This window comes from Pontimicrobium sp. MEBiC06410, from assembly GCF_053601615.1.
Map to the genome: position 1 here is coordinate 1 of NZ_JBSHNT010000149.1, position 57671 is coordinate 57671.

Genomic DNA, 57671 nt, shown 5'->3' on the forward strand with positions numbered 1-57671 from the left:
TTAGCCTTTAACTGCCAAAAAGAAGACGATACTTTACAAGTACAACAAACAGCATTAAAAAGTAATGTTAACATTTCTAGGCTTAACACTAAAGCCATTGAAAACGATAAAAACTTAATGCGCATAATAAATAAAGCCGAAGCTAAACGCATAGAAAGCAAAGCAAATAAAACTGTTTACAATGCACAATACGACTTTACCATTAATACCAATTATGCTAAAGTGATAACACATAGTAACGGATTAAAAAACTACACCTTTGGCGTTTACAGAACAGAGAATAATGGGGTATTAGAAAACCTATTATTACAAGAACAGGAAGACCACAGTTTTAAAGTCTCTTTAGTACAATATAGCTTAACACCAAACGAGCGTAATGCATTAGCAAGCCGAGAGATTGTAGATGTAGAGGATAAAATTACGTATATCACGCTAGAAGATATTTCAGACACTATTTTCGATAAAGTAAACTCCGATGCAGAAACCTGTACCGTGTACTATTACCAATACCAACAAGGCAGCTCTTGCGATAGTGGAGAGCATGAATACACAGATGGTTCAGCATGTAATTATTGGGGAAACCCAGACCTAATGGCTACAAGTGGTGGTTATGTATTAACGGCTAATGAGGAAGGCTGTGGAGATGGCGGCGGTAGTACAAATACAGACAGTAACCCTAATAGCAATCCAAACGGTTCTAACCAAACCACTAGTAATGGAGGAGGTATAGAGCCAAGTACTACACCTGTATTGTGTCCAGACTGCCCTGTTATTAGTGAGGAAGATAATGAGTGTGTGCCAGATGCACAAACGCTAGCATCTTTAGAAAGTGTTTTTGGAATAGGAAATGTTCAGATGATAAACTGTGGCACTTCAAGTACTGAATTAGGGTTTACTACTATAGAAGAATTGCAAGAATTAAAAGAGAGTCTTTTTGGTTATCGTGAAGCTGTATTGGTCGAGGATGAAGATGCTGACAATTTGAATCAAAAAATAGCAAGATTTGTATTTGATGATTATTTAACCGAAATTTCAATTATAGTTAAGCAACAATTAGGTACAGACCACATTAATTTTTCTGATTATTCTATTTTAAATGTAAACTCGACAGCAACCCTAACATCTTATACACCACCGGGAGTCTCTTTAACTCTTAACTATTCGCAAACAGACTATGCTTCATCAAGAGAGTCTTACGAATCTACAGTTGAAGTACTTAGTAACAGTGTAATTACTTTTAAGTTTTTTGGTAATGAATTTACTACTGGTGGAGATCAAAAATTTATTCTTAAGATGAACGCTACAGATGGTAGCAAAATTAGCGGTACTATGAATGAGAACTAATTATTTAATAACTATATTGTAAAAAATCTCGCTTTTATGAAAAAAAATATAGTCTTTTTACTATTCTTAGTTTTATCCAGTTGTAATATTTTGAAGTCGTCTAAAGAACTAAATAGTAGACAAAAGTTAAAAGTTTTAAAGACAGAGTTAAAACTAACAGGATTGGAATATAAAACTTTGAAAAATGATGATTCGATTATTAATGAAGCTTATAAAACTTTAAAAGACACTGTAGATATAACCAAAATTAATAGACGTTTAGATTCTTTTTTTGCAAAAAAGTATTCAAGAAAAGTAACTTATACTACTTTAATTTTGGAGAGAGTACATAAAGGTCTCCCTTTTGAATTTGAGTTTACAGGAAAGTCTGATAAAAATGATACAACTACTTATAATCCAGGAACAGAAAGGTTTTTAAAAGATTTTTTAAAAGATTTTGATAAAGCAATAAAAAGATCGGGAGGAGAAACTTTAACAGATACCTCAATAATTAATTCAAGACGCAGAGTCGAACCAGACTCTATTAGATTAGTTAAGATAAAAAAACTTTTTAAGAGAAAAGACTCCATAAGAATAGAAAAACTAAAATCGGAAAAATCTAAAAAATACGATGATGGAGTTGAAAAGTATAATAAAACAAGAGATTCTTTATAAGCTCTAAAACAAGTTTTAAAACTTTATTAAAATAATAATATTTTAAACCTTAAAATTATGTTTAACAAACAAGATAAGTTTGTATGCATAATTCTCATAATATTACTTCTATTAAATCTTATTTGTCTCTTATATTTAATGTACAAGAGAAATAAAGAATAAAGTAAAAACTAAGAATAATTATAGCGATGCCCTAAATCGTTAAAAAAAGAAACAGCTTCAATAATTATTATTGAAGCTGTTTTATTAGAAGTTAATAACGCTATCTAATGCATTATTTGTAGACTTGTATTAACCTCTAATGAGGAAGGCTGTGGAGATGGCGGTGGAAGTACAAATACAGACAGCAACCCCAATAGCAACCCAAATGGTTCTAACCAAACCACTAGTAATGGTGGTGGTATAGTGTTAGAGCCAAATACTACTCCTGTTTTGTGTCCAGACTGTCCGCCTGTAGAAGAATGTGAAGTTAATGAAGGTGATTTCTCTGTGTTAAAAAATTATTTTGGTGATGGAAATGTATATAGAGATTGTTCGTTAGATAATGATAGCAATGTTATAAATTTTAGTAGTGTTGAAGAAGCAATTGCCTTTTTTGAAGATTTAAAAACTATCGATGCAGATGAATCAGAGGATGTAGAATTACAAAATGGTGGTATAGCTATTATTAATTTTAGGCAAAATATTAGAAATAGCCTTTTTAATTATATCACTGTAGATATTGATGTTAAAGCAAACTTAGATAATTTTTATACAGAAGTAGATGAATGTTCGATTATAAGTATATCGTCTTCTCTAATAACAGATTCTTTGGCTTTAAGTTGGTCAATGCAACAAGGAGAATACCTTCTTAGCTCATATCAAGGAAGTACACATTTAAGCCAAGTTGTAGTAAATACTACCATAGATGCCAAGTTTGCGATTGAAGGATTAGGTTTTGGAGGTTCTGAAAAATTTAAATTTCAATGTGTTTTCAATAAATTATCTGGAGAAAGACACCTTGTCAATATAATTGATTAATTTGCAATTGTTAACAACTAAATTAATATTTATGAGAAAATATTATATAATACTTATTATCATTTTTACAGCTTTTAACTGTTCTTGTCCTAGATTAATTAAAGAAAGTAATACGAAGTGCGAACAATTAAGTATTATTAAAGAACAATTACATTTAGAGAAAAAAAAGTTTAAACTTATTAAGCAGGATGATAATATTATAAATGCTATTTATCTTTCAATTAAAGACACTGTCTCTATTCCTTTAATAAATAGACGTTTAGATTCTTTTTTTGTTAAGAGTTATACAAAGAAAGAGTTGTTGACAATTCTAAAAGTAGACAAAGCTTTTAAAGGGCAAAAAATTGTTTTAGAACTAGATAGAAAGATTAAAATAGAGAAAGAAGCAAATTTTGAAACAGCAGAAGAAGCAGCAAAATTCCATAAAGATTTTATGGATAGTTTAAAGCAAAATGTTAAGTTTAATAACAAAAAGATAAAGAACTCAATTAAAAGAGAAAAAGATTCTTTAAATTAACATTAAAAAAACAAATCATGTATAACAAGCAGGAAAAGTTTGTATGCATAATTCTCATAATATTACTTCTATTAAATCTTATTTGTCTCTTATATTTAATGTACAAGAGAAATAAAGAATAAAGTAAAAACCAAGAATAATTTATAGCGATGCCCTAAATCGTTAAAAAAAAGAAACAGCTTCAATAATAATTATTGAAGCTGTTTTATTAGAAGTTAATAACGCTATCTAATGCATCATCTGTAGACTTGTGTATAAAGTTTTTTTGATAGCCCATGGTAGTATATTAGAATGTCTATAAAGCTTTTGTAGCATTTGTTTAAGCCCTTTATTAATTAGTTTAATAGCATTTTTAGTAGCCTCTGGCGAAAGAAAATTTACTCATATTTGGAAAATTAATGAAGCTATAATTAATAAAAAGCTAACCTATTCATGGCAATACAAGGAATACTCAGGAGTATCAAAATCTATATTTGAATTATTGGAGTATAATGATAAAACAATATTAAAAGTAACCTGTATAGGTTTACATACATTTCCTAATGATGTACCAGAATTCTCAAGAGAAAGCTGTTTAAACGGATGGAATTATTTTATAAAAGAAAGGTTAGATAGTTATATAAAAGAAAAGTACAACACTTAATTTAACTTAAACTCATAAATATTACTACCAGTTATTTTACTGTGTTCGTCAGTAATTATAACAGTAGTATTATCTTTAAAACAAATGCCCTCTTTTTGAGAATCGTGCTCAAAAGGTATAGATTCTATAGTGCCTTCAAAAAAGTTATCACCATCAAAGTTAGTAAGTTTCCATAGTTTTTCATGGTTAAGTAATACGATTGTTTTTCCGTCTGGGCTAATATCGGCAGACGTAATTCGATTGTTTTTACCTTTTAAATTAAACTCAGTAACAAATGTTGCAATAGCATTACCAGGAATGTTAGGCACAGAAATTACTATAGCTTTTTTATCATTTTTACTAAAAATATAAAAATGATTGTTATATATAAAAAAAGCTTCAAAATCTTCCGATTTAATACCCTCTGGCATTTTAAAATGGATAGCTTCTATTGCGATCGATTTATTTTGAGAGGTCACATTTTTTACTTTATAAATAACAAGATTTTTTCGCTTTCTAGAGTTGTTTCCAAAATCACCTATATACAAGTTACCCTCATTATCACTAGTTAAATCTTCCCAATCTATATTTTTGTACCCCTTAATATCTATGTCTTTTACAATACCTCCTTTACTATCTATACCGTATACATTATTTTTATTTCCAGAATCTTCAATAGTCCAAATTAAATTAGAGCCAGAGAGCGTTTCTGCAGCAGAAACTTCTTTAAGACTATTAGAAATATCTGCAATAACTTTTAGCTTTCCAGTTTCGCAAGATAAAGCAGTTATAGATAAAAGAAGTAAACAAGGTAGATAGAAACGCATAATCAATAGAATTAATGCTAAATTTACAGCGATATTTTTCAGAATAAAAATTATGCAGCAAAAAGTATTAAGAATTGGCCATCGTGGAGCAAAAGGATATCTTGCTGAAAATACAATAGCATCAATACAAAAAGCATTAACTTTTAATGTAGATGGTGTGGAAATAGATGTGCACCGGTGTAAAAGTGGAGAATTAGTAGTTTTTCATGATTATACTTTAGATCGATTAACTAATGGAAGCGGAGAAATTTCTAAACACACACTTCAAGAGTTAAAAATACTTAAAGTTGCTAATGAATACACAATTCCAACTTTAATAGAAGTGTTAGATTGTATTAATAAACAATGCTTTTTAAATATAGAATTAAAAGGTAAAAATACCGCAAAAGAAACTGCAAGTATTATAAAAAACTATGTAAATACAAGAGGTTGGGAATACAATAATTTTATAGTGTCTAGTTTTCAACATCGCGAATTAGAAGCTGTATTTAATATTAATAAAAATATTTTATTGGCAGTACTTACAAAAGCAAATTTAGAAGAGGCAGTAGCGTTTGGAAACACAATTAACGCCATAGCAATTCATGCCAATTACGCACTGTTAAGCGAAAATAATGTTAAGAAAACAAAAGCATTAGGGTATAAAATAAATACATGGACGGTTAATGATTTTAAAACTATTGCTAGAATGAAACAATATAAAGTTGATGGAATAATTTCTGATTTTCCAGATAGAGTATGATAGAAAAAGATATAATAATAGTTGGAGGCGGAGCAGCTGGTTTTTTTGCAGCAATAAACATAGCAGAACAAAGCTCAGAACTAAAAGTAGCTGTTTTAGAGCGCGGTAAAGAAGTACTTACAAAAGTTAAAGTATCTGGTGGAGGACGATGCAATGTTACTCATGCCGAATTTATTCCGCAAGAATTAACTAGAAACTATCCTAGAGGAGAAAAAGAATTGCTAGGGCCTTTTCACACATTCATGACAGGAGATACTATTGAGTGGTTTGAAAAACGAGGCGTGGAATTAAAAATAGAAGACGATGGCAGGATGTTTCCTGTAAGTAATTCGTCGCAAACCATAATAGATTGTTTTTTATACGAAGCTAAAAAACACAACGTTACTATTTTTAAAAACCAACCTGTAACCACTATTATAAATAAAGAACAGTCCTGGCAATTAGAAACAAAAACAGAAGTGTTTACATGTAAAAAACTTGTAGTTGCTACAGGAAGTAACCCTAAAATATGGAAGCTTTTAGAAACATTAGGACATACTATAACGCCTCCAGTCCCCTCTTTATTTACGTTTAATATAAAAGACGATCGCCTAACAGAAATTCCTGGTGTTGTAGCCCAAGATGTAGAAATAGAGGTAATAGATACGCAACTATTTTCAGAAGGGCCTTTGCTAATAACACATTGGGGAATGAGTGCCCCTTCTATTTTAAAGCTATCAGCTTTTGGAGCATTAGAACTAGCAAAACGAGATTATAAATTTCAAATACGAATAAACTTTGTAAAGCAAGGTTTTGAAGAAGTTATAGCTCAATTAAAGGACATAAAACAGACACACTCTAAAAAAACAATAGCAAATTATACACAGTTTAACTTGCCAAAACGGTTATGGTTGCAATTAGTTATAGCGTCTAAAATTAAAGCAGAAATGCGTTGGGCAGATATTAATAAGCAACAAATAGAAACATTAGCAGCTCAATTAACACAAGCTGTTTTTAATGTAGACGGTAAAAGCACCTTTAAAGAAGAATTTGTAACTGCGGGAGGTATTAATTTAAAAGAAATAAACTTTAAAACCTTTGAAAGCAAAAAACATAAAAACCTTTATTTTGCAGGAGAAGTTATTAATATAGATGCCGTAACAGGCGGTTTTAACTTTCAAAACGCTTGGACAGGAGCCTACATTGTTTCACAAAACATTACAAAATAAAGGTTAGTATATAGAAACTTGTAATTTAAGACGATTAAAAATTAGTATTCAACATATTTAACACTATCCCATGTCATTCTTAAAGCATCTTTTATTTGGCTATCATTCATAGGTAATTCTTCTTTAAACTTAAGTCTTGCAGCAGAAACCACAGAGCCAAACGTCATTTGCATAATTAACCTAAGTTCTACGTTTCTAAGCTCTTTTTTTAAGATTCCAGATAATATAAAATCTCTAATGTTAGAAAAGTGAGCAATATTTTTTAAGCGAATTTCTGTGGAAATAATTGGAGGAACACCTACAAACTCCATAAATTTAAAAGCAAGAGGATTACCAACAAAATAATTGTATAAGTTTAACCACATGGTTTCACATTGTTTTTTGTAATTGTCTTCAGGTAAGTTAGCCATTAAAACAACACCAAAGTCCTTACAAATCATAGAATAAATCTCTTCTATAATTTGGTTTTTATTATCAAAATAATGGTATATAGTACCTACAGCAACATTAGCTTCTTTTGCTACTTGAGACATAGGAGTTGCATGTACACCTTGCTCAACAACTAACTCTAACATGGTTAGTATAATCTTCTGTCTTTTATCCATTTTTGGCTTTAAAATTTAAGCGAAACATTGAGGAGAGGAGTATGTTTAAGGGATCCTCAATATAGTTTTCAGTTAGTATTACATTTACACAATCATTGATTAAAAACTCTTTAAATAAGTGGTAATTATTTAGTATTCAGTAAACATCACTAAACCGAATGAATTTCTATTCTGGCGCTAATGTAATAAAAATTGTAATAGAATTATAGACTATATTTGTAAAAATTTTTTTAAATGAAAGAAACAGAATTTCTATCCAGAAATTATTCATACAATAAAAAAGAAGGGCATGTATCATGGTCATCGCCCAGTAACATTGCTCTAGTAAAGTATTGGGGTAAAAAAACACATCAAATTCCAGAAAATCAGTCCATAAGTTTTACGTTAGATGCATGTAAAACAGAAACAACACTACGTTTTGCAAAAAAAGAGGTTGAAGATGGCAAGTTCACTTTTGATGTTTTTTTTGAAAATAAAAAGAATACAGATTTTAAGCCTAAAATAGAAACCTTCTTTAAGCGAATAGAAAACTATCTACCGTTTTTAAAAGCGTACCATTTTACCATAGAAACCTCTAATACATTCCCTCATAGCTCAGGCATAGCATCATCTGCATCAGGAATGAGTGCTTTAGCCCTATGCTTAATGAGTATTGAGAAGCAACTTATAGAACTAGATAAAACTCTAAACGAAGAAGACCGTTTAATAACAGGCGATTATTTTAATAAAAAGGCCTCTTTTTTAGCGCGATTAGGTTCGGGTAGTGCATGTAGAAGTATAGAAGGTGATCTAATAGTTTGGGGAGAGCATAAAGAAATAAAAGGAAGTTCAGATTTATACGGTGTAAAATATCCAGAAGAAGTACATGCTAACTTTAAAAATTATCACGATACTATTTTATTAGTAGATAAAGGAGAAAAGCAGGTGAGTAGCACCGTTGGACATAATTTAATGCACGGTCACCCTTTTGCTAAAGAACGTTTTAAACAAGCAGAAAACAACATTACGAAGCTAAAATCTATTTTAAAATCGGGAGATTTAAAAGCATTTATAGCTTTAATAGAAAGCGAAGCATTAACTCTACATGCTATGATGATGACGAGTATGCCTTATTTTATTTTAATGAAACCCAATACATTAGAGATTATTAATAAAATTTGGGCCTTTAGGGAGAAAACAAGTTTGCATATAGGCTTTACTTTAGACGCTGGAGCAAATGTGCATATATTATACCCAGAAAGTGAAGCAGAAAAAATTTATGAATTCATTAATAATGAGTTAGTTGTATTTTGCCAAAACGGTCACTATATTTGCGATAGAATAGGTTTAGGCGCTCGTAAGTTATAATTTAGTTATATTTGTATTGTAAATCGCGACTTAACCACTGAATACTAATTTATGAAAGGCCCACTTTTTTATTCAAAAATCTTACTCTTTGGAGAATACGGAATCATAAAAGATTCTAAAGGATTATCCATTCCTTATAATTTTTATAACGGAGCTTTAAAAATGGATAATAATACCTCAGTAGAGGCCAAAAAATCTAATAGTTATTTAAAAGATTTTGTAGATTATTTAGCAAATATAAATCCAGAGTTAGTTGTTTTCGAAATAGAAAAACTTAAAGCTGACGTTGCTGCTGGAATGTATTTTGATTCTTCTATACCACAAGGTTATGGCGTAGGAAGTAGTGGCGCACTTGTAGCAGCTGTATACGATAAGTATGCACAAAACAAAATTACTGTATTAGAAAATTTAACACGAGAAAAACTCCTGAAATTAAAAGCAGTTTTTTCTGAAATGGAATCGTTTTTTCATGGAAAATCGTCTGGATTAGACCCTTTAAATAGTTATTTAAGCCTTCCAATATTAATTAACTCAAAAGATAATATAGAAGCTACAGGAATACCAACACAAAAAACGGCAGGTAAAGGCGCTGTATTTTTATTAGATAGTGGTATTGTAGGAGAAACAGCACCAATGGTAAGCATTTTTATGGAAAATATGAAGCAAGAAGGGTTTCGTAAAATGCTAAAGGATCAGTTTATAAAACATACAGATGCCTGTGTAGAAGACTTTTTAAAAGGAGACATAAAATCTTTATTTAGTAATACAAAACAGTTGTCTAAAGTGGTTTTTAATCATTTTAAACCAATGATTCCTAAACAATTTCATGAGCTTTGGAAAAACGGTATAGAAACTAACGCCTATTACCTTAAACTCTGTGGCTCTGGTGGAGGCGGTTATATTTTAGGATTTACAGAAGATATAAATCATGCACAAAAAGCGCTCAAAGACTACAAATTAGAAGTCGTTTATAATTTTTAAAGCTTCCCATGTTATCTAAACGGCAAAAACATATTTTACTCAAGTTTTTTAGTATGTTTTCGGTTGTTAGAGGATATAACATTCTTGTTATTGTTATAGCGCAGTACTTAACATCTGTATATATATTTGCAGAACATTTACCAGTTAAGAAAGTACTTTTCGATGTTAATCTATTAATGCTAGTACTTGCATCTGCAGCTGTTGTAGCATCAGGATATATTATTAATAATTTTTACGACTCAGAAAAAGATTTAATTAATAGGCCTAATAAGTCTATGTTAGATAAATTAGTGAGTCAGAACACTAAGTTGTCCTTTTATTTTGTACTTAACTTTTCGGCAGTTATAATGGCTAGTTATGTAGCATTTAATGCTGTGTTATTTTTTTCGGGATATATTTTTGCAATTTGGTTGTACTCGCATAAACTTAAAAAAATGCCAATTATAGGTAATATTACTTCGGCAATATTAACTATAACACCATTTTTTGCAGTATTCATTTACTATAAAAACTTCGATACAGTCATTTTTGTACACGCTACATTTTTATTCCTAATTATTGCCATACGAGAATTAGCCAAAGATTTAGAAAATATTAAAGGAGACTTAGCACTAAACTACCAAACAATCCCTATTAAGTACGGTGAGCGAACCTCGAAAGTAATGATAACTATACTTATAGTATTAACGTTAATTCCTGCTTATTTTTTAATAACTAAGTTTAAAGTAGGCTATATGTATTATTACTTTTATGTATGCATAAGCTTACTAGTCTTGTTCCTGTTTTTGCTTTGGAAATCGAAAACAAAACGACAATATCTTATATTTCATAATATCCTTAAATTTATAATAGTAGCAGGTGTTTTTAGTATTCTGTTAATAGATATAGATTTAGTATTAAAACGTATTTTATAATGGATAACACATTAAAAATAGCCATGGCACAAATTACACCTGTGCTTTTAAATAAAGAGGAAACACTTAAAAAAGTTGAAGCTTCAATTATTGAGGCAGGAAAACAAGCATGCGAACTAATAGTTTTTGGTGAAGCTTTAGTGCCAGGATATCCCTTTTGGTTAGCACTTACTGGCGGAGCAGAATGGAATACACAAGTAAATAAAGAATTACATGCAACCTATGTTCGTAATGCTATACAAGTAGAAGCAGGAGAGTTAGATGCCATTTGTGAGTTAGCTAAAACATATAATATAGCCATCTATTTAGGTATTATGGAACGTGCAAAAAACAGAGGAGGGCATAGTATTTATGCCTCTTTAGTATATATAAATGAGAACGGAGAGATAAAATCTGTACACCGTAAATTGCAACCTACTTACGATGAACGTTTAACCTGGGCACCAGGAGATGGTAACGGATTACAAGTACACCCACTAAAACAATTTACAGTTGGAGGATTAAACTGCTGGGAAAATTGGATGCCTTTACCAAGAACAGCATTATATGGCTTAGGAGAAAATTTACATATAGCGGTTTGGCCAGGAAGCGACCATAATACAAAAGATATTACACGTTTTATAGCTAGAGAATCTCGCTCCTTTGTAGTGTCTGTATCTAGTTTAATGACAAAACAAGACTTCCCAAAAGAAATACCTCACTTAGGTAGAATATTAGAAAACGCACCAGAAACATTAGCAAACGGCGGAAGTTGTATTGCAGGACCAGATGGCGAATGGATTATAGAACCAGTATTGTATAAAGAAGGATTAATTATACAGAGCATAGATTTTAATAGGGTGTACGAAGAACGTCAAAATTTTGATGCAGTAGGTCATTACTCAAGACCAGATGTAACAAAATTACATGTTAATAGAGAGCGACAATCTACAGTTGAGTTCAATGATTAATAGGCTTTTAGAAGTCTGAAAAACAAAATAGTAGACAATAATCGGAAATCTTAAATTATAAACTATCTTTGCACCCTCAAAAATAGTATAGCTAAAGCAAAACTATAAAAAGAAAGAAGCGATGAGTAACAGTGGACAACGAAACGGAAAATCGGCTCCCAAAGGAGGCAAAAAAGATTATAAGAAAAAGTTTGTAAAAGGTAATGGGCCAATAAAAAAGAAGACAACACCTAAAAAAGCAGCAGATTCAAACGAAATTCGTTTAAATAAATACATAGCAAATGCAGGTGTATGTTCTCGTCGTGATGCAGATGTACACATAGCTACAGGCTTAGTTTCTGTAAATGGAAAAGTAGTAACCGAAATGGGTTACAAAGTAAAGCTAGAAGACGAAGTGCGTTACGATGGTGCACGTATTAATCCAGAGCCAAAAGCTTACGTATTATTAAACAAACCTAAAGGGTTTGCAACGACTACAAGTGAGCATAAAGGTAAAACTGTAATGGATTTAGTAGCCAATGCAACGTCTTCGCGTATTAAGCCAATTGGCCGTTTAGGGCGTAACTCTACAGGACTATTACTATTTACAAATGATGATAAAGTAGTTAATCGTTTTACAAACTCTAAAAAAGGCGTAGAACGTTTATTTCATTTAGAGTTAGATAAAAACCTAAAGTTAGAAGATTTAAAACGTATAAGAGAAGGACTTAGAATAGAGGGCAATATGGTAAACGTAGAAGAAATAGACTACGTAGATAACAAGAAAAACGAAATAGGGATTAAAATTAAAAACACAGGTAACACCATTTTACACACTATTTTTGGGTATTTAAAGTACGAATTAGTTAGAATAGACTGTGTTGCTATAGCACACCTAACAAAAAAAGATTTACCGCGAGGTCACTGGAAACACCTTACAATACAAGAAATGAATACATTAAAAATGATGTAGTATTATTTAATTATAAACTATAATATTCAAAATGTAAAAGCCGCAACTTCATGTTGCGGCTTTTTTTATGGATTAAAGTTTACTTGTATTCAGGGCAAATATGGGTTTTAATCATATATTTTGTTATTTTTTTTAAAGTTTTACCAGTTTCTGGGTGTAATCCTAAATCTGTAAAATATTCTAATTCTCCTTTTGAATTTTTGCCATACCATACATTTTCACTGCCATTAGCTTTAAAAAAAAATGTTGTGCAGCTTGGAGATTCAATTTTTTTAAAGTGCTCTATGCGTTCCTTTTTATAAAGTTTTAAATCATCTAGGTTGTATTTTTCTAGATCGAAGGATGTTTCTATATAATGATCATTTTGCCATACCATCCATTTAGTTTTGTTTAAAGGAATAATAACAAAGACAATAAAGAGGAGAATTATAGAAGAAATAATAATTATTTTAATATTAGAATTAAAGCCAACATTAGTACTAGGATTTGTGTCAGGATTAAAGGAAACAATAGAAGGAGTAGTAAGTGAGGGCTTAGTGTTTGAGTGACAATAGCTTCCTCCTCTGTTATTAATATTAATAATCTCTTTCTCCCTGCTTTTACAGTTTTTTTTAGAGTTATTTTCTATTTTTTCTGCTTGATTAGAAGAGTTAGAGGTTGGTGTTGCTTCAATAGTTTTTTTGTCTTTTTTATTAGTTTCGTTTTTGCTACGTTCTAAATTATCTGTTTTTCCTTCTACTTTATCATTGACTTTGTTTTTTAAATGGCTTTGTCTATACTTATTATAAGGTCTTGGCTTAAAATCCACAATTAGTGCTGTAAGTTCTAAAGTATCATGAGATTTAATTGTACTTGTACCTCCTAGTAGAAAATTGCGAATTGGTCTAAAACAATCTAAGTCATAAGCACATATTTTTTGCCTTAAAGGTTCTTCTTTTCCATTCAAAAAAAAATTTTTAATAATTAAAATATCTGCATCAATTGTAGTTTCATCATATATGTTTAAACATACTTTTCTAATTGAACTCGGTGTTAGATTATGCAAGTTTCCTCTAAGTAAACCTTGCTCTTTATCATTTAAATATTTCTGTTTTATCTCATTTTCATAAGTGTCTGTAGTCCTCATTTTTAAGCTTTTTAGGGATTTCATAAGATTTTAGCGGATTCTTCGGAATGTTCGGATTCCTCTTATAAAAAGGCTTCTAGCTGGTTGTAACTTGCGCTCAGTTATCAGTTCCTAATTATGCATTGCTAACATAATTAATGCGCAGAACAGATACTTACGGAAATCCATAATGTGGTAATAATAGCCAAAATGGAAAGTAGCTAAACACTACTACATAAGGATTTTCACTTTCCAAAAAAACAAAGGAGTACTCCAACTTTTTAAAGGATTACTGTCACAAAAAACTGAGAAAAATCTCGGACAGGAATCCCTTTGTCTAACCTTAATTTTTTTGAAATGAAAACCATATTATATTTATTTATTGCTCTTTTTATGAGCGCAAATATGACTTCTTGCAATCCAAATAGTATTGTAGAAGATGAGCTTATAGAACAAGCAAATGGAGACTGCTGTGATGAAGAAGTAGATATTCCACCTCCACCAACTAACACTTCTGGAACAGAATCTGGAGAAGATGGTTGCTGTGATGAAGAAGGAGATATACCTCCAACTCCATAGTTAGAATAATAACAAAAGATGTAACTAATAACTAAAAATTAGTTGTTATTTTTGGGGGATGAAAACAATAATAAAATCATCCCTCTTTTTGTTTTTCTTCTCGCTATTAATAAATCAACCACTAAAAGCACAAGAGAAACCTGTAGATAGCTTTGAGTATTATTCAACTAAATATGATAAATCAGAGTATCGTCTCAAAGCATTAAAGTATTTTTTCTCCCATAAAGATAAAGTGTCTCTAGTCAGAAAGATTGATGCTTTAATTATGGTCGCTCAAATCCAAAATAAATTAGGAGTAGTTTCAGATAGTGAATCATCAGCTATTGAAGCTTTAAAATTGGTTGAGAAACTTAGAAATAGAGATACTATATCCAGAAAGAAACTGAGTATTTATAACCATCTTGGTAAAATGTATAGAGAGCATGAAGATTATAATAAGGCTTTGTCAAATTATAATATAGCAATAACGTTAACTGATTCACTCAAGTATCTTACGACTATTTGGAATAATATAGGTCATGTTTATTTTCATAAAGACGACTACAAAACAGCAATCCCCTATTATAAAAAATCATATGATAGTGTTCTAAAATTAAATGATAAAGAACAAGAAGCTAGAATTTTAGACAATATAGGTTTCGCACAGTTTAAAATAAACCATCCAGATGCTCTAAATAATTTAAAAACGGCCTTAAAAATTCGAAAAGAAGAAAAAATATATGGTGGTATAATAACTAGTTGTTTACACTTAGGAGAATTTTATAAAGAAAAAAAACAAACTAATATTGCAAATGATTATGCAAATAAGGCCTATGCAATAGCTAATTTAACTAATAATGACGTAGCTCGTTTAGCAGTACTTAAATTAAAAATGAGTTTAAAAAAAGATGCAGATTATGATACATTTATTAAAACTAAAGATAGACTTGATAAACAAAATAAAGCTTCAAGTAATAATTATGCTCAATTGAAATATGACAACGATAAGGAAAAAACTAAAAGATTAGAGGTAGAACAAAAATATGAATTAAGTAAAAAAGACAGCGAAAAAACCCGCATCATATATATATCGGTATTTGCTTTCTTGATTTTATCATCAATATATTCCTATTTTATATTAAAATCAAAACACAAAAAGAAAACTTTACAAGCGGTCTACAAAACAGAAAGTCATATCTCTAAAAAAGTACACGACGAGGTAGCGAATGATGTATTTCAGGTAATGAATACACTGCAAAACAATGCCAATATAAATGAAAAGGTAATAGACAATTTAGAGGCCATATACATTAAAACTAGAAATATATCTAAAGAACACAGTGTTTTAGATTACGAAGGTGATTTTAAAGAAACATTAAACGATCTATTAGTAAGTTATAATAGTCATGCAGTGCGTGTTATTATTAAAGACATCGATAAAGTAAACTGGGAGGTTGTTTCTAAAATAAAAAAAGAAACCATTTATAAAGTGTTACAAGAATTCATGGTAAATATGAAAAAACATAGCCAAGCTGAATTTGTGGCATTGACCTTTAAAATCATAAGAAAAAAAATAATAATAACATATAGTGATGATGGCATTGGTACAGATCTAAAAAAGAATACAGGATTACAGAATGTGGAAAACCGTATTAGAACTATTAATGGAACAATTAATTTTGAATCGGAAATTAATAAAGGTTTCAAATCTAAAATCACTGTATAAATATGTTTAAGAAAGTATTAATAGTAGACGATCATGCAAGTGCTAATATTGGAGTATTAGAAGTATTGGATGGTTTAAAAATAGAAAAGGCTAATATTCAAAAATCACAATATTGCGACGAAGCTTATTTAAAAATAAAGCGTGCTATTTTAGACCAAGAACCTTTCGATTTAGTCATAACCGATTTACAATTTAAAAAAGACCACCGTCCAGAAAAATTAACCTCAGGAGATGATTTAATTGCAGCATTACGAAAAGATTATCCAGAATTACCTATTATTATTTTTTCAGGAATAACTCTGTTACAAAAAGTGAGGTTGTTATTTAATAATTATAAAATTAATGCTTACGTCTGCAAAGGCAGATACGCTTCAAGAGAGTTAGCACAAGCTATTGAGGTAGTGTATAATAAACAAGTGTTTCTATCGGAAGATGTAAAACATGCATTAAGCCCTAAAAACGATTTAGAAATCACCGATTTCGATATAGAATTGGCAAAACAACTATCTCTAGGAAAAGTACAAAGCCAAATAAGTGAGTATTTTAAAACTAATAAAATTATACCAAGTAGTGTAAGTTCTATAGAAAAACGCTTAAATAAATTGCGTATACAATTTAAAGCAGATAATGCAACGCACTTAGTTGCAAAAATGAAGGACTTGGGCTTAATATAGATTTTATCTTCTTTTCTATTTTTGAGAACTCATCATACATTTCTTTTAACGCATGTTAAGATTAAACAAAAGTATTATTCCTACTTTAAATAGATAAAACAATGAAGGTTTTATGGGATTCCGTAAAGCCTTTATTTGTAATACGTTTAATTTTGGATAGGTAATAATTCATTCAAAAAAAGAAATTACACAATAATTGTATTTAACAGATAAGATACTGTTAAATGAATGTAGCTAGAAAATGAGTTTAAGGAATAATGTTACGATATGAATTTAATTTTATTGAGAGAATAAGTAAAATTAATAATAAATAAGTTATAGGTAAAAGTAGATGTTTACAGAAAAGAGAATTAATCATATTAGATTAAAAGAGCATGTAAGTTATAGAATAACATGAAAACTAAAACAGCAAAACAAACCACAGTAATATTAGCGATTACTTTAGCTTTTTTTTTAGGGAGAGAATCTAAAGGATTTAATAATAATGACCTTAATGAGATTAATCATGCTCGCACAATTAACTCTAGGACTTTAAATAGTAGTGAAAGTGTTTTTTATGATAGAATTCCTTTACACGAAAAGGCTACAGATACAGTATATCGCTGTGGAAAAAGTAAAATTTACCACCCTACTTTACAGCATGGCTCGTTTAAGATTTGTAAATCTATAGTAACAAAGCTTACAATAAAAGAAGCTAAAAATATAGGAATGCGGCATTGTAAATGCAGGTAATGATAATAAAAATATTGTAATGTAATTTATTAGAACACGTCTAATATTATGTAACTACAATAGTTTTTAGGTCAAAATATAGAGATTCATTAAATAGCATATTACATCTATATTTAAAATAGACCAAAGCCTTACAGAATTTTTTCTGTAAGGCTTTTTAAATTAAAGTATTTATATACGCTACTATTGCTCACGAGCAACAACAATATAAACTTCATCATCTCCAGCGTTTTTAGATAGCTGAGAGGCTTTTTTAGTCATGTACTGTTTGTTTTCCATATTCTGGATGTAATATCCATTTGGAATAGTAGGTATTGATAAAAACTGCCATCTTTGGCAATCTCCATCTACAGTTTTAGACATACTTGTAATAGTACAGTCAAAATATTCACTGTTTTTTACGTTTTTAATGGCGTAAGACCCATTGCTTTGAGAAACTAAATTAAAAAGACATTCTGGAGATTGGTAGTCTTTTTGCATTTTAGTTGCATGGTTGTTTCTGTACTCCTGGTTTGCATTGTTTTGTAATGAAACATACGATGGCATTGACATAATAAATAAGTTTTTTGGGTTAATAATAGTACAATATTACACCCTTTTATAAGAGAGGTTAAGAGGGGAAGTGCGGTCTTTTTTTAATACGTGAAACCACTTATATAGACCGTTTTTCTACTTGAAAAAAAACCTCCCAAATAAAAACAGAATACACAATAATATATTCTAGCGCAATAATCCAAAGGTTTTCACTATTTTCTGTATTCGCATACGCCAAGTAGCTAATAATAACAATAAAGCTCCAAACAATAGCAAACTTATATCTTGTAAAAATGCTTAAAGCAAGTATTGTAGCAACATACCAAGGATGTACAGTTGTACTTGTAAAAAGGTAAAACGTAAAAGCAAAAAGCATTGCCGTTATAAGCTTTTTTGTAGTATTATTTTTTCTTAATAAAGCTAAACTGGTTATAAATAGAAAAACTAAAACAGGTAATATTTTACCAATAATTTCAATTTCATTCCAACCCCTAAATACATAACCAACACTTCTCGCTAAATAGTAAATACTAGCATTAAACTCAAATTTCCCAAACCAGAGTCCAACAGTTTTAGAGTAGTTGGTTATAAATTCTGATGAGAAAAAAGGAATAAATAATAATACTGTAGATACCCCTATTATAGCATAGAACCCAATTAGTTTTAATACTCCCAAATGTGTGTTCTCTGTATTTTTTAAAATAGATGTATGTTTTACAAACCACCAAAAAAATAGAGGTAAAAACATAAGAGGAACTAATTTTGTTGCAATAGACAAAGCAAAAATTACTGCAGCCCATTTCCAATACCCAGTATGCAAAAGATATAGACTCCATATTAAAAAGAAAATCATTACACCTTCAAAATGAAGGTTTCCAGTTAATTCTATAATAATAAATGGATTTAAGACGTACCAAAAAATAGTATGAATAGGTAAGTTAAAGGCTTTTAAAAGTTTTTTACCAAAGTATAAGGTTCCAAAGTCGGCAGCAATAATAAGTAACCGTAATACCATTGCAGAACCAGCAATACTTTTCCCCGAGAGTAGTGCCGCTAAAGCAAAGCATAATTGGTTTACAGGCGGATAGTTTGTAAAGTGACTTGCATTTAAACTTTGCATACCTGTATACAATGCTTTAGCTTGAGCAACAGGATATTCTCCAGCACTAATAAAAGATTCGGGAGTATACAAATAAGGGTTTATACCTTGAATTAATAATCGCCCATCCCATAGAAAACGATAAAAATCTTGAGACAAATTAGGAATCGCTAGAATAAAAACGGCTCTAAATATAACCGCTATTAAGCTTAAGTATTTGGTATTATGTTTACCAATATCTATTAACTTATAAAAAATAATAAATAAGGCGGTGTAGAGTGTAATAAGTTTTATATACTCTGTTCTTTCTAAATTGTATGCAAAAACACCATAAAATAAAATACTTACGACTGTTAACAGCAAAGGCATTTTATTCTGTTTTAAAAAAGTAGTGTTTATAGGCATGTTATAGCATTAAACGTTACGTATACAGTTTGTTAATGGTGGTTTAGTCGAAATACTAAACGTTCCTAACGCCTTAAATTTAAATAAACTAAATAGTTTAACTTAGTTTAAGCTTTAGAGGTTAAAGATTTAAAAAACACAAAACCAAAACCTAAAAATAACATTAAATGAAAAGGGAATAGTCCAAAATCACCACCTTGATCTCCTACAATAAAGGCACTGTACATTCCAAAGGCAAAATAAAGCATTAAAATGCCTTCGAAAATAACGTTTAACGAAATGTTTTTACGTAGGTATTTATTGCCTTTCCAGCTATCTTTTAAGGTGCTAATGTTAAACTTTGGTGTTCTAACAAATTCACTGCGTTTTCCTATGTGTCCTTCCAGAACTGCTATAGAATTATGTAAAGAAAACCCCATTGCTATAGAGAAAAAAGTGAAAAATAAAATAATATACTGTATAAAATTCTTTATACTAGAACCATAGGTTCGTCTGTACATTGCCCAATAACAAATAAAAAATATAATAGTACTTATCACGAAAAAGCTCATAACATAGAAATACTGTTTTAAATGGGCGTATTCATTTTTAATATATAGCATAGGAATACTTAGTATACCAACGATAAGTACATTTAAAAACATAGTACTATTTAATAAATGTAAAATACCGTGCATTTTGGTTTTAGCAGAAATATTTTTACTCTTTAAAACTTTCCAAAGCATTTTTCTAAAGTTTTCTGCTCCACCTTTATTCCATCTAAATTGTTGAGAACGTGCTGCACTAATTACTACTGGTAACTCGGCAGGCGTATGTACGTTTTCTAAGTACTTAAATTTCCAGTTTTTTAATTGTGCTCTATAACTTAAATCTAGGTCTTCGGTAAGTGTGTCACCTTCCCAGTTTCCTGCATCTATAATACACTCTTTCCTCCAAATACCTGCAGTACCATTAAAATTAATAAAATGACCTTTACTATTTCTCCCCACCTGTTCTAATGTAAAGTGAGCATCTAGAGCAAAAGCTTGTATTTTAGTTAAAATAGAGTAGTTTCTGTTAATATGTCCCCAACGTGTTTGCACAACGCCTATTTTCTCATCTTTAAAATAAGGTATTGTACGTTTTAACCAATCGGCCTCAGGTAAGAAATCGGCATCAAAAATGGCAATAAACTCTCCTTTTGCAATAACTAATCCTTCTTTTAATGCGCCAGCTTTAAACCCTTGTCTGTTCGTTCTACAAATGTGTGTAATATCTAAACCTGTTGCTTTTAGTTCTGCAACATGTGCAGCTGTAGATTTTACAGTATCGTCTGTAGAATCGTCTAAAACTTGAATTTCTAACTTATCTTTAGGGTAGTCTATTAAAGCGATGTTTTTTAACAGGCGATCCATAACATACATTTCATTAAAAACAGGAAGTTGTATTGTTACATATGGTATTTCATCTGGGTTAGATAAATCGAATTTAGGCCCTTTGTTTTGTTTTTTCTGTGCAGCTAGATAATTAAATAACAAGTTTAATTGCGCTAATGCGTACATAAAAATAAGTATAAGCGCTGCTGAGTAAATTACTATTATTAATGTTTCTAAAATCACTTTTTAAAACTGTATTTAAAGATCCAACCTAAAATTTTAAATCCCGCAAATATAGTACCTTTTACTGTACCAGACACTTTAGAGATACCAATTCTTTGTTTATACCTAACTGGGACTTCTATATACGATAGTTTTTGTTTTAATGCTTTAAGCTGCATCTCTACTGTCCATCCGTAAGTTTTATCCTCCATGTTTAGAGCTATTAACTTATTATATTTAATAGCTCTAAAGGGGCCTAAATCTGTATATTTAGCACCAAAAAATAAAGACATTAAAAATGTTGCAAGCCAATTTCCAAAAACTTGTTGGGGTGTCATAGAACCACCTTCTCTTAATCGTTTAACACGGCTACCTATTACAAAATCGATATTATCCTTTATTATTGGAGTTATAAGCTTGGTTAGTTCCTCTGGATAGTCACTATAATCACCATCTAAAAAGACTATAATGTCTGGATTTTTCTCTTGTTTAGCAATGTAATCCATTCCTTTTAAACAGGCATAACCATAGCCTTTGTTGCGTTCTGATAAAACAGTAGCTCCAGCATGTTTTGCATTTTCTACGGTATTATCTGTAGAGTTGTTATTTACAACAATAACCTCATTAACAATTTTGGGGATATCGTGTATTACATTGGCTATAGAATCTTGCTCATTATAAGCAGGAATGATGACTTTTATATGTGTCATTTATTTTAGATCACTTAGTTTATTTTCTTTCTTGAAGGAAGCTAAATCTGTCCATTTCTTTATTTTTTTTCCTTCGGAATATTTTGTTGCAGACACTAATTTTTCATTTTCATACATTAAACAATAACCATTTTTTTGATTATTCTTTAGTTGGCATTTGTGATTTATTTTCTCAGTAGCATCATAAAACAACCACCAATTAGCTTTTTTTCCATTTACAAAATGCCCTTCACTTTCTTTAGTTCCGTTATCTCGGTAAAATTGCCAATAATTTACGGTTTTACCATCCTTAAAAGCACCATTTTTTTGAAGTTTACCATTTTTATAAAAAAACTTCCAATAACCATCTTGTTTCCCGCTTTTAAAAAAACCTTCTTTTGCCAATGCTCCATTCTCGTAATAAATCTTCCAATATTTTGATGCTGTGCCATTGGTGTATGTACCTTCTTTTTCTAATCTACCATTGTTTTGGTAGAATTTCCAATAGCCAGAGCGTACCCCATTACTATAATTACCTTCAGTTTTTAAATTACCATTACTACCATATTCTGCCCAATAGTTTATTGGTTTTCCGTTTAAATAGTTGCCAGAAGATTTAAGTTTTCCATTTTCATTATAAAATTTCCAATGCCCATTATATACTCCATTTTTATAATGCCCTTCGCTTTCTAATAGACCATTTTTATAATAGGTTTTCCAAAAATTAGATGGTATACCATTAGTATAATGTCCTTCTTTTTTTAGCACTTTATTATTATAATAATATTTCCAAAAAGAGGTTTTTTTATCAGTTTCGTAATAACCTTCAGATTTAATAGTACCATTTTGATGGTAAGAAAACCAATACCCAGTTTTTAGACCATTGTTTAACCAACCTTCAATCTTTATAGAGCCATTGTTGTAATGCTCTTTAACGTACTTTTTTTGAGCGAAAATATTTAAGCATGTTAGTGTAAATATAAAGACTAAAAGGGGCTTCATTTTATATAAACTGGGTTTTAAATACACACTTAATGTAGACATGTTATTTTTGATTTACTAATTCCATTAAATCAACATCATTACCTAGTAATACTTCTGTTGGGTTAATTCTTCCATTTGTACTATCATTTTCTAATTTTAATACACCTCTTGGGCAAACGGCACTACAAACACCACAACCTACACAACTAGAACGAACGATGTTTTCGCCTTTTTGTGCGTAAGCACGAACATCTATCCCCATTTCACAACTGTTAGAGCAGTTTCCGCAGGAAATACATTGTCCACCGTTTGTAGTAATTCTAAATTTAGAAAATAAACGTTGTTGAATTCCTAAAATTCCAGCCATAGGACACCCAAAACGGCACCAAGCTCTGCTACCTAAAATTGGATAAAATCCTGTACCAATAACACCAGAAAATATAGAGCCAATTCCAAAACCGTAAAATGTTCTTAATGCACTATCAAAATTATAGGTATTAGTATTAAGGCCAAAAGAAAAATAACTAGCATTAATTTTTATCTGACTTAAATCGAAAAAAGCAAAGAATACTAAAAAGGCAATAGTTAAAGCATAAAACCCTACAGCACCTTTAAGAGCACTTTTGTTAATTTGATGTCTTTTAAAATATAATATACCAACAAACAGTAGGGTTAAAAATGAACCAACACTTATTAAAAACACGTTTTTTGTAAACCAATATTTCTCAGAATCATAACCTAAGTATGTAGAAATAACTGCGGTTGTCATAACAACAGAGAATACCAAAACAGAATTAATCATCCAACGTTCAAATTTCCAAGCTTTAGTACTTTTATCACTTAAATGTCTAAAAGAATCACCAGCAGTTTCAGCCAAACCACCACAACCGCAAACCCAAGAACAATACCAACGTTTACCATATTTATAAGTTAAAAACGGAGAAATTACAAATACCATTGCAACACCAAGTATTAAAAAGAATAACCCTACCGTTTGCGCATTTATAAATTGGTCTACACGCCATTGATCGAAAGCATAATAATTTAACGGCCACATGTTTTTAAGGTCGTTATATGGTAATGAAAAACTATCTGAATTTAATCGCGCCATTAATTCTGGAATTACAAAAGCAAAAGCCGTTTGAAAAAACATAACAGAAGCTGTGCGCAATTGTTGGTATCTATTATGTCTATATTTAAGAATAAACTTATAGCCAAAAATAAGTATAGCAACAGTGTATAAAGTACCGTAAACAAACCATTGACTGGCATTATTACCACTTAATAACTGACTTAAAGAATCGAAAAGAGCTATTAAACCTGTGTTTTCTTCACCATTTTGCCCTAATCCTAAATAGACAGGGAAAAAGTATAATACAATATAAAATAAGGTTAAAAAGATACCTAATGCCCAACCTAAAACGCCTCTTGATGAAATGGATTTAAACCAGACTCCATCATTTTTTATACCTTCTAGTTTAGTAAGGTAAGCTTCTCTTGTGTATAGTATGGTTCCCACAGAAATTGAACCAATAGCTAATGTTAAAAATAAAGCCTTATTAGGGAAATTAACATTTAGCGTAGCTAGTACTAATATAAATAGCCCTATAAACCCAATAGCTATTGCAATTTTTTGTTTTGTGTTAATGCCTAAAGCGTCTGGTTTAGCTAGAGACATACTATGATTTATTTTATTACTCATTTTATTTTTGGTTTAGGCAGTTTGTAAATTGTTTTTGTATGCAGCAATAATATTTTTTTCAAAATGCTTATAGAATTCTGGATCAAAATTGGCTTTTTCTAAGTTTTGTATTACATAATCCACATCACGTTTTTCGGTTAACCATTGGTCGAAAACATCATGTCGCATTCTAATACCAAATGTATTTATTCCTAAAAAACGATTATTGCTTGTGTCGTAACAAACTGTAATACATTTTGTGTCGTCATCATGTTTCCAATGAAAGTGAGCTTCGTTCTCTCTAGGTTTAGAAAATACCCATCCGTAAGTTTGGTACTCTATGTCTAAAAACTTAGCCGAATTAAACCAATGTCCAGGTTTGTATTCTGTAGGATTACCACAAATGGTTTGTGCTAAAGTTTCTCCCATCATTCTACCCGTATACCAAACCGCTTCAATAGGCCTACGTTGTCCAATAGCTTCACGTTGTTCTGCACAATCCCCAATAGCATAAATATCTTTAACACTAGTTTCTAAAAGCCTATTAACTAAAACACCGCGATTTGTTTCAATGTTAGAGTCCTTAATAAAATTAATATTTGGCGACACTCCAGCCGTTAAACCAACAACATTGCAGGCAATTTCTTCTCCTGTTTCGTCAATAACAATAGACTTAACATTGCCATTGCCATCATCTTTAATTTCTTTTAAATTAACACCTAATCTTAAATCTATATGGTGGTTTTTTATATGCCTATTAATCATTGCACTTTCTCCTTCAGGCAAAACACCATTCCAAAAACTATTTTCCCTAACTAAAAAAGTTACAGGAATGCTTCTAGAATTTAACATTTCTGCTAATTCAATCCCTATTAAACCTCCACCCACAATTACAGCACGTTTACAAACGTCCTTATTAGGCGCATTTAATTCTAAGGAATCTAAATCTTGTTTGCTATACAAACCTTGAGCACCGTTTAAGTCTTGTCCTGGCCAACCAAACTTATTTGGTTTACTACCAGTTGCGATAATCAATTTATCATAATTAAGAGCATCGCCACCTTTAAAATGTAGTGTTTTAGAAGTTGTTTCTACAGTTTCTACATATCCTTTTTTAAGGCTAATTCTATTCTTTTCCCAAAAACCATTTTCGTAAGGTTGAGTATGCTCAAACTTCATGTGTCCCATATATATATACATTAGGGCAGTTCTTGAAAAAAAATAATCTGTCTCAGCCGAAACTATAGTGATTTGTTTATCGGATAATTTTCTAATGTGTCTCGCGACAGTAACTCCAGAAATTCCGTTTCCTATTATAACAATGTGTTCCATAATATTTTGTGGTTATGATGCGGTTGGTCGAAAATAAAGGTAATAACTTAAAATGATTCAGGTATTTAGAATAGATATAAATTAAAAAAATGTGTAAGGTTTTATAATGTTGAAAGACGCTAATTTTTTTTTGTTTTTTTGAAAGTTTATTGAAATTTAACAGACTTAGAGAACTGTTAAACACATTTAAATTAAAAAAATAATGAAAAAAGTAATCATCATACTCGCGGTCTTATTAGGAAGCATTTCTGCCAAGGCTCAGGACTTAAATACATTCTTTAATAAGGCAGATGCTTTCTTTAAAGCAAATGTTGCTAACGGAAAAGTGGCGTATGCTACTATTAAAAAAGATAGAACAGCGTTAGACGATATTTTAAAAATTGCAGAAGGCATTTCGGTTTCTAAAAGCGATGCCAATAATTACCAAGCCTTTTGGATAAATGCTTATAACTTATCTGTAATAAAGAGTATTGTAGATGAGTATCCTACAAAATCCCCACTAGATCATAAAGGTTTTTTTGATGGAAAAAAGCATAGTTTAGGTGGAAAAAAAATCACTTTAAATGATATAGAGCACAAGCTATTACGCGCACAATTTAAAGATGCTCGTTTCCACTTTGTATTAGTTTGTGGGGCTATAGGTTGCCCTCCGTTAATAAGTAAAGCATATTTACCAAACACATTAGATGCACAATTAGAAAAGCAAACAGTATTAGCTCTTAACGGAGATTATTTTATAAAGGTTAATGCTAAGAAAAAAAGAATTTCAGGATCTAAAATATTAGAATGGTATAAAGAAGATTTTACTATGAATGGAACAACAGAAATAGATTTTATAAACAAGTACAGAAAAGAAAAAGTGCCAGCAAAATCTAAGTTAAGCTACTTTGAATATAACTGGAATGTAAATAAACAATAATATTCTCGTGAAAGCGGGAACCTGCTAAAAGAGCAGATTAAAAATTTAAAACAATTAAATAAAACATTAAAAGTGCTCTAAAAGAAGGAGAGCATACAAATCAACAATTATGAAAAAAATAGCGGTATTAGCCATAGCATTAGCCACAGGTTTTTTAGGGTTTTCTCAAGAAGATACAGAAGACACAACAACAAGAAGTAATATACAAGAGTTTACACCTTCAAAACTATTAAATAAAGGACAGTGGGATATTAAGTTTTTTAATAGTTTATATACACAGACAAAAAGTACAGGAGCGGGAACAGGAGAATCTTTCGATGTGCCAAGATCAAGTTTCTTTACAAATACAACAGAGATTTATACTGGTGTAAGTGAGAATTCAAGAATTAATGTGGGATTAGTATTTCAAATACGTGCTAACACATACAACGATCAAAGTGCAACGAGTGTTTTTAATTTTAAAAACAATGGAGTAGATTCTCGTAGCGGATTTACAACTATTGCTCCATCTATTAGAGTACAACCATTTGCAAGCGTACCTAATTTCTCATTTACGAGTTCATTATACTTACCAATATTTAAAGACGAGCCAGGATTTGCTTATTTAGATAAAAGAAGTACATTTTGGGAAACAAAATTCTTTTACGATAAAACATTTGGAGGAGGAGATTGGCAAATATTTACAGAAGCAGATTTTGGATTTAACTTTGGAGAGAAAAGTGAAGATGCTAACCCTGCAGAAGTTAATCAAGGAGAACGTTTTGCAAACAATAGTTTATTCTTACCATTAAGTGCCTTTTTAAGTTACTTTCCATCATCTAAATCAACAATTTTTGCTAACGTACAACAAGCATTCTTAATAGATTTAGGAAATAACTTCGAGCAAAACTATACACAATTAGGTTTTGGAGGAAAATACCAATTAACAAAAGCATTAAACGTAGAAGCCTCTTATGGTAAATTTATTAGAGGAAATAACTTCCAAGGCTTAGGACAAACTTTTAGCATAGGTTTAAGAGCATTATTATAGTATAAATAGTAAATTGGGAGTTTAATAAAACGACTTTAAAATGAAGTACATTAAACTCCTTTTTTTATACCTTTTACTACAATCGTGTACAGCACAAAACTCAAAAATTAACGGGGTTAGTTTTGTTGCCTCAGGAGTACCAGTTAATGAGCAACATATTAGCCCAGTAGTAAATATAAATGCTAATTATGCAGCAATAATGCCTTTTGGATTTATTAAAGATTTAAAGCATCCAAAAATAGCATTTAATACAGATAGGCAATGGTTTGGGGAAACAAAATCTGGCGCTAAGCAATACGCAGAGCAATTAAAAATTAAAGGCATAAAAATAATGCTAAAACCCCAAATATGGGTATGGCGCGGCGAGTTTACAGGATATATTAAAATGGAAACAGAAGCCGATTGGAAAACACTAGAAGAGGCCTACTCTAAATTTATATTAGAATATGCAGATTTAGCTAATGAAATAAATGCAGAGCTATTTTGTATAGGTACAGAATTAGAATTATTTGTAGAAAATAGACCTAAATATTGGGATAACTTAATAACAGAAATAAAAAAACGCTACAAAGGAAAACTAACTTATGCAGCCAATTGGGACGAGTTTAAACGCACCCCATTTTGGAATCGTTTAGATTTTATTGGGGTAGATGCCTATTTTCCTGTTTCTATAAGTAAAACACCTACAGTAGAAGAATGTTTAAAAGGATGGAATGCCCATAAAGAAACAATAAAAGGCATGTCTTTAAAACATAATAAACCTATTCTGTTTACAGAATTTGGTTATAGAAGTGTAGATTTTTCAGGGAAAGAACCTTGGCGATCAGACAGAAGCATGACTAGTGTAAATTTAGAAGCACAAACCAATACTACAAAAGCATTGTTTGATACGTTTTGGAAAGAAGAATGGTTTGCAGGAGGATTTATTTGGAAATGGTATCATGATCATGAAACATCTGGAGGTAAAAATAATTCTAGATTTACACCACAAAATAAACCTGTAGAAGAATTAATAAAAGCACATTATACGTTACATTAATTGAAACATATTAAAAAATATAATGTTTTAATATGTTTATGTAACCACTCAAAAAAAAGATAAGAGTAACACATGAAAGTACTAAAACTTATAGTAATCTTAATAGTAATCGCATCTTGTTCAAGAGACGATGAAAATACAGCTATTATAATTAATACATTAGAAGATTATGTAAGTGGGAAAACAATAGAAACAGGAGCAGTAATAGCTTGTGCAGCTAGCGAAAATAATACTAATGCTGTTTTAACCTTTTTTTACCCAAAAGAAGGTGCTACCAATATTCAATATTTCGAAACAGAAGATACCAATGTTACAAACTCAAACTTCAATAATTACAAAAAAATAAGTTTAGAAAGTAGCCCGTTTTTTAATGGCTATCTGCGTTTTTTTAAAACAGAGCTAACCACAGAGAAATGGATAATTGTAACGTATGAACTTAATGGAGAAATTAAAATATCTAACCCAATCCGTACCAAACAAGTAACAAAGCCCTCGGTGTGGAATAATGATGTAACTATTAATCAAGAACTAAATTTAATGCCACAATTTAGTTGGGAAGCTAATGCTTTTGGAGATAATGCTATTTATTTTCAAGTACTTTCAGATTCAGAAAACAATTTAATATCTGGTACTTATACTTACGATAATCAGTTTAAATATTATGACACCACTAATGTTGTGTTAAACATAACGCAAGGTACACCACCAACATTGGTTAGTAATACAATGTACAATTATACATTAATGGATGTTAGCTTAGATAATTGGGTTAATTTAGTAGCGCAAAAACCTTTTATAACAGAATAATGATGAAACAGTTTTTTATAGTTCTATTTTTTGGAATTTTTGCATTGCAAAGCTTTGGTCAAGATAAAATAGTACTAGACTTAAAAATTCAAGGAAATAAAAAGATAAAAACATCTTTTGTAAAAAAAATAGCTACAGTAAAAGCAGGTAGTATACTAGATTCTGTAGCTATAGAAAACGACATAAAACAATTAAAACGGTTACCATCTGTAGCCCATGCGTATTATCAAGTCTTTTACTCTCATGATAATTCGTATAACGTTTTTTATAATATAGAAGAAAACTTTACAATTATACCATCTGCAAATATTTACACCTCTAACGAAGGTGAGTTTGCCTATAGATTAGGGCTGTATGAGTTTAACCTATTAGGTAGAAATATGACCTTTGGAGGCTTTTATCAAAAAGATATATACAGTAGCTATGGAATTAATTTTAGAGCTCCTTTTTTATTTAGTAGACAATTAGGACTAGCAATAAATCATCAAGATTTAATAACACAAGAACCTGTGTTTTTTGACAATACAACAGCCGATTATAAATATAGAAATACGTCTTACGAGGTTTTAGGGCTCTATCAAATAAACTTTCATAATCGTATAGAAGCAGGAGTTAATTACTTTTCAGAAAAGTATGCATATAAGTCGGGAGCAACTAACCCTGCGGTACCTTTAGCACTAAATGTTAAAAAACTACTATATAAATTTATTTATGAGTATAATAATTTAGATTACGATTACCAATATGTAAAAGGATTTAAAAGTACACTTAATTTTCAATATGTAACCTCTACAAGCGATGAGCATTTACCTGAATTTGTTATAGGGTGGAACGACTTTATATATTATGCTAGAATAGGCGATAAAGGCAATTGGGCTAATAGAATGCGTGTAGGTTTTTCTACAAATAACAATACACCATTTGCACCCTTTTCTGTAGATAATAATTTAAATATAAGAGGCGTTGGTAATACCATAGATAGAGGTACAGGAGCTATTGTTTTAAATACAGAATATAGGCATACGTTATACGAAAAAGGCTGGTTTGCTCTACAAGGAAATGCCTTTATAGATGCAGGTACATGGAGGAACCCAGGAGGCGATTTCGGTGATTTTAGCGACTCTCAAAATATTAGAGTCTACCCAGGAGTTGGACTTCGCTTTATACATAAACAAATATTTAATGCCACTTTTAGAATCGATTACGGAATTGGTATAACACCAGATGCAACCAAAGGTTTAGTATTTGGAATTGGCCAATATTTTTAAAAACACCTTTTAATTGTATTTATAAAGCTATAAATTTGCGTTACAAATACGCAAATTATGGGGGTAGTTCAAAATATTAAAGTGGCGGTAGATGCTGTCGTTTTTGGTTACGAGTCTAAAAAAAATCTATCAGTACTTTTAATTCGTAGAGGAGTAGAACCCTTTAAAGATACTTGGGCATTACCAGGAGGGTTAGTATTAGAAAACGAATCTCTAGAAGAAGCCGTAGAACGAGAATTAGAAGAAGAAACAGGCGTTAAAATCGATTATTTAGAACAGTTATATTCCTTCGGAAAACCAAAACGAGACCCAAGAAACAGAGTCATCTCTATTAGCTATTTCGGACTCGTTAAACCCAATCACTTTAAAATTGAAGCAGCAACAGATGCGGCAGAAGCACAATGGTTTCCTGTAAATGAAATTCCAGAATTAGCGTTCGACCATAAAACCATTTTAGACCTAGCAAAAACACGATTAAAATCGAAATTACACTACCAACCAATAGGTTTCGACTTATTAAATAAATCCTTCCCCTTTTCAGATTTAGAACACTTATATACTACTATTCTTGGGAAAGATATCGACCGTAGAAACTTCAGAAAAAAGCTAATGAGCTTTGGTGTTATAGAAGAAACAGGAAAAATGAGTCAAGCAGGAAGCGGTCGTCCGGCAAAATTATTTCGTTTCAACACCAATAAATACAAGGCTTTAGCCAAGGATGGATTTCACTTCGAAATAAAGTTTGTGTAAATTTTACACAAAATATTTTGTCACTTTATAATTATAATATACATTTGTGTAAAAATAACGCAAATGTATTTAAATTTAGATGCTCAATTTACACCTTTTGGTACCGAAAATAGTATGTCGTTTCAATCGTTTACTTTTTCGGGAGGAGAACCACATATAAAAATAAATGAAGATTTATCTACTGTAAAAGAAGTAACAGTAACCACACGAGTGCAATCGTTTAACGATTTTGGTGTGTTGCTTTTAGCTATAGATGCTTTAAAACGTTTTTATATAGAAAAGATAAATGTGTTCATCCCGTATTTTCCAGCAGCAAGACAGGATCGAGTTATGGTAAAAGGAGAACCCTTATCTGTAAAAGTGTATGCCGAACTTTTAAATCATTTAAAGCTAAACAAAGTCACAGTTTTCGATGCGCATTCCGAAGTGACTTCGGCTGTATTAAATAATTGTGAAGTAATAACCAATCACAGTTTTATAAAACAAGTAATAAAAGCAATAGGAAAAGACCTTGTTTTAGTATCACCAGATGGTGGAGCGTTAAAGAAAATTTATAAAGTGTCTGAATATTTAGGAGGCATTCCAGTAATAGAATGCTCTAAAAAAAGAAATGTAAAGAATGGAACACTTGAAGGTTTTAAAGTTTATGAAGACGATTTAAAAGGAAAAACGTGTTTAATCGTAGATGATATTTGCGATGGCGGTGGTACATTTTTAGGCTTAGCAGAAGCACTAAAAGAAAAAAATGCAGGCGATTTATATCTATCAGTAAGTCACGGTATTTTTAATAAAGGATTTAAAACCTTAAATGAAAAGTTTACTAAAGTATTTACAACAGATAGTTTTAAAACTATTGAAAGTGATGAAGTAGAGCAAATGAAGTTGAAAGATATGGTAATAAAGAAATGAAAACAATAACATTATATAGACCAGTAGGAGAGAAAGAACTGATTTTAATAGCAGAAAGTAATTTTAAAACCTTTCCACCAAGATTAGAACAACAGCCTATTTTCTATCCTGTTCTAAATGAAGAATATGCTACAGAAATAGCATCACAATGGAATACAAAAGATGCTTTTGGAAATTACTTAGGTTTTGTAACAGAATTTAAAATAACAGAAGACGAATATTTAAAATATAAAGTAGAAAATGTAGGTGGAAAAATTCATAACGAATTATGGGTGCCAGCAGAAGATTTAGAAACATTCAATACAAATATAGTTGGAGATATTAAAGTGATTAAAGTATGTATTGGAAGTCAATTTAAAAATGCATCACATCCGTTGGTGCAGTCGCAAATTGACAAACTAAAAGATTAAAAAAACAAATGAAAAATATAGTAATACTTAGCGGCGCAGGAATAAGTGCAGAGAGCGGCATACAAACCTTTAGAGATAGCGATGGGTTGTGGGAAAACCACAATATACAAGATGTCGCGAGTCCTGCAGGATGGCGAAAAGATAGAGCATTAGTTCTAGACTTTTATAACCAAAGACGTCAACAGTTAAAAGACGTAAAACCTAATAAGGCACATGAACTAATAAAAGATTTAGAAACGTTTTATAACGTGCAAATTATAACCCAAAACATAGACGATTTACATGAAAGAGCAGGTTCTAAAAATGTGTTGCATTTACATGGAGAATTAAATAAATCAAGATCCTCTAATAATGCTAAATTAATCTACTCGCAAGATGGAGATATTAATATAGGAGATAAAGCAGAAGACAATGCGCAATTAAGACCACATATTGTCTGGTTTGGCGAAGATGTACCCTTAATGGTAGAGGCTGAAAAAATAGTGAAAGAAGCAGATATCTTAATAGTAATAGGTACTTCCATGCAAGTTTACCCAGCAGCAGGTTTGGTAAATAATATCTCGGCAGAATGTACATTAGTAGTTATAAATCCGAATGATACAGATTTCGATTTTAATGGTAGAGCAGTACACATAAAAGAAAATGCAACAAAAGGAATGAGGTATTTGTATAATGAGTTAATACCTAAATAAGTTGCAAATAATAATATTAAAAATATAGAAAGTAGGATATCTAAACGAGATTCCTGCCTTCGCAGGAATGACATGAAACTAAATATAAAATCATACACAGAACAACTAAAAGAATGGCCAGAGAAAGGACATTATATCATGGCACAATACAATGATGAAGAAATCATAGTATACCAATCATACAGACCATCTAAAGGTAATTTTGCAGTACGCAATCAATATTTTGGAGGCGACTTTAAATACACCAGAATGACATGGATAAAACCTAATTTTTTATGGATGATGTACCGAAACGGTTGGGGCACAAAAGAAGGGCAAGAAGTCGTATTAGCAGTACACTTAAAACGAGAAGCCTTTGAACGCTATTTAAGTAAAGCGGTGTATTCCAATTTTCAAGAAGACTTATACCCAAGTCTAGAAGATTGGAAAACCGAAGTAAAAAACTCATCTGTACGTTTACAATGGGATCCAGACCATGATCCTTACGGCGCAAAAATAGAACGCCGAGCGATACAAATAGGCGTTAGAGACGAGGAAATAGTAAACTATGCAACAAAAGATATTATTAAAATAGAAGATATTTCAGAATTTGTAAGAACACAACACCAACACGTTTTAAATGACGAATTAGAGAAATTAATAGTGCCAGAAGAGAAGCCCTATTTTAGTAATAATGATGAGGTAAATAAACGATTACGATTAAAATGAAAGCAAATACAATAGAAAATACATTTTTAGGATTGGCCATTGGTGATGCTTTAGGGGTTCCAGTAGAATTTAAAGACAGAGCATACCTAAAACAATATCCAGTAACAGATATGATGGAGTTTGGTTCGCATCATCAACCCATGGGAACATGGAGTGATGATAGTTCTCTAACGTTTTGTTTAGCAGAAAGTCTAAGTAAAAAATACAATTTAGAAGACATTGCTAAAAAGTTTGTAAAATGGTATAACGCAGAACTTTGGACACCTCATGGGAAAGTATTTGATATTGGTATAGCAACTAATCGGGCAATTAATACTTTTATAAAAGGAAGTCCGGCAGTATTATCTGGAGGAACGGGAGAATTCGATAATGGAAATGGTTCACTTATGCGAATAAGTCCAATAGCATTCTATGTAAAAGATATGCCTATAGAAAAACGATACGATATCATTAAAGATGTATCCTCTATAACACATGGACATATACGCTCTATAATAAGCTGCTTCATTTATGTTGAATATATGTTAGAATTATTGGTAAACGAAGATAAGTTTGACGCTTATTACACTATGAAGAAACGCATAAATAATTTTCTAAATACGAACCCAATATGTTCACAAAATGAAATAAATAAGTTTCATCTCATTTTAGAAAACCCGATTAACGATTATGTTATTGAACCAGTATATTCTTTGGAAGAAAAAGAAATAAGTAGTTCAGGATATGTATTAAATACTTTAGAAGCTAGCTTGTGGTGTTTCCTAAATACAGATAATTATAAAGAAACTGTTTTAAAAGCAGTAAACCTAGGTGAAGATACAGATACAACCGCCTGTGTGGTTGGTGCTTTAGCGGGATTACATTACGGAAAAGAAAACATTCCACAAGATTGGATAGAGAAATTAGTAAAGAAAGATGATATTATTAAACTAAGTGGTAAGCTTTCAAGAAAGTTGAAATTATGAAAATAGAACTAATAAAAGCAGACATAACCACAATAGAAATAGACGCAATCGTTAATGCCGCTAACGCTTCGCTATTAGGAGGCGGCTGTGTTGATGGCGCTATCCATCGTGCTGGTGGGCGCTATTTTAGAAGATTGTAAAGCTATAAGAAACAAGCAAGGCAAATGTAAAACAGGAGAAGCAGTAATAACCACCGCAGGACATTTACCAGCCAATAAAGTAATACACACAGTAGGACCAGTATATAATAAAGGCAGTAGAGTAGAAGAAAAAAAAGAACAATTAGCAAACTGCTATAAAAACAGTTTAAAACTAGCAGAAGACAATAGTTTAACTTCTATAGCATTCCCTAACATAAGTACAGGAATATATAAGTTTCCAAAAGTATTAGCAGCAGAAATAGCTATAAGTACAGTTAAACAATACAATAGCGAAACAATAGAAAAAGTAGTCTTTGTTTGCTTCGATGATGAAAATTATGAATGTTATAGAGCGTTATTAACTGAATAACGTAAAAATCATAGTTCAACATTTTACTTTTAAAATAGCCCTATAACGTCAGCTCGAGTGATTCCGATAGCTATCGGAATCGTATCGAGAACAAAAGAAACAATAACAAAATTAAAAAGAAAGTAGTGATTATATTCCTGCTTTCGCAGGAATATAATGAAACTAACACTACACGGCTACTCCACAGCATTATTCGCAACGTGGTACTTTATAGAAGAACTCGGTATACTATTCGATGCAGGAGATGGCGTTGTATCGAATCTTTTAGGAAAAGCAGGGAAAATTAGAAACGTATTTGTATCACATGCCGATAGAGATCATTTAACAGGACTGTTTCAGTACAACCAATTGTTTTCAAAAACAAGCTTAAACATTCATTATCCAAAAGATGCGAACTCGTTTCAACACCTTAATGCATTCTTAGAACAATTCGACCCGCACATTAATAAAGCCAATTGGAAGCCATTACAAAATGAAGAAGCTATTACAATTAAAAACGGTTATTCTGTGCAAGGCTTCGAAAACAAACATATAGATGTGCCGGGACAATTAAAAAGTTTATCCTATAAAGTTATAGAAACCAAGCATAAATTAAAAACTGAGTTTTCCAATTTAAGCGGGAAAGCCATTGTAGCATTAAAAGCAGAAAAAGGAGACAATTATATAAAAGAAAAAGAAGAAACCAATGTACTAATCTATTCGGGAGACACACCAGTATTCGATTATTCAAAATACGATAACTGTAAAACATTAATACACGAAGCCACCTTTTTAACTAAGGAAGAAACACAAACAAAAAACAATAAAAACAAACACAGTTCCTTAGAAGAAGTGCTAGAAATGGCAGCGAATATTTCAATAGAACAATTAATTCTAGGACACTTCTCTTCAAGATACGATATAAAAGACATAGACCAAAAAATAAAAGAAGGCATAAAACACTATAATATAAAAATACCAGTGTACAGAATGCCAATAGGAAGAATGCAGAAAGACATACTAAACGGAAAACCTATCAATTAAAATGAATGACAAAAATAAAAAACGAATCAGTAAATTTCTAAGCCTAATCCTTAGACATAACCCAGATAAAATAGGATTAGAATTAGACGAAAACGGTTGGGCAGACATCAACGAACTAATAACAAAAGCCAATAAAAGAAATGTAAGGTTCTCAAAGGAAAATTTAGAAGATATTGTAGAAACAAACGATAAAAAACGCTTTGCATTTAACGACGATAAAACAAAAATAAGAGCAAACCAAGGACACTCAATCACAACAATAGATTTAAAATTGGATGCCTTAGAACCACCAGCGTATTTATATCATGGAACCGTAGGTAAATTTATAAACGCTATAAAAATAAACGGACTGCAAAAAATGAGCAGGCAACACGTACATCTAACAAGCGAATTAGAAACCGCAGTAAAAGTAGGAAGCAGAAGAGGGCAAGCCATTATTTTAAGCATAAGAGCAAAAGACATGCACGATAAAGGCTATGCATTTTATCAATCGGAAAATGGCGTTTGGTTAACAGAAGCAGTGCCACCAGAATTTATAGCATTTAAAAATTAAATGAGAACACTAAAAAATAGTAATACAGTTCGTTTAATATGTAATAGATAATAATAAATAGTAACGTCAGTTCGAGTGATTCCGATAATTATCGGAATCGTATCGAGAACAAATTTTAAAATATAAATGTATAACAGTTTAATACAGAATATATTTTGTACTAAATGAAAAGCTTTTAATGAAAAAGATAGATTCCCGTTTTTACGGGGAATAAATATGAAAAAAATAGAATTACATCCAACAATATTTCTTGTAGAAGATTTTTTAACTTCGGAAGAATGTGATGCACATATCGCCTTTAGCAATACACAAGAATTTGAAGAAGCTAAAATAAATAGTGGAGGCGTACAAGTGATGAATAAAGGCGTGCGTAATAACGATAGAATACTATTCTTTAATAACGATTTAGCCGAAACCCTTTGGCAACGTGTAAAACAATATGTTCCAGAAGAAATGGGGTTATTTACAGGCTATGGACTAAACGAAATGTTTAGAATATACCGTTACACCAAAGGCCAACGCTTTAAAATGCATAGAGACGGAAGCTATAAACGTAACGATAAAGATTGTAGTTTCTTTTCGTTAATCATTTATTTAAACGACGATTTCGAAGGCGGAGAAACAGAATTTAGAAAGCTTTTTACAGTAGCACCAAAAAAAGGAACAGCATTGCTTTTCCATCATCCGCACAGACACGAAGGCAAAGAATTATTAGAAGGCGTAAAATATGTATTACGAACAGATGTAATGTATAAAATAATGTAAGTATGTTTAACAATTATGGTTAGTTTATGTTTATTGTATGTATCTGTAAAAGAAAATAGAGTAGTCCAAAAAAGAGGATGGAAAGTTGTAAAAAAGGATAGAGATAGTATTTTTTACAAGGAGAAAGTAAATGAAGAATGGAAATCTATTGTAATAGATGGAGAATTATTACTAGGTAAAATAAATTTCGTCATTTATTTTAAAACGAAAGAAGAGTGGAAGTAATACCCAGAATGGGCACAAAATAGAACAGAAATAATAAATAGAATTAAAATAAAATTTCCTGCAAATGAAACGGAATATGTTAGAGATTAGATTACAAAAGACAAAAAAATAAAATAATTATCGTCAGTTAGAGTGCCAAATCTGTGATTTGGTGTATCGAAAACAAGATAATTATGGTAACAAACATTAAATGTCAAAACAAACAAGTATAATATAACACCATTGGCATAAAATAGAAAAGAGTAGCAGATGAGAACATTAGTAATAGGAGATATACACGGCGGATTAAAAGCATTAACCCAACTTTTAGAACGCGTAACATTAACTAAAGACGATACTTTAATATTTCTAGGTGATTATGTAGACGGTTGGAGCGAATCGGCACAAGTTATTCAGTACCTAATAGAACTATCAGAACAAAACCATTGCATCTTTATAAAAGGAAATCACGATGTATGGTGCGAAGATTGGTTACGAACAGGAGAAGGCGAAGCCGTTTGGTTAGCGCACGGCGGAAAAGAAACCATGGAAAGTTACAAGCTTTTTACAGCAGAAGACCGTCTAAAACACCTTAACTTTTTCGAGCGTATGAAACTCTACCACATAGATGCCGAAAACCGTTTATATATTCACGCAGGATTTACTTCTTTACAAGGTATAGAACACGAAAAATTTGCTATGAACTATTATTTCGATAGAACCCTTTGGGAAACAGCAGTAAGTATGGATGTTACCATAGAAAAAGATTACTATCTCTACCCAAAGCGCCTAAAACTATATAAAGAAATATACATAGGTCACACACCAACCCTACGTTACGACTCCGATAAACCTATGAATGCCATTTGTGTATGGAACATAGACACGGGCGCAGCCTTTAATGGAAAACTAAGTGCTTTAGATATAGAAACCAAAACCATTTGGCAAAGCAACGAAGTACAAACCTTATATCCCGAGGAAAGAGGGCGAAATCACAGCCCGTATCGATTGATTAAGAAAAAATAATATGAACGTCAGTTCGAGTGAAATCTTGATAAAGATTTTGTATCGAGAACAAATTTTATACACAAAATTTTATTCTAAATAAAAAGAGAGTAGTTAATATGGTTTATACATCAAAAATTAAGTTACCATTAAAAGAAAAAGACAAAAAATATTATTTTTTAGCAGGAAGTATCGATTATCATTTGGCAGGAAATTGGAGAGAAAAAGTAATCAAGAAAATGGAGCATCTAGGTCATTTTTTTAATCCTACTAGAATTGAACATGACACGTTTAATGATTCTCAGATGAATAAACATATTGAATGGGAGTTAAATGCTTTGGATTTATCCGATAAAATTCTATTAAATTTTTTGCCTAACGCAAAATCACCTATTTCATTAGTAGAATTAGGACTGTATGTAAAAACCTCTAAGTTAATAGTGGTTTGTCCAAATCAATTTTATCAAAAGCGATATGTTTACACGATATGTGAAAAGTATAATACGCCTTGTTTTAATGATTTAGATAAAGCGATTAAATATTTAAGAAAAGATAATTAAATAAAAACGAAAATAAGATTAATACCCTATACCCTTATGAACCCACTACTATATACAGATGGCTACAAAGTAGACCACAGAAGACAATACCCAAACCAAACCACTTTAGTCTATTCTAACTGGACCCCAAGAAAAAGTAGAATAGCAGGTGTAAATGAGGTTGTGTTTTTCGGCCTACAATACTTTATAAAAAAGTATATCATCGAAGACTTCAATACTAATTTCTTTGCAAAAGACAAAGCTGAGGTATGTAAAAACTATTCAAGACGCATTAACAACTATTTAGGCGAAAACAAAGTCGGGATTAAACATATAGAAGACTTGCATGATTTAGGCTATTTACCAATGGTAATAAAAGCACTACCAGAAGGTGTGTCTGTTCCTATTCGTGTACCTATGTTAACCATGTACAATACAAAAGACGAGTTCTTTTGGTTGACTAATTACTTCGAAACTATTTTGTCTACAACCTTATGGTTACCGTGTAACTCTGCAACCATAGCAAAACAATATAGAGGTATATTAGACAAGTATGCAGCAGAAACATCATCCGTTCCAGAATTTGTAGACTGGCAAGGGCATGATTTTTCTATGCGAGGCATGGGCGGATTGGAATCGGCAATATTGTCGGCAGCAGGACACCTATTAAGCTTTACGGGAACAGATACCATACCAACTATCGACTTTTTAGAAACCTATTACAATGCTAATTCAGACACAGAATTAGTAGGAGGCTCGGTAGCCGCAACAGAACACTCAGTGATGTGTATGGGAACCAATACAGGCGAACAAGACACCTTTAAGCGTTTAATAACAGAAGTGTATCCAAATGGTATTGTCTCTATAGTGTCCGATACTTGGGATTTATGGAAAGTACTTACAGAGTATCTACCAAACCTTAAAAACAAAGTACTCGCAAGAGATGGTAAAGTAGTGATTAGACCCGATAGTGGAGATCCAGTAGATATTATTTGTGGAAACCCTAACGGTAAAACCGAAGAAGAACGCAAAGGCGTTATTCAATTACTATGGGATACCTTTGGAGGAGCAACAAATACAAAAGGCTACAAAGAATTAGATGCACATATCGGTGCCATTTATGGAGACAGCATCACCTTAGAACGTGCGACGCAAATTTGCGAGCGCTTAAAGAAAAACGGATTCGCCTCTACGAATGTTGTTTTAGGGATTGGTTCATTTACATACCAATATAATACTAGAGATACTTTTGGTTTTGCAATGAAAGCAACCTATGGAGAAGTAGACGGCGAAGGACGAGAAATATATAAAGACCCAATAACAGACGATGGTACAAAAAAATCTGCCAAAGGTTTAATTAAAATTGTAAAAGAAAATAACAGTTATAAATTAATAGATCAAGTTTCTTGGGAAGAAGAGCAGCAAGGCGAATTAAAAGAAGTCTACAGAGATGGAGAACTACTTATAGACGATACGCTACAATCTATTAGAAAAAGAATAAAGTAATGTATTAATATATTTACATATAACCACACTATTACTTTTTATGTAAGCAGATATTTAAGGTGATATATTCAAAAAGTCCTCATTTGAAAATGTTTAAAACGTTTCAAATGAGGACTTTTTATATGTAAATACGCTTTTTTTGAAATAAGCACTCTTTTATGGGTAACAGATATAAGGTTAAGGCTATATATAAGTAAATGGTGGTATCTGAAAAACCAATAATAATAGAGTAAGAACAAAAAAACCAATAATTATGAAATTAAAAACCAGAATGTTAACAGTAGCGTTTCTTTCATTATCAGTACTATTTAGTAGTTGCGATAAAGAGGAAGTAGATCAAGTACCTAACACAACGTTAGAAAACGAAGAAGTAGTAGTGCATATTTTAGAAAAAGACCAAACATTTACAGTACAATCTTTAGATGAAGCATTAGCTACAATAGAGGCAGATTATAAAGAAGCGTTTTGGTCTAAAGGGGCAATAAATAAAATAAAACTGCTACAAGAAGAATTAGAATATTCAAAAACATTAGATTTAACACGAGCAGATGTAGAAGAAGAGTATACAGCACATTTAAAAGATAAATATAGTGCCAATACCGAGTATTCTAAAGCAACAAGTGGTATTTTATGGGATGGTAACCTAACAGGCTTTCTTTCGGTTACAACCGTTCCGTTTAATTTAACTTCTAGTAAACGCAACCGTGCATCGTCTTGGCAGTGTATCGTTCCAGGAAGCGTAATTTTATGCGATAAAACATGGTTTAGAGGTAAAAAAGTAATACTTGTAGGTATTCCTCCATTTCGTGTTTTGTTAGGAGGCGGAATATATAATTTTGATAATAGAACAGATTCGTTCTTTTAGTAGTTAGTGTTTATATTATTAATTAATAAAAAAGAGGCTGTATAAAAAGTATTAAAAGTGTCATTTTGAATTTATTTTAGAATCTCATCAAACCCATTTTAAATGGTTATGAGAAACCGAATCAAGTTCGATTTGACGATTTTTTCACTTTTATGCAGCCTCTAAGTTTTATGGAAATAACGGCGATAATATTACTATTAATTACAGCGTGCTATATCTAGTAAGCGGTTAGACAATTATTATAGATTAGATTTTGCTATAAAGTATAAGTTCTCCCTTTTAGAAATCAAAAAATAAAATTTACTGCGGGGTTTTCACAGGACCGTGCACCTAATTTAGCTTTAAGAATAAACTTGTAATTAAGCAATGTGCTTTAAATAGTAGTTGTATAAATCGTTAGCAGAAGCACCAAACCATTTTTTTATATAAATAGCCCAGAAGTGGTACTGTAGTTTCCAAATACCGTGTCGCTCGTATAAACGTGCTGAGGTTTTAATTTTTTTATTAATAACAACAAACTGTTTACGTTTGTACAATTCGTTAATTAAAATATTGTCTTCGTAGATTACATAAGATTCATCGAAACCGCCAATGTCGTTAAATAATGCTTTGGTAATAAATTGGCTTTGGTCTCCACCACGACAAGCACGCCATGAAAACTGAGTTAACCAACTAGCCAAGCGAAGCCACCAGTGGTTATTATCAAACTGTAGCCTAAAACAACCAGCAAGATGCCCTTTTTTAACTTCATCTATAATATACTGGTCATATCTATTAGGCGGGAAAGAATCTGCATGTAAAAAATATAAAATATTACCTTTTGCAGCTTTTACACCAGTATTCATCTGTTTCGCACGTCCCTTTTTAGAGTTGAGTAAAACTATTTTAAGATCTAATTTTTTAATGATATTAATTGTATCATCAGTACTACCACCATCGACTACAATAATTTCAGAAATAGCTTGTAATGATGCATTATCGATTAAATGATTAAGAAGGGTTTCTATAGTCTCTGCTTCATTTAAAACAGGAATTATAACGGATATATTATCTTTCATTAACTATTATAACGTCTACTAGGTTAATTTAGTTATTTAAGCTCCAATTATAATCTTTAAAGCTTTTTTTAGCATTTTTAGAGATGGTAATATCCGAATATTTGTTTAAAAAATCTATAAGCGAACCTTCTGTTTTAAAATCTTTAGCAAACCATTTAAATATTTTAGATAATTTAATAGCGTTTGCCGATATGTTATTGCGTTTAGGATCTTTTAAAAACTCTTTGGTAGCTCTAGTTAATTGGTTTTCTAAACGGGATGCTGTAAAGGCTTCATTCAATAGTTTAGGGCAAGAAAAAGAAGCGCAAACGATACCAAAATGAATACGCGGTTCGTCCATTTTTCGTAATATTTGATGCTCTATTTCATCTAAATTATACCACTTGTTACCCAATTTCCATAACCTTTGTTCCCACGGGTTATTAATATCTTTAATACTTTCTATTGGATAGTTTCTAATAATTAAGTCCACAGTCATAGCATTATATGCATTTATCCAATAGGCTATTTTTTCTGCTTTAGACCATGTATTATTTGGCATATTGTCGCCTAAAGTATGTATGTAGTTTGTAAGCGCTTTTCTATTACTTTTTAATCCTTTATAGTTTACATTACCTGTATTGGTAACATAGTGTTGTAATAGCGTATTCCATGCACTATGGTTAAAACCTGTTTTAGTTGTTGTTTCAATGACTTCTTCTTCTTCTTCTTCTTTAGTAGTTTGAGACTCTATTGGCGTTGGTGTTTCTGCAATAACAGAAGGTTCAACAGGTTCTGTGCTAGTAGTATTTTGCGTCTCTGGTGTTGCGGGGGTTTCTTTAACAAGAACAACTTCTGTTGTATCTGTTTGGGAGTCATTAACGGTACGTTTTGTACTGCCACAAGAAGTTAATAGGAATAATATAAATAGAATAACTACTGTGTTTTTCATTTAACAAATTTTTTGTTTAAGTCTAATAGACTAGTTTAAATTGTATTATTTTTTTAAAGGATATAGCTCCTGACTTACAAAGTCTTTAGGGAAGGTTTCGTCTCCTTCAAATCCAAGTTCTATATCTCTGCCATTGTGCGGAATGTAATTTGTTTTAAACAAATAATCCCAAATACTTAAAGTTAGTCCGTAATTAACACCATAACTTACATGTTTAGGTAAATCTTTGGCATGATGCCAGATATGCATTTTAGGGTTGTTAAAAATGTATTTTAAAGGCCCATAATCCCAACCTAAATTGGCATGATTTATATGGCCAATAGTAATTGCAAAGAAGTGTACAATAGCAACGTGTTGAGCATCGAACCCTCCAATTATTGCAATAGGTATATATAACATAGATTTATATACAATAGGCTCCATCCAATGGTAACGTAAATGCGCTGCAAACCCCATCTCTTTTACACTATGGTGAACTTTATGGAAGTTCCATAAAAACTCGAACCTGTGTAATAGTCGGTGTGTATTCCATTGAGTGAAATCGCTAATTATAAAAAAGATAAATAAGCCTAACCCTAATGGTAAATTGTCAACGTCAAATAATTGAAAATTAGAAATGGACAGACCAATATGTTGCAATAAATCATTAAAAAGCGCTGCAGTAGTGTCAGATAAAGCGACGAGTATAATTAAATTTAAAATGAAAAAATTAAAAAACATGTAAAACGTATCTAGCCAGAAGTCTTTTCTAAAAATAGATTGTTTTTTACGCCACGGAAATATAATTTCTAAACCCCAAACTAGAATGGAAATAATAATTAAGCCGTAGAAATAATTATCCCAATGATTAATAGTTATAATTTCATTTTTAAGATAGTTCCAGTAATTCGTATAGGAGCTTGTAACTATATCTACGTATTTATCCATAGCTGTGTCTATATTTAGTAAAGTTATATTAAAAATAACATATTATATAATATTCAGTGAATAATAAAAAATGAATGGATTACTCGATAAATGTGAACAGAGTTACCTAACTACTTTTTTAAAATACACGTCTTAAATAGGTATTTAATATTAGGTCTTTGAAATTATCGTTAGCACCATTGTTGTAAGCTAGAAAACATGCAGGAAGTAAATAAAAGAATTTAATATTAAAAAAGAAAGTAGCAGCCTTAAAAGCGGCATTCTGAATTTAGTTTAGAATCTCATTAAACTAATTTTTAGTTGTTATGAGAAACCGAATCAAGTTCGGTTAGTCTAAAATGTTACTTTTTAAACAGCCTCTTTCTTTTTTATATAAGTTTTATTGTTTAACAACAACCACCTCCATCGTAATGGAAAGTAGATTCAGAAAAATAAATATCGTCTCTTCCTAAAGCTTGCAATGCAGCGGCTGTTTTATCGCAAATAGCTAATGGCTGGTTTTTTAATAAAACATGGCCTTGCTTGTCATCAAAAAAGTCTTCATCTCCATAATAAATAGCTGCTTTACCAGTAAAAATACACGGCCCATCTGCAGGCATCGGATCTTTTATAGCAGCAACTTCAATAGATTCTATATAAATCAACTCGTCTGTAGGATAGTTTTTAGGGTCTAAAATACGGTATGGTTTACGTGCTCTAATTTCTATAGTACCAAATCCAGCATCTGTTAATGCTTTTACATATTCGGCTATTGGCAAACTACCACTTAAACATAAAGCACGTAATCTATCATCATTACGTAATTCATCATTCATAGGTTGCTCGCAAGTAGGATCGCTCATTACTAAGCGGCCGTGTGGCTTTAGAACGCGATACATTTCGGCTATTGCTTTCTTTAAATCGTCTGCTTTAAAAATATTAAATAAGCAATTTTGTGCAGCAACATCAATACTATTATCTTCTACAGGAAGATGCATTGCATCTCCTTTTTTTAGATCAACAAATTCACTTTTAAACCACGGGTTTTGCGCTTCTGCTTCTATAAAGTTTTTTCTAGACGCTTCTAACATCTCATCTACAACATCAATACCAACAACACCTCCTTTTTGGCGATTAAAATATGAAAATTGCAGTAATTCCATACCGCCACCAACACCAACATATAGCATTTTTGGGTTATTAGTTAAGTCTCTTGCATGTACGGTGCTTCCGCAACCATAATTCATCTCTTGCATTATTCTAGGGATTTTTAAACCCGGTAACTCCCAAATAGGATTAGTAGTGCAGCATAACCCAACATCTGGCGTCAAGGCTGCTTCTTTATATACATCGTGTGTAGCGTCTAAATAACTCATATCTTAATTTTAATAACCTTCTCTATACAATACAATAAATGATAAAGGAGTGATCTGTTAGGATTATAATTGTTTTATTAAAGCCTTAAAAAGTGTAATCATATTTGGCTCTGCTTTAGTTGCCATAGCAATAATTTCACCAATGTCTACAGGTTTTAAATTATCTGGATCGCATTCGTCTGTTAGCACAGAAATGGCTGCAGTTTTTAAATTTAAATGATTAGCAACTATTATTTCTGGAACGGTACTCATGCCTACAGCATCTGCTCCAATAATTTTAAGCATTCTATATTCTGCTCTCGTTTCTAATTGAGGCCCAACAACACTAGCATATACACCTTCATGAAGTATAATGTTATTAGATTTTGCAATACTTTTAAAAATACTATTTATGTGGAGGTTATACGGTGCGCTCATATCTGTAAAGCGTTCTCCTAAATTTTCTACACCTTTAAAAGCTAAAGGCGAACTGCCTTGAAGATTTATATGGTCTTCAATAAGCATAAGTTCACCTTTTTTAAAGTTCAAGTTTATTGCTCCTGCAGCATTGGAAACTAGTAAAGTGTTTATTCCTAGTTTTTCCATAATACGTACTGGATAGGTAACTTCTTGTAATGAGTAGCCTTCATATAAATGAAAACGCCCTTGCATTACAATAACTTTTTTGTCTGCTAATATGCCATAAATTAATTTACCTTTATGAAACTCTACTGTAGCTGTTGGAAAGTTTGGAATATCATTATAATTAACTTCTTCTATAACCTCTATTTCTTGGGTTAGTAATCCTAATCCTGTTCCTAATATTATTCCTATTTCTGGTGAGTCAAAACCTTTAGTTTGTAAATAAGTAGTAGTTTCGTTTATTAATTTTTGCATATTATGTTTAGCGTTAGTTAGCGCTTAATCAGTTTTTTAACTATTCTCTGATCGTCACTTTTAATTTCGACTAAATATACACCAGAATTTAAACCAGATAAAGAAAATGGCTGCTTTTTTAATTGTGAGTTTTTCACAGATTTAACTTTGTTTCCTAAAATGTCATAAAGTGCTATAGATAAAGGTAGTTGGTTATTGTTACGCACTTCAAATTGCTCGTTAGCAGGATTAGGAGATAGTGTAACAGATTGCTTTAATGTATTTTCATCTACACTTAAAACAAAACAATCTGGGCCTCCGGTAGAACCTAAAGCAACATGCCCCCAACGTTCGTTAATTACAATACATTGAATAACGATATAGTTAAAATCGTTTAATTCTACAGAAGCAGGAATTGGAAATGTTTTCATTCCTGTAATAGGTGATACTCCTGGGCCTCCAAAACCACCACCATCATTTTCAAGTGCAGAAGTAGAAACTTCTATAGCCTCAGACCCAGATGCTAATATATCATCTGTTTTTGATAGGTAAACTCTTAAATCGGCTCCTTGTACAGTAGCAAAATCAGATTCGAAAATAACATTTTTATCACCGCCTGTAGTAAATGTAATGTTTCCTGTTCCACTAATACTATAGGCAGGATCGCTTTGTACAAACGAACCAGATCGACCACATTGAGCATTTATAAATTGAAAAGAGGTAGCAACTAAAATTGCTAAAAAAAGTAGTTTTGTTTTCATAATATTTGTTTTAGTTTATTATAACACATAAAATGCGGCATCAACACTAAAGTAGATCCACAGTTTTATTTATTTTGAGTGTAAGACTTAAATATATTATATGGTTTTAAGTCCTCGACATAATCTATGTCGTTAAGTGTTTCTAAAACATACACATTATTATCATTTAATTTCGAAATAGTTTGTTTATACACCGTTTCGGTACCCCAATTCTCTATTTTAAAGACCGATGGATGTAGTGTTTTCATCCCCAATAAATAGTATCCGCCATCTTCTGCGGGACCAATAACATTATCGTGAGTGTTCAATGCCTTAAAAGCATCGTTAATATGTTTTGGTGATAAATCGTATAAATCACTACCAACAATTACTATGTTATCGTAGCCGTCTTCAAAGCCTTTTTTAAATGCATTTTCCATACGAACACCTAAATCGTCTCCAAATTGTTGGTATTTTTTAAAGATAGAAGCATCCCAAAGGTCATTATCCCTAACTTTTACAGAATAGTAAACGGCCTTATCACAATCTATTTGTTTTAACACACTTTCGGTATGCTCTAATAATTTAATATAAACATCTAAAGCGCCTTGTTCTCCAATACTTTTGGCTAAACGAGATTTTACTTTACCTAATTCTGGGTTTCTAGTAAAGGTTATGATTAAGTTTTTAGATTGTAATGCCATTTGTTTTATTTGCTATTAATAAGAAGCGTATTTATTTTTTATCTTTTTTAGTTGAAGGCGTTTCTGTAGGTTTTTCGTAAACTTTTTGGCCTTTTTTTAGCCATTTACTCCAATCTTTATTAAATGTATGTACTTTATTAGTCTCTTTTTCTTCTGAATTTATAATTGTAAAATCTTTGTTTTTCCATTCAAAAATACCGCCGTACAGATTATAAACATTAGTATATCCTGCTGCTTTTAATTTTTCGCCAACAGTTTCCGAACGAATACCTAAAGAACAGTACACCACTATTTTTTCATCTTTATTAGGATATTGTTTTTGTATAGAATCGATATTAAAATTATCGTAACCTACACAGGTAGCCCCTTTAATGTGGCTTACTTTATATTCGTTAGGTTCACGAGAATCTAAAATAATAGCTTTCGTTTTTGGCATCGCTAATTCTTCAGCTGTAATATAAGGTACGCCATTGTCGTTATATTGTTTCAGTAATTCGTCAATGTTTTTTTGAGCGATGACTTGTGTTGTAAAACAGGCAAAAAGTAGAATAAGGATATATTTCATCTAATTGTTTTTATGTGTCTAAAAAAACTTTAATCTATACTTTCTAAAGTAATAGTTTATAATGTAATTCCAAAACCTTGCAAACCACTTTCTACGGCAGGCAAAATTTCGGTATTATCCCAAATGCCAGTAACTATGGTTCTAGCGTATTCTTCGGGTAATAAACCGTTTTTCATTAAATTGTTGGTTAACTTGTAGTTATAGTCGAGATTATGGTGTTTATATTTCAATTCGTTATTAGTGTCTTCTAAAATGGCATACCAAACTTTTGGAGACCCATCGTTTGCAGGCATGCCAATAACCCCCGGGTTTAACCAAAGTTTGCCATCTTCTTCATGGTTAAAAGGTAAACCACAATGTCCAGCAACAATAACATCGCTATCTGTAGTTATAAAATTTGGCGCTTTTAAAGACCAATCGGTAGATTTAAAAATGAATTCTGAAATATTGGAATACGACCCATGGACCACTGTTATTTTTTTGTTAGCATATTGAAATGTTATATGGTCTGAAAATGTTTTAAGATGATTAATTGAAGCGTTTGTTAATTGACTCTGTGCGTAAGGGTACCACAATTTTGAAAACCCATCGCAACGAGAGCCTTCGGTAAAATCGCAACCACAATCGTCTGCACCTTCAATAAGCTGAACTTCTACATTACCTAAAATACTATTAGCTTTCCATAGCTTAAAAAGCTGGACTGTTTCTTCAGGCTGTGCGCAATAGCCTACAATATCTCCTGTACAGATACAATTCTCTGGAGGTATATTATGTTTTTCGGCAACTGCTTTTAATGCTTCTAAAGCTTGTAAATTGCTGTAAACGCCTCCAAAAAGAAGCACTTTACCTGTTAGTGTTCCTAAATCTGTTATTGTTTTATCCATTTTGGTATAAAATATAAAATGATACAGCTAAAAATGCCCCAAACGTTAACCCAAAGTAAATCGGCATATTTTCCTGTTGTAAAAATAAGTGCTTCTGGAAAGGCTTTAAAAACTAATAAAAACCCAAAAACTAATCCGCAGATAATACTAAGGTAAAAGCTAATTTTTGGGACGCTTACATTCCAGAATAAAAATATAGGTGTTAATCCAATTACCATAGTTCCAGATATGGTCGTTGCCGATAAAATTTCGGCACCAAAGAAAATAGGAATCGTTCCTAAAACGGCAATAGCTACCATTGCTAAACGTCCAAAAGTTAAGTTTTTTCCTAAATTTAAATCTACTGCTAATAATTTTGAAAATGATGAAAATGTTGAATCTAGTGTAGAAGCTGCTGAGGTTATCATTATAAAATTAATAACTAATAATATAACTACACCAAAGGCTTTGCCAACTTCTACAGCAGCTTGGCCTTTAAAGTCTTGAGATTGTGCATAAACGCCAATAATACTAAATAACACAATACAAATACCCCCTAATATACTCGCCCAAAGAAAACTTTTTAAAGTGACTTTTGGCGAACTTATAAAGGCACGATCGGTTAAAACAGGATCATGAAACGGATAGCTAAACGACTGAATGATGGCTGCAAATAATAAGTTTAACCCTAAACTAAAACTCCAAGTTCCTGATACAGCAACATCTTTTACGCTAAAGTTTTCTACTGAAAATACATTACCTAAAATAACAATGAGTAAAATAGAAAAGAGTACCATTTGTATAACGTCTGTAAAAATAGAACTGCTTAGCCCTCCTTTTAAGGCATAACCTAAGGTTAATAGTGTGAATACTAAAATGGCAGTATAATATGACGAACTTCCTTGCGCTCCAAAATACGAGCCAATAACCATAGTGTTGCTCCAAACCTCGTTAAATAAACGAAACACTATTAAAATAGTAAATAACGACACAGCTTGTTTGCCATATTTACTAGTTAGAAATTCGTGTATGCTATTAAAACCTCCTTTTGTTCTTAGTTTATAAATGAGTATACCAGCAATAGCAAAACTTAAATAATAGCCAGCATAAGCTACACCACCAACTACGCCAAACGCTAATCCTAAATTAGCGGCATTAGTAATACTTTTTGCAAAAATCCATGAAATGATTAAACTTCCTGTTAGTACTAAAACATTAGGTGCTTTTTTGTTATGGTTTGCCTTAAAAAAAGCATCAGGTGTTTTTGCAAGAGGAGAGAGTAGAAACAAGATTAAACTTGAACCTACTACTAAAACCCATTGCCATACTTCTGTTGTCATGTATTCTATCGTTTTGTCATTTCTACGCAGGTTAAAATCTGCTTTTACTTATTACTAATTTTCATCCCACCAAACAGGAAAATTAATACTGTTATCGTTGGTTGCGCTTGCTGCTTGGTTGTAATTTTGTGCGTTTAATGCGGCTTCTTCTGCTGGATATGGCATTCTTACAGGAATTAAATTGTTATTTAAACTTGCTGTAATGGCTCTAAATTCTGGAAATCCTGTTCTACGGTATTCTACCCAACCTTCGTAACCATTAATTAAATTTGCAATCCATTTTTGAGTAATTATTTGTTCTAATGGTGTTGTACCAGCGGCATTAAAAGCAGCGTTTCCAGATAAATAATTAGCAGGCATTTCGGTTTGCCAATACTCGAAAGCGTGTTGTACTCCAGTTTCATATAATTCTTGTGCGTTAGCTGTAATTAACCCTTTTTCGGCAGCTTCTGCTAATGCAAAATGGACTTCCCATGAGGTTATAAAATTAGCATCTAATACAGAGGTGTCTTCTCTAAATGCGCTTCCTGCTAAGGAGTAGTCTGCTAATAACACAGAGGTTGATGTCGCATCTACACCGTTTAATAGTCCGTTATATTCCTCAGTTGTGGCATTGGCAAATGGCTTGAAAAACGTTTCGATTCTAGAATCATTTAAATGGGTTAAAATATCTTCCATAGTTTCAGATAATACAAAATTGTTAAAGTCTCCAATTCTTAATTGTGCTAACCTGAAACTGTTTGGGTCAGTGTTTGTAAAGTTGAAAATGGCATTTTCAGCATTTGAAGCTATAAAATTGCCTTCGGTATAAATGGCTTGTAAATCGTTAGCGACATCTACTTTATCTGAAATACGTAACAGTTGTTTAATTTTTAATGCATTTGCAAATTTTATCCAAGCCTGTAAATCGCCATGAAACAAAATATCGCCTTCTAGCGGAATGGTTTGGGTATAATTAGTAATGGCTTCAATACCTTTGTTTAAGTTGTCTATAATACCATTATCGTTTAAATAAATAGATTCTTGCGAATCGTAAGCAGGTGTTACGGTACCGTTAACGCCATTAAAGGCTTGAAAATATGGGACATCTCCAAATAAATCGGTTAATCCGGCTGCCATATAGGCTTTTAAAATTAATGCAGGCCCTTCGTAAACAGCAAAAGTTTGTGAGCTTCTTGATTGTTTTAAAATGATCTCGTTATCGCGTAAGTTCGTATAAAATATAGGCCAAGGGTTTCCTCCTAATTGTGGTGATTTAAGGGCGTGACGATCGAATAAATTAAAGTCTAAAGCGGTTCTGTGTTGCGATAGCAAATCGCCAGCAACAAAGCCTTCGTAACTCATTTGTTCACCAAAATCGTATATTACTTGACGTAATAATAGGCTGGGTTGTACGCTATTTGGAGCATTGGGGTTGGTATTTATGTCTTCAAAATCCTTTGTACAGCTACTTGCTAGTACAAGTGTTATAAAACTGAATAGGTATATTATTTTTTTCATATTTTAACTTAAAAATTTAAACTTGCTTTGAGCCCGAAACTACGAGACGTTGCATAACTCATATCTTCTACACCACTTATAAACCCTGTACCTTGTACAGCTAATTGTTCTGGATCGAAATGTGGGTTTTCTGTAATAGCAAATAGGTTTCTTCCTATTAAAGACAGATTAATGTTTCCGCCGTCTTTTAAACCTAAAAAGCCTTCTTTTAATGTAAAGTCGTAACCAATAGAGAATTGACGTAATTTTAAATACGATGCATCGTAAACGTTATTTTCTTCATGGTTTCTGTCATAAAACTGTCTGTAATAACTTTCGGCAGATACGGCTACTGTATTCGGTTGCCCGGATTGTGTTACACCTTCTGCAATAATCCCTTCTTCGGGTCTAAATTCTGTTTCTGCTAATTGTCCGCCTACGTTTCCTAAAGCTCGTGTTCTAGATACTATTTCTCCTCCTTGTCTCCAATCGAATAAAAAGCTAGCACTCCAGTTTTTATAGCGGAAATCGTTATTCCACCCCAAAGTAAAATCTGGATTATAGTTCCCTAGTTTTTGTAGATTATTATCTGCAATGTAACGTCCGTTTTCATCTATTATAAATTGTCCGTTTTCATTTTTTAAATAGCCAGTTCCGTAAAAGTCTCCAATTTGTCCGCCTTCTTCTACTTGAAACCAAACCGTTTGGTTTTGGCTATTGTAAATTCTACTATAGGCTAAGGTTAAACGGCCGTCGTTTTGTGGGAGTTCTTCAATGGTCGCTTTATTGGTTGCAAAGTTAAAGGTTGTATTCCAGGTGAAGTTATCTGTTTTAATAGGGGTAATACCTGTTATAATTTCTAATCCTCTAGATTTTACTTTTCCACCGTTAACGACTTGTTGTTCATAACCCGATGAAATAGGTATTGGTAATGATATAATTTGATCTTTTGTGGTGGCATTGTAATAGGTGATATCGAACTTAAAACGGTCTTTAAAGAAGCGTAAATCAGCACCAAACTCGTAAGATGTGGTGCTTTCTGGTCTTAAATTCGCGTTAGGGATAAAGTTTTGGTCGCTAAATGTTGGTTGCCCGTTAAATGGGGTTTGCGATACAAAGGCTCCCGTGGTTTGGTACGGATTAGTATCGTTACCAACTTGTGCTACACTAGCTCTTAATTTTGCAAATGAAATAACATCTGGCAACTCTGTAGCATTGGATAGTACGAAACTTGTAGAGACAGATGGATAAAAGAATGAGGTGTTATCTACAGAGAAAGGTGTGGCTAACGTACTAGACCAATCGTTACGTCCTGTAATATCTAAAAACAAGACATTTTTGTAGCCTAACTTTGCGATACCATAGAAAGAGTTAATGCGTTTTTGAGATTCAAATTGAAAGACTTCAATAGGTGATGCCGCATTATTTAAGTTGTAAATACCAGGTTGCGCTAAGTTTACGGTTTGCGATTGTTTTGTAGATGCTTTTTGGTCTAAACGATTGCCACCTAATGAGAAGTCTAAACTAAAATCTCCAAATTGATTGTTATAGTTTAATAAGAAATCGGTATTAATTTCTCTAAAAAACACATCGTGTTCTGCGTAACCTCCATTTTGAAAGCGGTTACTAGAAAAGGCTCTGCGGAGTTGTCTTTTTTCCGAAGAATAATCCATTCCTGTTCGTATTTGTAAACTTAAATGGTCTGTGAAATCATGTTTTAAGACGATGTTTCCAAAAATACGATCACGCTCGAACGAGTTTCTGTTTTCTTGTAGTATAAAGAAAGGATTATCGAAAAAGGTATAGTTAAAAGAGTATTGTTGTACACCTTCTAATCCTGGTTGCCAGTAGTCTCTTAAACTATCAATGTTTAACGAGCGAGGTCCCCAAGCTACTAACGAATAATTTACATTTTCGCTTCCGTAGCCATTAGAAGGTCTGTTATCGCTACTTGAGTTTGTATAAGCAATAGCTGACGAAAAGGTGGTTTTTTCGGTAGGTTGAAAATTTAATTTAGCAGAGACGGTTTGTCTGTCTAAATTTACACCAGGTATTATGGATTCGCTCCGTAAATCGGTAAACGATAAACGATAATCTCCTGTGTCGAACGCATCAGAAATAGCAATGTTATTTATAGTAGTTACTCCTGTTTTGTAAAAGTCTTTTAGATTGTCTGGGTTAGAGCGTAATTCGGTTGGAGTAATAGGGTTGCCACTATATAAAGCTGTATCTCCTCCACGCACAGTGGTGCCGTTTGGTAAAACAACTGGGCTATCAAACTGAGGGATAAAAATACCTGCGTCTAATTTTGGTCCCCAAGAATAAGTAATATTATCACTAGTTCCACCACCAAGGCCATCTACAAACTCGAATGCTCCAGATTGTCCTTGTCCGTAAGAGTTTTGAAACTCTGGTAATCTAAACGCAGAATCTATAAATACAGAGGTGTTAATGCTAATACCTAAACCTTTAGATTTTTTACCATCTTTTGTTTTTATAATAATTACACCGTTTGATGCTCTAGAGCCATATAGAGCGGCTGCACTTGGCCCTTTTAATACAGAGACTTCTTCAATGTCGTCTGCATTAACTTCCATGGCACCATTACCAAAATCGACTTCTTGAAATCCTGCTGCTGCTTCGTTAGTAAAGTTAAATACGGTGTTGTTGTTTATAGGGATTCCATCTACTACAAATAGTGGATTGTTGTTAGAGAAAGAGGCTTCGCCACGAATGGTTATTTTAGAAGAAGAGCCTACGCCTGTCGCGCCTTGAGAAATTGTAACGCCTGCAAGTTTGCCAGATAAGTTGTCTAAAAAGTTAACGGCTTTAACTTCGTTTACGTTTTTTGCTTTTATGCTTTGTACAACGTAGCCTAACTCTTTAGTATCGCGTTCTAAACCTAAAGCTGTAATAACAATTTCGTCTAAACTAGAGGTGTCTTCTATTAATTTAATATTTATAGTGGTTTGGTTTCCTACAGTTATGGTTTGTGTTTTATAACCAAGGTACGAGAATTGTAATTGATCTTCTGTAGATGTAACTTCTATAGTGTACTTACCATCATCATCTGTAATAGTACCTTGTTGATCTTTAGTTGAAATGTTTACAAAGGGTAATGTTTCGCCATCAATAGCACCGGTAACAGTACCAGTAATAGTAATTTGTGCAAAGCTATAACTAGATATTAGTAATAGTGCACACAAGTAAATGTGTTTCATTTATATAAAAATAAAAGTGTGTGTTCTCGGGTACAGCCGAAGGTTTAAAACGGACAATAACTATTTAACTGTACTTAAATAGCTTGTTTGTTAGGCTATGTATAAAGTACTAAAGGAGAACCTTTATTGTAGTATAGTTTGTAAACATGACGATTAGTAATACCTTCATGTTGTTTGTGATCTTCTTTTTTTGAAGCAGTAATAGATAGTAATATTACTTTTACAGCAATAGATAGTGTTTTATGGCTGTTAAGAATTGCTTTCGCATCTGAAACTGAATCGATATCCGATAATGTTTCTAGCAGCGCTACGTCTATGGTTTTTAACGCAACTAACTTTAAAATGGTTTGGCGTAATGCTCTTGTTTGCCATGGTAAATTTAAAAACGTTTCTGCGTTAAAGTGTGTTTTTGAAATTCCCATTAAATAGAATCCTCCATCTAAAGAAGGCCCTAAAACTAATGCTGTGTTTTGTAGTTTTTTTTCAGCAGCAATTATGTGTGCTGTTTGTAAATGCGGCGTATCATTACCAATAGTAATAACATTGTCGAATCCTTTATTAAAAACAGATTGTATAGCATTTGTAAAACGAGTGCCAAAGTTGTGACCTTGCTGCTGTTTTTCAGAAATTATAAAATAGGGTAATCCTGTTTGTTTTACCTTATGTTGTATTTGGGCGTTTAGGACATTAAATAATTCAGCCGACTGTTTAAAAGGCTTGTATATTCCTTCTGTTTTTGCAGAGTTTGCAAAAACTAATATGGCTGTATTATGTGTTTTAATGGTCACTAAACTTTAATATCTGTATTGTGTTATGCTACTACACCTTGGCAGCTACTTCCTGCGCCTGCGGTGCAACCATAACAATGTTGCGAAATAATTATTTTTCGGTCTTGTAATAAATCTTCGTTGTATTCGCTAATGTGTTTTACTTTACTAGCGACTTTTAAGTCTAACATTTGGTTAAAATCGCAATCGTATAACCAGCCATCCCAACTTATAGAAATAGTGTTAGTACACATTACATTTTTAACGGCTTCAGAATTATAGGCTTCTACTAAAGAATACATGTAATCTTCGTAGTTCTCGGATGCTATTAAGTAGTCTAAAAATCTAGAGATTGGTAAATTGGTAATAGCAAACAAATTATGGAACTGGATTCCGAAGTCTTCCATTAAGGCTTTTTTGAAATCTTTTTCCATAGCCATTTGGTCGCCTGGTAAAAAGGCTCCAGATGGATTATATACCAGATCTAAACGTAAATCACTGTCTGGCATACCATAACCGCGTTCATTTAATTCTTGTAGGGCTTTTATAGACATATCAAAAACACCTTCTCCACGTTGTTTGTCTGTTTTGCCTCTAGTCCAATGCGGCATAGAAGACAC

General features: G+C 31.8%; 59 protein-coding genes and 1 pseudogene (1 of these 60 running past the window's edge). 36 read left to right on the forward strand and 24 right to left on the reverse strand.

The window, feature by feature from the left end; genetic code table 11:
• The 5 genes from ACVC08_RS08450 to ACVC08_RS08470 form a co-directional block, all read left to right on the forward strand.
• The coding region (locus ACVC08_RS08450; protein WP_452601713.1) for a hypothetical protein at positions 1-1344 on the forward strand (1344 nt) is incomplete at its 5' end.
• A gap of 36 nt (positions 1345-1380) precedes the next feature.
• A complete protein-coding gene (locus ACVC08_RS08455; RefSeq protein ID WP_452601714.1) occupies positions 1381-1998 on the forward strand; it encodes a hypothetical protein in 618 nt (205 codons plus the stop codon).
• A gap of 405 nt (positions 1999-2403) precedes the next feature.
• Positions 2404-3018, forward strand: coding sequence for a hypothetical protein (locus ACVC08_RS08460; RefSeq protein ID WP_452601715.1), 615 nt, complete (start codon positions 2404-2406; stop codon positions 3016-3018).
• A gap of 31 nt (positions 3019-3049) precedes the next feature.
• On the forward strand, positions 3050-3535 hold the full coding sequence (locus tag ACVC08_RS08465; protein WP_452601716.1) for a hypothetical protein: 486 nt from the start codon (positions 3050-3052) through the stop codon (positions 3533-3535).
• Between the two features lie 343 nt (positions 3536-3878).
• The gene (locus ACVC08_RS08470) at positions 3879-4178 is read left to right on the forward strand and encodes an SRPBCC domain-containing protein (protein ID WP_452601867.1); all 300 of its coding nucleotides are present in this window, start codon (positions 3879-3881) and stop codon (positions 4176-4178) included.
• Here the strand turns inward: ACVC08_RS08470 and ACVC08_RS08475 are convergent.
• On the reverse strand, positions 4175-4984 hold the full coding sequence (locus ACVC08_RS08475; RefSeq protein ID WP_452601717.1) for a hypothetical protein: 810 nt from the start codon (positions 4982-4984) through the stop codon (positions 4175-4177). The two genes, ACVC08_RS08470 and ACVC08_RS08475, sit on opposite strands and share 4 nt — an antisense overlap.
• Positions 4985-5036: 52 nt before the next feature.
• On the opposite strand from ACVC08_RS08475, the gene ACVC08_RS08480 reads away from it, so the two are divergent.
• Together ACVC08_RS08480 and ACVC08_RS08485 are read left to right on the forward strand one after the other, a co-directional pair.
• Complete coding sequence (locus ACVC08_RS08480; RefSeq protein WP_452601718.1) at positions 5037-5726, forward strand: glycerophosphodiester phosphodiesterase; 690 nt, start codon at positions 5037-5039, stop codon at positions 5724-5726.
• Positions 5723-6934, forward strand: a complete 1212-nt coding sequence (locus tag ACVC08_RS08485) for an NAD(P)/FAD-dependent oxidoreductase (RefSeq protein WP_452601719.1) — start codon at positions 5723-5725, stop codon at positions 6932-6934. The genes ACVC08_RS08480 and ACVC08_RS08485 overlap by 4 nt, the downstream gene beginning before the upstream one ends.
• Positions 6935-6975: 41 nt before the next feature.
• On the opposite strand, the gene ACVC08_RS08490 is transcribed toward ACVC08_RS08485, so the two are convergent.
• Entirely contained in the window at positions 6976-7539 is a 564-nt protein-coding gene (locus ACVC08_RS08490; protein WP_452599608.1) for a TetR/AcrR family transcriptional regulator, read from the reverse strand.
• Positions 7540-7773: 234 nt separating this feature from the next.
• On the opposite strand from ACVC08_RS08490, the gene ACVC08_RS08495 reads away from it, so the two are divergent.
• From ACVC08_RS08495 to ACVC08_RS08515, 5 genes are all read left to right on the forward strand, one after another.
• Entirely contained in the window at positions 7774-8886 is a 1113-nt protein-coding gene (locus ACVC08_RS08495; protein WP_452601720.1) for a diphosphomevalonate/mevalonate 3,5-bisphosphate decarboxylase family protein, read from the forward strand.
• Between the two features lie 51 nt (positions 8887-8937).
• Positions 8938-9867, forward strand: coding sequence for a mevalonate kinase family protein (locus tag ACVC08_RS08500; RefSeq protein ID WP_452599875.1), 930 nt, complete (start codon positions 8938-8940; stop codon positions 9865-9867).
• Positions 9868-9875: 8 nt separating this feature from the next.
• Positions 9876-10781, forward strand: coding sequence for a geranylgeranylglycerol-phosphate geranylgeranyltransferase (locus tag ACVC08_RS08505; RefSeq protein WP_452599874.1), 906 nt, complete (start codon positions 9876-9878; stop codon positions 10779-10781).
• The gene (locus ACVC08_RS08510) at positions 10781-11731 is read left to right on the forward strand and encodes a carbon-nitrogen hydrolase family protein (RefSeq protein ID WP_452599873.1); all 951 of its coding nucleotides are present in this window, start codon (positions 10781-10783) and stop codon (positions 11729-11731) included. The genes ACVC08_RS08505 and ACVC08_RS08510 overlap by 1 nt, the downstream gene beginning before the upstream one ends.
• Positions 11732-11852: 121 nt before the next feature.
• Positions 11853-12683, forward strand: coding sequence for a pseudouridine synthase (locus tag ACVC08_RS08515; RefSeq protein ID WP_452601721.1), 831 nt, complete (start codon positions 11853-11855; stop codon positions 12681-12683).
• 79 nt (positions 12684-12762) lie between these two features.
• Here ACVC08_RS08515 and ACVC08_RS08520 read toward each other — a convergent pair whose 3' ends face one another.
• Entirely contained in the window at positions 12763-13809 is a 1047-nt protein-coding gene (locus ACVC08_RS08520) for a hypothetical protein (RefSeq protein WP_452601722.1), read from the reverse strand.
• 336 nt (positions 13810-14145) lie between these two features.
• On the opposite strand from ACVC08_RS08520, the gene ACVC08_RS08525 reads away from it, so the two are divergent.
• The 4 genes from ACVC08_RS08525 to ACVC08_RS08540 all read left to right on the forward strand — a co-directional run bounded on the left by ACVC08_RS08525 (position 14146) and on the right by ACVC08_RS08540 (position 17478).
• A complete protein-coding gene (locus ACVC08_RS08525) occupies positions 14146-14367 on the forward strand; it encodes a hypothetical protein (RefSeq protein ID WP_452601723.1) in 222 nt (73 codons plus the stop codon).
• Positions 14368-14425: 58 nt separating this feature from the next.
• Positions 14426-16072: a tetratricopeptide repeat-containing sensor histidine kinase gene (locus ACVC08_RS08530; protein ID WP_452599869.1), complete on the forward strand. Its 1647-nt coding sequence runs from the start codon at positions 14426-14428 to the stop codon at positions 16070-16072.
• Positions 16073-16074: 2 nt separating this feature from the next.
• Positions 16075-16746 carry a response regulator gene (locus ACVC08_RS08535; protein WP_452601724.1) on the forward strand — a complete coding sequence of 224 codons (672 nt, stop codon included), beginning with the start codon at positions 16075-16077 and terminating at the stop codon, positions 16744-16746.
• Positions 16747-17139: 393 nt separating this feature from the next.
• Positions 17140-17478, forward strand: coding sequence for a hypothetical protein (locus ACVC08_RS08540; protein ID WP_452599867.1), 339 nt, complete (start codon positions 17140-17142; stop codon positions 17476-17478).
• A gap of 183 nt (positions 17479-17661) precedes the next feature.
• Here the strand turns inward: ACVC08_RS08540 and ACVC08_RS08545 are convergent, their stop codons facing one another.
• From ACVC08_RS08545 to ACVC08_RS08575, 7 genes are all read right to left on the reverse strand, one after another.
• Positions 17662-18030 (reverse strand): hypothetical protein, encoded by a 369-nt coding sequence (locus ACVC08_RS08545; RefSeq protein WP_452599866.1) that lies wholly within the window; start codon positions 18028-18030, stop codon positions 17662-17664.
• A 100-nt stretch (positions 18031-18130) separates the two neighbouring features.
• Positions 18131-19480, reverse strand: coding sequence for a mannosyltransferase (locus tag ACVC08_RS08550; RefSeq protein WP_452601725.1), 1350 nt, complete (start codon positions 19478-19480; stop codon positions 18131-18133).
• Positions 19481-19623: 143 nt separating this feature from the next.
• Entirely contained in the window at positions 19624-21057 is a 1434-nt protein-coding gene (locus ACVC08_RS08555) for a cellulose synthase family protein (RefSeq protein ID WP_452599864.1), read from the reverse strand.
• Positions 21058-21110: 53 nt separating this feature from the next.
• Positions 21111-21803 carry a glycosyltransferase family 2 protein gene (locus ACVC08_RS08560; RefSeq protein ID WP_452599863.1) on the reverse strand — a complete coding sequence of 231 codons (693 nt, stop codon included), beginning with the start codon at positions 21801-21803 and terminating at the stop codon, positions 21111-21113.
• A complete protein-coding gene (locus tag ACVC08_RS08565; protein ID WP_452601726.1) occupies positions 21804-22826 on the reverse strand; it encodes a toxin-antitoxin system YwqK family antitoxin in 1023 nt (340 codons plus the stop codon).
• A gap of 1 nt (position 22827) precedes the next feature.
• Positions 22828-24468 (reverse strand): 4Fe-4S binding protein, encoded by a 1641-nt coding sequence (locus tag ACVC08_RS08570; RefSeq protein WP_452601727.1) that lies wholly within the window; start codon positions 24466-24468, stop codon positions 22828-22830.
• Between the two features lie 12 nt (positions 24469-24480).
• Positions 24481-25779, reverse strand: a complete 1299-nt coding sequence (locus ACVC08_RS08575; protein WP_452599860.1) for an NAD(P)/FAD-dependent oxidoreductase — start codon at positions 25777-25779, stop codon at positions 24481-24483.
• 202 nt (positions 25780-25981) lie between these two features.
• On the opposite strand from ACVC08_RS08575, the gene ACVC08_RS08580 reads away from it, so the two are divergent.
• The 20 genes and pseudogenes from ACVC08_RS08580 to ACVC08_RS08675 all read left to right on the forward strand — a co-directional run bounded on the left by ACVC08_RS08580 (position 25982) and on the right by ACVC08_RS08675 (position 42246).
• Complete coding sequence (locus tag ACVC08_RS08580; RefSeq protein ID WP_452601728.1) at positions 25982-26698, forward strand: DUF547 domain-containing protein; 717 nt, start codon at positions 25982-25984, stop codon at positions 26696-26698.
• 109 nt (positions 26699-26807) lie between these two features.
• Positions 26808-27728 (forward strand): hypothetical protein, encoded by a 921-nt coding sequence (locus ACVC08_RS08585; protein ID WP_452601729.1) that lies wholly within the window; start codon positions 26808-26810, stop codon positions 27726-27728.
• A gap of 40 nt (positions 27729-27768) precedes the next feature.
• Positions 27769-28767: a glycoside hydrolase family 113 gene (locus ACVC08_RS08590; RefSeq protein WP_452601730.1), complete on the forward strand. Its 999-nt coding sequence runs from the start codon at positions 27769-27771 to the stop codon at positions 28765-28767.
• A 72-nt stretch (positions 28768-28839) separates the two neighbouring features.
• Complete coding sequence (locus ACVC08_RS08595; protein ID WP_452601731.1) at positions 28840-29574, forward strand: hypothetical protein; 735 nt, start codon at positions 28840-28842, stop codon at positions 29572-29574.
• Positions 29575-29576: 2 nt separating this feature from the next.
• Positions 29577-30842 (forward strand): outer membrane protein assembly factor, encoded by a 1266-nt coding sequence (locus tag ACVC08_RS08600; RefSeq protein WP_452598543.1) that lies wholly within the window; start codon positions 29577-29579, stop codon positions 30840-30842.
• A gap of 57 nt (positions 30843-30899) precedes the next feature.
• Positions 30900-31592, forward strand: coding sequence for an NUDIX hydrolase (locus tag ACVC08_RS08605; RefSeq protein ID WP_452601732.1), 693 nt, complete (start codon positions 30900-30902; stop codon positions 31590-31592).
• A 63-nt stretch (positions 31593-31655) separates the two neighbouring features.
• The gene (gene prs, locus ACVC08_RS08610; RefSeq protein WP_452601733.1) at positions 31656-32501 is read left to right on the forward strand and encodes a ribose-phosphate diphosphokinase; all 846 of its coding nucleotides are present in this window, start codon (positions 31656-31658) and stop codon (positions 32499-32501) included.
• Complete coding sequence (locus tag ACVC08_RS08615; RefSeq protein ID WP_452601734.1) at positions 32498-32911, forward strand: ADP-ribosylation/crystallin J1; 414 nt, start codon at positions 32498-32500, stop codon at positions 32909-32911. Before prs ends, ACVC08_RS08615 begins: the two co-directional genes overlap by 4 nt.
• 8 nt (positions 32912-32919) lie before the next feature.
• Positions 32920-33603: an SIR2 family NAD-dependent protein deacylase gene (locus tag ACVC08_RS08620; protein WP_452601735.1), complete on the forward strand. Its 684-nt coding sequence runs from the start codon at positions 32920-32922 to the stop codon at positions 33601-33603.
• A gap of 72 nt (positions 33604-33675) precedes the next feature.
• Positions 33676-34311 (forward strand): DUF4291 domain-containing protein, encoded by a 636-nt coding sequence (locus ACVC08_RS08625; protein WP_452601736.1) that lies wholly within the window; start codon positions 33676-33678, stop codon positions 34309-34311.
• Positions 34308-35276 (forward strand): ADP-ribosylglycohydrolase family protein, encoded by a 969-nt coding sequence (locus tag ACVC08_RS08630; RefSeq protein WP_452601737.1) that lies wholly within the window; start codon positions 34308-34310, stop codon positions 35274-35276. Before ACVC08_RS08625 ends, ACVC08_RS08630 begins: the two co-directional genes overlap by 4 nt.
• Positions 35273-35786: pseudogene (locus ACVC08_RS08635) on the forward strand (O-acetyl-ADP-ribose deacetylase). Before ACVC08_RS08630 ends, ACVC08_RS08635 begins: the two are co-directional and overlap by 4 nt.
• A 156-nt stretch (positions 35787-35942) precedes the next feature.
• On the forward strand, positions 35943-36809 hold the full coding sequence (locus tag ACVC08_RS08640) for an MBL fold metallo-hydrolase (protein WP_452601738.1): 867 nt from the start codon (positions 35943-35945) through the stop codon (positions 36807-36809).
• A gap of 1 nt (position 36810) precedes the next feature.
• Positions 36811-37362, forward strand: a complete 552-nt coding sequence (locus ACVC08_RS08645; protein ID WP_452601739.1) for an RNA 2'-phosphotransferase — start codon at positions 36811-36813, stop codon at positions 37360-37362.
• Positions 37363-37578: 216 nt separating this feature from the next.
• A complete protein-coding gene (locus ACVC08_RS08650) occupies positions 37579-38127 on the forward strand; it encodes a prolyl hydroxylase family protein (protein WP_452601740.1) in 549 nt (182 codons plus the stop codon).
• Between the two features lie 15 nt (positions 38128-38142).
• Positions 38143-38352 carry a hypothetical protein gene (locus ACVC08_RS08655; protein ID WP_452601741.1) on the forward strand — a complete coding sequence of 70 codons (210 nt, stop codon included), beginning with the start codon at positions 38143-38145 and terminating at the stop codon, positions 38350-38352.
• 249 nt (positions 38353-38601) lie between these two features.
• On the forward strand, positions 38602-39357 hold the full coding sequence (locus ACVC08_RS08660) for a metallophosphoesterase family protein (RefSeq protein WP_452601742.1): 756 nt from the start codon (positions 38602-38604) through the stop codon (positions 39355-39357).
• A 98-nt stretch (positions 39358-39455) separates the two neighbouring features.
• Positions 39456-39896, forward strand: a complete 441-nt coding sequence (locus ACVC08_RS08665) for a nucleoside 2-deoxyribosyltransferase domain-containing protein (RefSeq protein ID WP_452601743.1) — start codon at positions 39456-39458, stop codon at positions 39894-39896.
• Between the two features lie 36 nt (positions 39897-39932).
• Entirely contained in the window at positions 39933-41381 is a 1449-nt protein-coding gene (locus ACVC08_RS08670) for a nicotinate phosphoribosyltransferase (protein ID WP_452601744.1), read from the forward strand.
• 253 nt (positions 41382-41634) lie between these two features.
• Positions 41635-42246 (forward strand): hypothetical protein, encoded by a 612-nt coding sequence (locus ACVC08_RS08675; RefSeq protein ID WP_452601745.1) that lies wholly within the window; start codon positions 41635-41637, stop codon positions 42244-42246.
• A 359-nt stretch (positions 42247-42605) separates the two neighbouring features.
• Here the strand turns inward: ACVC08_RS08675 and ACVC08_RS08680 are convergent, their stop codons facing one another.
• From ACVC08_RS08680 to arsS, 14 genes are all read right to left on the reverse strand, one after another.
• Entirely contained in the window at positions 42606-43304 is a 699-nt protein-coding gene (locus tag ACVC08_RS08680; RefSeq protein WP_452601746.1) for a TIGR04283 family arsenosugar biosynthesis glycosyltransferase, read from the reverse strand.
• Between the two features lie 28 nt (positions 43305-43332).
• The gene (locus tag ACVC08_RS08685) at positions 43333-44235 is read right to left on the reverse strand and encodes a DUF547 domain-containing protein (protein ID WP_452601747.1); all 903 of its coding nucleotides are present in this window, start codon (positions 44233-44235) and stop codon (positions 43333-43335) included.
• A 45-nt stretch (positions 44236-44280) separates the two neighbouring features.
• Positions 44281-45162: a sterol desaturase family protein gene (locus tag ACVC08_RS08690; protein ID WP_452601748.1), complete on the reverse strand. Its 882-nt coding sequence runs from the start codon at positions 45160-45162 to the stop codon at positions 44281-44283.
• A gap of 386 nt (positions 45163-45548) precedes the next feature.
• Positions 45549-46517: an arsenosugar biosynthesis arsenite methyltransferase ArsM gene (arsM, locus tag ACVC08_RS08695; RefSeq protein WP_452601749.1), complete on the reverse strand. Its 969-nt coding sequence runs from the start codon at positions 46515-46517 to the stop codon at positions 45549-45551.
• A gap of 63 nt (positions 46518-46580) precedes the next feature.
• On the reverse strand, positions 46581-47393 hold the full coding sequence (locus tag ACVC08_RS08700; RefSeq protein ID WP_452601750.1) for a purine-nucleoside phosphorylase: 813 nt from the start codon (positions 47391-47393) through the stop codon (positions 46581-46583).
• Positions 47394-47410: 17 nt separating this feature from the next.
• Positions 47411-48133: a DM13 domain-containing protein gene (locus tag ACVC08_RS08705; RefSeq protein WP_452599590.1), complete on the reverse strand. Its 723-nt coding sequence runs from the start codon at positions 48131-48133 to the stop codon at positions 47411-47413.
• Between the two features lie 65 nt (positions 48134-48198).
• A complete protein-coding gene (locus ACVC08_RS08710; protein ID WP_452601751.1) occupies positions 48199-48816 on the reverse strand; it encodes a TIGR04282 family arsenosugar biosynthesis glycosyltransferase in 618 nt (205 codons plus the stop codon).
• A 31-nt stretch (positions 48817-48847) separates the two neighbouring features.
• A complete protein-coding gene (locus ACVC08_RS08715; RefSeq protein ID WP_452601752.1) occupies positions 48848-49381 on the reverse strand; it encodes a rhodanese-like domain-containing protein in 534 nt (177 codons plus the stop codon).
• 56 nt (positions 49382-49437) lie between these two features.
• A complete protein-coding gene (locus ACVC08_RS08720) occupies positions 49438-50265 on the reverse strand; it encodes a metallophosphoesterase family protein (RefSeq protein ID WP_452601753.1) in 828 nt (275 codons plus the stop codon).
• Positions 50250-51584 (reverse strand): sodium:solute symporter, encoded by a 1335-nt coding sequence (locus ACVC08_RS08725; RefSeq protein ID WP_452599586.1) that lies wholly within the window; start codon positions 51582-51584, stop codon positions 50250-50252. The genes ACVC08_RS08720 and ACVC08_RS08725 overlap by 16 nt, the downstream gene beginning before the upstream one ends.
• A 54-nt stretch (positions 51585-51638) precedes the next feature.
• Positions 51639-53084: a SusD/RagB family nutrient-binding outer membrane lipoprotein gene (locus ACVC08_RS08730; protein ID WP_452601754.1), complete on the reverse strand. Its 1446-nt coding sequence runs from the start codon at positions 53082-53084 to the stop codon at positions 51639-51641.
• Between the two features lie 8 nt (positions 53085-53092).
• On the reverse strand, positions 53093-56284 hold the full coding sequence (locus ACVC08_RS08735) for a SusC/RagA family TonB-linked outer membrane protein (protein ID WP_452601755.1): 3192 nt from the start codon (positions 56282-56284) through the stop codon (positions 53093-53095).
• Positions 56285-56379: 95 nt separating this feature from the next.
• Complete coding sequence (locus tag ACVC08_RS08740) at positions 56380-57072, reverse strand: TIGR04282 family arsenosugar biosynthesis glycosyltransferase (RefSeq protein ID WP_452601756.1); 693 nt, start codon at positions 57070-57072, stop codon at positions 56380-56382.
• A gap of 23 nt (positions 57073-57095) precedes the next feature.
• Positions 57096-57671, reverse strand: the 3' portion of a protein-coding gene (gene arsS / locus ACVC08_RS08745) for an arsenosugar biosynthesis radical SAM (seleno)protein ArsS (RefSeq protein WP_452601757.1). Its footprint extends 489 nt past the window's final position; 576 of the gene's 1065 nt are visible here — the last part of the coding sequence; its start codon lies beyond the right edge, outside the window; the stop codon is at positions 57096-57098.

Coding starts and splice junctions, on each gene's coding strand:
- ACVC08_RS08545 (WP_452599866.1), bottom strand. CDS start 18,030: ATGTCAATGCCATCGTATGTTTCATTACAAAACAATGCAAACCAGGAG.
- ACVC08_RS08650 (WP_452601740.1), top strand. CDS start 37,579: ATGAAAAAAATAGAATTACATCCAACAATATTTCTTGTAGAAGATTTT.
- arsM (WP_452601749.1), bottom strand. CDS start 46,517: ATGAGTTATTTAGACGCTACACACGATGTATATAAAGAAGCAGCCTTG.
- ACVC08_RS08540 (WP_452599867.1), top strand. CDS start 17,140: ATGAAAACTAAAACAGCAAAACAAACCACAGTAATATTAGCGATTACT.
- ACVC08_RS08670 (WP_452601744.1), top strand. CDS start 39,933: ATGAACCCACTACTATATACAGATGGCTACAAAGTAGACCACAGAAGA.
- ACVC08_RS08575 (WP_452599860.1), bottom strand. CDS start 25,779: ATGGAACACATTGTTATAATAGGAAACGGAATTTCTGGAGTTACTGTC.
- ACVC08_RS08680 (WP_452601746.1), bottom strand. CDS start 43,304: ATGAAAGATAATATATCCGTTATAATTCCTGTTTTAAATGAAGCAGAG.
- ACVC08_RS08700 (WP_452601750.1), bottom strand. CDS start 47,393: ATGCAAAAATTAATAAACGAAACTACTACTTATTTACAAACTAAAGGT.
- ACVC08_RS08495 (WP_452601720.1), top strand. CDS start 7,774: ATGAAAGAAACAGAATTTCTATCCAGAAATTATTCATACAATAAAAAA.
- ACVC08_RS08735 (WP_452601755.1), bottom strand. CDS start 56,284: ATGAAACACATTTACTTGTGTGCACTATTACTAATATCTAGTTATAGC.
- ACVC08_RS08675 (WP_452601745.1), top strand. CDS start 41,635: ATGAAATTAAAAACCAGAATGTTAACAGTAGCGTTTCTTTCATTATCA.
- ACVC08_RS08640 (WP_452601738.1), top strand. CDS start 35,943: ATGAAACTAACACTACACGGCTACTCCACAGCATTATTCGCAACGTGG.
- ACVC08_RS08485 (WP_452601719.1), top strand. CDS start 5,723: ATGATAGAAAAAGATATAATAATAGTTGGAGGCGGAGCAGCTGGTTTT.
- ACVC08_RS08510 (WP_452599873.1), top strand. CDS start 10,781: ATGGATAACACATTAAAAATAGCCATGGCACAAATTACACCTGTGCTT.
- ACVC08_RS08555 (WP_452599864.1), bottom strand. CDS start 21,057: ATGTACGCATTAGCGCAATTAAACTTGTTATTTAATTATCTAGCTGCA.
- ACVC08_RS08725 (WP_452599586.1), bottom strand. CDS start 51,584: ATGACAACAGAAGTATGGCAATGGGTTTTAGTAGTAGGTTCAAGTTTA.
- ACVC08_RS08570 (WP_452601727.1), bottom strand. CDS start 24,468: ATGAGTAATAAAATAAATCATAGTATGTCTCTAGCTAAACCAGACGCT.
- ACVC08_RS08520 (WP_452601722.1), bottom strand. CDS start 13,809: ATGAGGACTACAGACACTTATGAAAATGAGATAAAACAGAAATATTTA.
- ACVC08_RS08705 (WP_452599590.1), bottom strand. CDS start 48,133: ATGAAAACAAAACTACTTTTTTTAGCAATTTTAGTTGCTACCTCTTTT.
- ACVC08_RS08710 (WP_452601751.1), bottom strand. CDS start 48,816: ATGGCATTACAATCTAAAAACTTAATCATAACCTTTACTAGAAACCCA.
- ACVC08_RS08590 (WP_452601730.1), top strand. CDS start 27,769: ATGAAGTACATTAAACTCCTTTTTTTATACCTTTTACTACAATCGTGT.
- ACVC08_RS08515 (WP_452601721.1), top strand. CDS start 11,853: ATGAGTAACAGTGGACAACGAAACGGAAAATCGGCTCCCAAAGGAGGC.
- ACVC08_RS08730 (WP_452601754.1), bottom strand. CDS start 53,084: ATGAAAAAAATAATATACCTATTCAGTTTTATAACACTTGTACTAGCA.
- ACVC08_RS08660 (WP_452601742.1), top strand. CDS start 38,602: ATGAGAACATTAGTAATAGGAGATATACACGGCGGATTAAAAGCATTA.
- ACVC08_RS08565 (WP_452601726.1), bottom strand. CDS start 22,826: ATGTCTACATTAAGTGTGTATTTAAAACCCAGTTTATATAAAATGAAG.
- ACVC08_RS08645 (WP_452601739.1), top strand. CDS start 36,811: ATGAATGACAAAAATAAAAAACGAATCAGTAAATTTCTAAGCCTAATC.
- ACVC08_RS08715 (WP_452601752.1), bottom strand. CDS start 49,381: ATGAAATATATCCTTATTCTACTTTTTGCCTGTTTTACAACACAAGTC.
- ACVC08_RS08580 (WP_452601728.1), top strand. CDS start 25,982: ATGAAAAAAGTAATCATCATACTCGCGGTCTTATTAGGAAGCATTTCT.
- ACVC08_RS08605 (WP_452601732.1), top strand. CDS start 30,900: ATGGGGGTAGTTCAAAATATTAAAGTGGCGGTAGATGCTGTCGTTTTT.
- ACVC08_RS08625 (WP_452601736.1), top strand. CDS start 33,676: ATGAAACTAAATATAAAATCATACACAGAACAACTAAAAGAATGGCCA.
- ACVC08_RS08620 (WP_452601735.1), top strand. CDS start 32,920: ATGAAAAATATAGTAATACTTAGCGGCGCAGGAATAAGTGCAGAGAGC.
- ACVC08_RS08615 (WP_452601734.1), top strand. CDS start 32,498: ATGAAAACAATAACATTATATAGACCAGTAGGAGAGAAAGAACTGATT.
- ACVC08_RS08630 (WP_452601737.1), top strand. CDS start 34,308: ATGAAAGCAAATACAATAGAAAATACATTTTTAGGATTGGCCATTGGT.
- ACVC08_RS08560 (WP_452599863.1), bottom strand. CDS start 21,803: ATGACACATATAAAAGTCATCATTCCTGCTTATAATGAGCAAGATTCT.
- ACVC08_RS08530 (WP_452599869.1), top strand. CDS start 14,426: ATGAAAACAATAATAAAATCATCCCTCTTTTTGTTTTTCTTCTCGCTA.
- ACVC08_RS08490 (WP_452599608.1), bottom strand. CDS start 7,539: ATGGATAAAAGACAGAAGATTATACTAACCATGTTAGAGTTAGTTGTT.
- ACVC08_RS08550 (WP_452601725.1), bottom strand. CDS start 19,480: ATGCCTTTGCTGTTAACAGTCGTAAGTATTTTATTTTATGGTGTTTTT.
- ACVC08_RS08505 (WP_452599874.1), top strand. CDS start 9,876: ATGTTATCTAAACGGCAAAAACATATTTTACTCAAGTTTTTTAGTATG.
- ACVC08_RS08665 (WP_452601743.1), top strand. CDS start 39,456: ATGGTTTATACATCAAAAATTAAGTTACCATTAAAAGAAAAAGACAAA.
- ACVC08_RS08475 (WP_452601717.1), bottom strand. CDS start 4,984: ATGCGTTTCTATCTACCTTGTTTACTTCTTTTATCTATAACTGCTTTA.
- ACVC08_RS08595 (WP_452601731.1), top strand. CDS start 28,840: ATGAAAGTACTAAAACTTATAGTAATCTTAATAGTAATCGCATCTTGT.
- ACVC08_RS08690 (WP_452601748.1), bottom strand. CDS start 45,162: ATGGATAAATACGTAGATATAGTTACAAGCTCCTATACGAATTACTGG.
- ACVC08_RS08585 (WP_452601729.1), top strand. CDS start 26,808: ATGAAAAAAATAGCGGTATTAGCCATAGCATTAGCCACAGGTTTTTTA.
- ACVC08_RS08535 (WP_452601724.1), top strand. CDS start 16,075: ATGTTTAAGAAAGTATTAATAGTAGACGATCATGCAAGTGCTAATATT.
- ACVC08_RS08480 (WP_452601718.1), top strand. CDS start 5,037: ATGCAGCAAAAAGTATTAAGAATTGGCCATCGTGGAGCAAAAGGATAT.
- ACVC08_RS08600 (WP_452598543.1), top strand. CDS start 29,577: ATGAAACAGTTTTTTATAGTTCTATTTTTTGGAATTTTTGCATTGCAA.
- ACVC08_RS08525 (WP_452601723.1), top strand. CDS start 14,146: ATGAAAACCATATTATATTTATTTATTGCTCTTTTTATGAGCGCAAAT.
- ACVC08_RS08720 (WP_452601753.1), bottom strand. CDS start 50,265: ATGGATAAAACAATAACAGATTTAGGAACACTAACAGGTAAAGTGCTT.
- ACVC08_RS08685 (WP_452601747.1), bottom strand. CDS start 44,235: ATGAAAAACACAGTAGTTATTCTATTTATATTATTCCTATTAACTTCT.
- ACVC08_RS08465 (WP_452601716.1), top strand. CDS start 3,050: ATGAGAAAATATTATATAATACTTATTATCATTTTTACAGCTTTTAAC.
- ACVC08_RS08500 (WP_452599875.1), top strand. CDS start 8,938: ATGAAAGGCCCACTTTTTTATTCAAAAATCTTACTCTTTGGAGAATAC.
- prs (WP_452601733.1), top strand. CDS start 31,656: ATGTATTTAAATTTAGATGCTCAATTTACACCTTTTGGTACCGAAAAT.
- ACVC08_RS08455 (WP_452601714.1), top strand. CDS start 1,381: ATGAAAAAAAATATAGTCTTTTTACTATTCTTAGTTTTATCCAGTTGT.
- ACVC08_RS08655 (WP_452601741.1), top strand. CDS start 38,143: ATGGTTAGTTTATGTTTATTGTATGTATCTGTAAAAGAAAATAGAGTA.